This window comes from Streptomyces sp. NPDC048297 (assembly GCF_043201585.1).
GTDB lineage: Bacteria > Actinomycetota > Actinomycetes > Streptomycetales > Streptomycetaceae > Streptomyces.
On sequence record NZ_JBICZA010000019.1, the window covers coordinates 1 to 51,282 of the forward strand.

The following is a 51,282-nucleotide window of genomic DNA, read 5'->3' on the forward strand; positions in this document are numbered from 1 at the left end:
AACGTGAGCTTCACGCCGAGCTGCTTGCCCATGGCGGCGGCCAGCTCGGGGTCGATGCCGGTGGCGTTGCCGGAGGAGTCCTTGAACTCGACCGGGGCGTACGCGATGTCCGAGCCGACCTTGATCTCACCCTGGTCGCGGATCGACTGGGGCAGCTTGTCGGCCAGCGGGGCGGCGGCGGCGGAGGTACCGGACTCCTTGTTCGTGTCCTTGGTCTGGTCACCGCAGCCGGTGAGCAGCAGGGCGCCCGCGACCGCGATCGCACCGACCGCAGCTAGCCGGGAACGCGCGGCGACGGTCGTACGAGGGGTGGAGCTTGCGGTCATCGTGGGTTCCTCCGGCTGGTGGGAAGAGGTGCCGATGGGTCGACGAGAACACACACCTTCGGGTGTCGCGACCTCGTGGGTTTACGGCATCTTGCCATTCGGGCTGCGCCATTCAGGGGCGTCGCTATGTCAAAATCGGATAACGGGTGACCCCCGAACCGCCCCAGGTCGGTACTACCTCGGTTCATCGCCGCCGAACCATCTGCGGTATTCCGGCCCTCGGGCCGGAAAATCTTCGGCGCATCTCACGATGTGGACCGTCGGACGGGTGGCTTTCGCGCCGTTCGCTCCATGGGGTGCCCGCTCCGGCACAGGTTCCACGCACCTGTCGGTGGCACGTCATCTTTCCGTGGTTTTGAGGTCTCCAGATGTGACCTTGCACCTAATGGACTCGTCGTCGGCACCGTCCGTCCGGTAAGAAGGTTCTTTACACCCCTCATCCGGGGCTCAGGGTGCGTGTGCGGCGCGCCCGTCGCGTATGGCCACGTACGTATCAGCAATCGGGCCATGCGCGGTGCCCGCCCACCCCTCACCAGGAGTGGTCGACCCTCAAACCATGCATACCTAAGGGGTAAGACAAAGTGGCAGCGGAGATCGTCAATCCTCGCAGCGACAGTACGGATCAGGAGTCCGGGGCGGAGCCCCTCGATTCCTTCGACCCGGTGTTCGCGTTGCACCGCGGCGGCAAGATGGCTGTGCAGGCCACCGTGCCGGTCCGTGACAAGGACGACCTTTCCCTCGCGTACACGCCCGGCGTCGCGCGCGTGTGCACCGCGATCGCGGAACAGCCGGAGCTCGTCAACGACTACACATGGAAGTCCTCCGTGGTGGCCGTCGTGACCGACGGTACGGCGGTGCTCGGACTCGGGGACATCGGTCCCCAGGCCTCCCTCCCCGTGATGGAGGGCAAGGCGATCCTGTTCAAGCAGTTCGGCGGCGTCGACGCGGTTCCGATCGCGCTCGACTGCACGGGCGTGGACGAGATCGTGGAGACCGTCGTCCGCCTCGCTCCCTCGTTCGGCGGAGTGAACCTGGAGGACATCTCGGCACCCCGGTGCTTCGAGATCGAGAAGCGGCTCCAGGAGCGTCTGGACATTCCGGTCTTCCACGACGACCAGCACGGCACGGCCGTGGTGACGCTCGCGGCGCTGCGGAACGCGGCGCGGCTCAGCGGCCGTGAGATCGGTCAGCTGCGTGCCGTCATCTCGGGCGCCGGCGCGGCCGGTGTCGCCATCGCCAAGATGCTGATCGAAGCCGGCATCGGCGACGTGGCCGTCGCGGACCGCAAGGGCGTCGTCTCGGCGGACCGCGAGGACCTCACGCCGGTCAAGCGCGAGGTGGCCTCCTTCACGAACAAGGCCGGCATCACGGGCTCGCTGGAGAAGGCACTGGCCGGCGCGGACGTCTTCATCGGCGTCTCCGGCGGCACGGTTCCGGAGGAGGCCGTGGCCTCCATGGCGAAGGGCGCCTTCGTGTTCGCGATGGCCAACCCGACCCCGGAGGTGCACCCGGAGGTGGCGCACAAGTACGCGGCTGTCGTCGCGACCGGGCGCTCGGACTTCCCGAACCAGATCAACAACGTGCTGGCCTTCCCGGGCATCTTCGCGGGCGCGCTCCAGGTGCGGGCCACGCGGATCACCGAGGGCATGAAGATCGCCGCCGCCGAGGCCCTGGCCGCGGTGGTCGGGGACGATCTCGCCGCCGACTACGTGATCCCGTCGCCGTTCGACGAGCGGGTCGCCCCGGCCGTGACCGCGGCGGTGGCCGCCGCGGCCCGTGCCGAGGGTGTCGCGCGTCGCTGACGCCGCGGCGTCGTCCGACGTCGCTCCGAATGGCCCCGCCCGCCTGGGCGGGGCCATTCGTCTGTGCGAGAGGCCATGTGTGCAAGAGGGCATGTGTCACAGGCCTCCGTAGTTCCGTCGGCTGCATCGCGCACCTATCGTCGGGGCCATGTTCGCTGCCTACGCCGCCCGAATCGACCGCGACCAGCCGCTGTCCGGCCTTGAGCTGGGGGAGCGCCCGGCCCCGCAGGCCCGCCCCGGCTGGAGCAACGTCACGGTCCGTGCCGCCTCTTTGAACCACCACGACCTCTGGTCCCTGCGAGGCGTCGGCCTCCCCGAGGACCGGCTGCCGATGATCCTCGGCTGCGACGCCGCCGGGATCGACGAGGACGGCAACGAGGTCGTCCTGCACTCCGTCATCGGCCAGACCGGCCACGGCGTCGGCCCCAGGGAGCCCCGCTCGATCCTCACCGAGCGCTACCAGGGCACCTTCGCCGAGCAGGTCGCCGTCCCGACCTGGAACGTCCTGCCCAAGCCCAAGGAACTGTCCTTCGAGGAGGCCGCCTGTCTGCCGACGGCCTGGCTGACGGCGTACCGGATGCTGTTCACCAATGCCGGGGTGCGACCCGGTGACTCGGTCCTCGTGCAGGGCGCGGGCGGCGGCGTCGCCACGGCCGCGATCGTGCTGGGCAAGGCGGCCGGCCTGCGGGTCTTCGCCACCAGCCGGGACGAGGCGAAGCGGAAGCGGGCCATGGAGCTGGGCGCCGTCGAGGCGCTGGAGTCCGGCGCGCGGCTGCCGCAGCGGGTCGACGCCGTCATCGAGACCGTGGGCGCCGCCACCTGGTCCCACTCGGTGAAGTCCCTGCGGCCGGGCGGCACGCTCGTCATCTCCGGCGCCACGAGTGGTGATCGCCCCTCGCACGCGGAGCTGACGCGCATCTTCTTCCTGGAGCTGAAGGTCGTCGGCTCCACCATGGGCACCAAGGACGAGCTGGAGGACCTGCTGTCCTTCTGCGCCGCGACCGGTGTACGACCCGTCATCGACGAGGTGCTGCCCCTCGACCGGGCCCGCGAGGGCTTCGAGCGGATGGAGTCCGGCGAGCACTTCGGGAAGATCGTGCTCACCAACTCGTGAGGCCCGATTCGTGGGGCCCGATTCGTGAGGCCCGATTCGTGAGGCTCAGGGTCTGATGCCCAGGGCCTGACACGCGGGATTTTTTGCGCGCCGTTCGGCGTGATGGGGCGGGAGGCGGATCCGGGGTGCCGGGTCCGGCTCCCGCCGCTGCGGTTCAGACCCTGGGGCGGCGCAGTATCGCTCCGATGTGGGCCGCCGCCGTCGACAGATGGCGGCGCGTGTCGTGGAGCTGTTCGTCGGTCACGCCGTGGTCGCGGGCCGCGTCGCGGATGTCGTCGCGGAAGCGGTCCAGCAGGCGGTCCAGATCGCGGGCCGGGTCTCCGGTGGTGTCCTCGTGCGCCCAGGAGGGCTCGTACGCCGCCGGGAAGTCCTCCGGGGTGGTGGAGTAGTCCGGGGCCGCGGAGGTGCCCGGGGCGGGGGCAGGGGCGGGCGCGGCGGTGGGGGCGGACTTGTGGAGGTCCGGGCCCTTGGCGGTGGCTTCCGGGGCGGGGCCCTGGCCTCGCTCCTTGCCGAACTCGACGCCGTACTCCTTGCCCAGCTCGCCGAACTCCTTGGCGAGTTCGGTCAGGCCCTCGCGTACGCCGGTCGGCCAGTCGCCGCGCGTGAAGTGGTCCTGGACCCGGTCCTGGACGCGGCGGGCGATGCGCTGCACGTCCTCCTGCGCCTGGGCGCGCGCCCGCGTCTGGGCCTCCTGGGCCTGGTGGCGAGCCCGCTGGGCCTCCTCGCGGGCCCGGCGGCTCTCGTCCTTGGCCCGCCGGGCCTGCTCCTTCCACTCCTGCTTGACCCGGCGCATCTCCTCCTTGGCGGCCCGCCAGGCCTCGGCGTCGCCCAGATCGCCGAAGTCCCCGAAGGGTCCCGGCCGGGCGGCGCCTGTCCTGGCGCCCGTACGCGCCTCCGAGGCAGCCGCGCGCATCTCGCGCCGCAGATCGCCGGCCGCGCCGCGGACGTCGGCCTTGATCTCGGCGGCGAGTTCGGCGACCGACTCGCGGATCTCCAGCTCCAGGTCGGCCAGCTCGCCACTGCGGTCGGCCAGCTCGGCGCGGCCGGCGTCCGTGATCGCGTACACCTTGCGGCCACCCTCGGTGGTGTGGGTGACCAGGCCCTCGGCCTCCAGCTTGGCCAGACGGGGGTAGACCGTGCCCGCCGACGGTGCGTACAGCCCCTGGAAGCGTTCTTCGAGCAGTCTGATCACCTCGTAGCCGTGGCGCGGGGCCTCGTCCAGCAGCTTGAGCAGGTAGAGGCGGAGGCGGCCATGGGCGAAGACGGGAGGCATGTCAGAGCACCTTCTTGTCGGTCGTGCCGTCGGACGGAGCACTGGTGGCGTCGGTGCTCCGGCCGGAGACGGAATTGTCTCCCGGGGTGGACGGGCCGTCGGACATCGGGTCGGCCGCAGGCGCGGTCTCCCAGGGGGTGGCGTCCCCGTCCTCGTCCCTGTCCTCGCCCGCCGGGCGGCGCAGCAGGGCGATCGAACCGGAGACCGTGGTGGCGTGGAGCTTGCCGGTGCCCCGGCCGAGGCGGCCGGTGACCTTGTGGGCGCCCCACTGACCGTGCACCCGAAGGTCGTCGAAGGCGTTCGAGATCGTGCCGCTCGCCGTGTTCGCCTCGACCTCGGCGTCCGCGGGGTGCGGCAGGCGGATGGCGATCTCCCCGGAGACACTGGTCAGCCGGATGTCGGTGGGGCCGTCCGGATCCAGGTCGACGATCATGGAGCCGCTGACCGAGTCGGCGCGGACTATGGGGCCCGAGCCCTCCACGACCGTGAGGTCGCCCGAGACCGAGTGGAACCGCACCTCGCCGGTGACCGCCTGGGCCTCCAGGCTGCCGGACACCGTGTCCGCGCGGACCGGTCCGGACAGGCCCACGAGGGTCGTGTCTCCGGTGACTCCCTTGACCACCGATGGGCCGCGTATGCCGGAGACGACCGCGCTCGCGCCGACCACGCCCACCTCCACGCGGGTGTCGGCGGGCACCGTCAGGGAGACGACGGCGGAGCGCCGCCAGCCTCTGCGGTCGAGCCACTTCAGGAAGCCCTTCCAGGGCAGGTCCTCGTAGGCCACGGTGAGGGTGTCGCCCTCCTGCGTGACGATCAGGGGCGGGCCCTGGATCTCGGAGATCTCCAGGCGGGCGGCACCCTCGTCCGTGCCCACGACGTTCACCGTTCCGTTGACGATGCGGACGTGCAGGTCGCTCACGGGGGTGTCGAAGGTGAGCTTCTGGGGCTCGGCGACGGACCACTCGGACATGGGGAGCCTCCTCGGGGGCGGCGTGGTGCAGCCTGTTCGTGACGTGCGAGGTGCGAGGTGCGAGGTGCGACGTGCGTTGTGCGACATGCGTCGTGCGGCATGTGACCTGCGATCTGCGACACGCCATATCGCGTCTTCCGCTATTCACGATATATCGCGGTCACGGAAAGTCAAGGCACCCGTTCGGGGGAGTTACGCCGTGGAGTGAGCCGTCGCGTGTGATGCCGTCAGGTGTGATGTCGTCGGGTGTGTGGCGGGCCGCGGATGGCGGGCGGGCCGAGAAGGGGTCGGGGCAGCTGCGGGGTGGGGCCGGCGGGGTCGTCGAGGGCGCGGGTGGCGCGGTGTGGGCGCGATGGGGGTGTGGGGCGGTGTGGGCAGCGCGGGCGACAGGGCCGGGATCGATCCGGGGATCAGCCGGGGATCAACCAGGGATCAGCCGGGGGCCAGCCGGGGATCAGCCGTCGAAGAGGTCGCGAAGCGCCGCAGTGGATCCGCTGCGGGGTGGGGCGGCGCTGTCGCAAGCGCACAGGGGCCGCGCGCAGCGGCCCCTGGTGGCGGTACGGGTGATCGGTGGTTCGGGGAAGCGGTACGGGGAGGGAGCGACCCGGACTACTCGTCGTCGTCCTCGTCGTCCAGGCGGGCCAGCCAGGTGGCCAGGCGTTCCACCGGTACCTCGAAGTCGGGGTTCAGGTCGACGAACGTGCGCAGTTGCTCGGCGAGCCACTCGAAGGTGACCTCTTCCTCGCCGCGCCGCTTCTCCAGTTCTTCGATGCCTCGGTCGGTGAAGTACATGGATGCCGCTCCGTCGGTCAGTGCAGGGGTAGGGCCGCTCCCGGGCGGGAAGAACCCTCAACCTGTGAGAGGTGGAAGATGCCGCTTTTCCGCCTGAGGAGCAGGGCGAGAACAGGAAAATGATAGGCAGCCCGCGCGGCACGGTGGGCACGCGGTCCCATCGGAGCGGCAACGGGGCGACATCGGGACGACGGACGACCGGGCGACGACCCGGCAACGACGGCTCGGCGGCGGGGCGACAACGGGGCAAGGGGACGGGGGAACGTGATGAGCGAGGAGTCGACGCGGGTAGCGCGGATCCAGCTGCCGGACGGAACGCCGGTGTGGGCGCGGATATCGGGGGCCGAGGAGTTGTCCGCGCCGTCGGCGGGACTGTCGTACACGGACACGGGCTTCACCGAACGGGTGGAGGCGAGCGTCGAGAGCCTCCAGTCGCTGATCACCGGTGTCGCACGGTCGCTGTCCGGTCCGTTGCGGGCGGTGCGCCCGGACGAGGTCAGCGTCGAGTTCGGCATCGAGCTGACCGCGAAGGCCGGAAAGGTGGTGGGCCTGCTCGCCGACGGCGAGGCCAAGGCCGCCATCACGGTCACCCTGACCTGGAACGGCGGCGGCCCACCGGACACGGACGCGGGTGACGCGGGCGACGCAGCCCCCTCCTCCGCCTCGGCCGCCCCGCCTACCGGCGCGTCCGTCGGCGCGTCCACCGCCCCTCCCGCCGGCGCGCTCACCGGCGCGCCCATCGCCCCGTCCACCGGCGCGTCCACCGGCGTTCGGGGGCACGGAGGTGTCGGGAGCGGCGGCGTCGGGGGCGCGGTATGACCGAGCGGTACGACGGGGGCGCACCGGACGGGTTCGATGCTGCCCAGCTTGCTCTCCGTGAACTCGTTCTCGCGGCCACCGTGCGCATTCATCACGCGGGTGCCGGGTATGCCCACGACGAGCCCGGCAGCTTCCTCGGCAGCGGCTTCTTCGTCGCGCCGAACTGGGTTCTGACCTGCGCACACGTGATTCACGCCGAGGAGGGGGGCAAGGTCACCGTGGTGTACCGGACCAGCCCCTACGAGGACCCCCGCGCCGTGCCGGGCGCGGTGGCCGTCACGCTGCCCGAGCGCGTCGGCACGCTCGTCCAGGGCGGTTGGCCCGCCCCGGACCTCGCGCTGGTCCGGCTCAGCGAGCCCGTCGGGCACGCGTGCGTGTACGTCTCCGAGCGCCCCAACCCGCACTTCGGCGGGAACCGGGTGTACTACGCGGGCTGGACGGGAGCCCGGGGCCGGCTGGAGATCCTCGACGGATACCTCTCCGTGGAGGGGACGATCAGCGCGTGGTCGCCCGAGGAGCAGGTACGGCTCGGCCAGAACGAACTGCCGCCCGGCGTCTCGGGCGGCCCGGTGATCGACCCCGTGCGCGGTGAGGTCGTCGGCGTCCTGAAGTCACGCTCTGACCACGGGACGGGCGGCACGTCCATCGGGATCGAGCAGCTGCGCACCCTCCAGGCGCCGAGCGGAGCGCCCGGAGTGAACGCGGCTTCCGGAGTGAACGCAGCTCCCGGAGCGAACGGAGCGACCGCACCTCCCGGCACCGGTCAAGCCGCCGCCCACGCAGACCCCCGCCACCGGAGCGGCACCCCCCACCACCGGACCGGTACCCCTCACCACCGGAGCGGCAGCCCCCAGCACCCGAACGGCACCCCCCACCCCGACATCTACCAAGCCGTCGTCCACGCCCACGACCGCTACCACCGCGACCGCCAGCAGCCCTCCGACTCGCCGGACCCCACCTGGGCCGACATCCAGGGCGAACTCGGCGCGCGCCCCGGTCGTACGCTCAGTCCGCACGAGCGCGGAGAGCTGCTCGGCCGGCTCGCCGATCTGCCGCCTCCCGCCAGCACTCATGCGCTGCTCGGCATGCTCAGGGCCTTGCCGAACTTCCGGCTTCCGTCGCTGGTGCCCGCACCGCGCGGCTGGCGGGACGGTCTGGGCGTGCTCTACGAACACGCGCGGCAGGACGGGGCGCGCAGGCTCGTCATCGACTACGCGATGGGGATCCTGGCCGCCGAACGCGAGCGGCCACCCAGCGTGCGGGACGCCGAACGGGCCCTGTGGGACTGGGTGAGCCAGGCCTCGCGGGGCCTGGACAGCAGCTACCGCACGGAACTCGCCCTGCGGCGCGCCGAGTTGCTCGGCCGCCCGCATCCCGGTCACGAACGGACCGGTACCGCCACCGGCTTCGCCCCCGCCCCCGCCTTCGCCCCCGGTTCCGCCCCCGCCCCAGCCCCCGTTCACGGCTCCGCCCCCGGCCAGGACCCGCCGGAGCACCCCGCCCAGCCCTCCACCCAGCCCTCCACCCAGCCCTCCGCCCATCCCTCCGCCCAACTCCCGTCCCTCGCGCCGCTCCTCGCACCCCCCGGACCCTCCGTCCTGCTCGTGGTGCTGTGCCGGGGCTGGGAGCCCGACCACTGTGACTGGTCGATCTCCGTTGCCGACAAGGACGGCGCGACGACGCTGCTGCACGAGACCCAGCGCACCCCGCTGGCCGGCCTCGACTCCCACGTGGCCGCCCCGCTCACCGAGGCCTTCCGGCAGTGCGACGAGCCGGGAGCGCCGGCCGCCCTGTACGTGGCCCTGCCCCATCAGCACCTGGACACGGCCGTGGACGGCTGGCGGCTGCGGTCCGACGGCGTCCCGCTGGGCGTCGAGCGGCCCGTGCTCGTGCGCTGCTCGGACCGCGACCAGCTGCCCGACGAGGGTGCGCAGGGCCCCGGCGCCTGGCCGGCGGCGGTCTGGGAGCCGTACGACGCCGAGGATGGCGAGGGCGACGAGGACGGAGAGCGCCGGGACCGCTGGCGCCGGCTGCACGTCCGGCAGGCCCAGGCCGAGGTGCTGGACTGCGACGACGGCGTGCGCAGACCCGTACCGGACACGGCGACGTTGCGCGGCCTCGCGCCGCACACCGTCCCCGTGCTGTGCCGCCTCGGCGACCTGCGCTACGCCAGCGACCCCGGCTCGCTCGGCAGGATCCTGCGGGCAGGTGTCGGGGTGGCGATGTGGCGGCACTGGCGGCGGCAACCCGAGTCCGTGTGCGGGGAGTTCCACCGAGGCGTCAAGGCGGTCGTGGACGACGGCGCCGGAGTCGCCCTCCTGCCCGAGGCGGTGCACGGGCTGCGCGAGCAGATGCACGCGGGGCTCACCGAGGCGTTCTGGGCTCATGGAGTGGCGCTGCTGTACGACGATCCGCACAGGCCGCTGCCCGGAACCGGAGATCTGCTGGAGGCGCCGTGAGGCGGCGCGCGAACTCCGCGCCGGAGGCGCCATGACGGGGCGCGCACTCTCCGTCCGGATCCCCTTACCAGGCGTCCTGAGGGTCGATACCGTGATGCACGTTCGACGGCTGCCGTGGCGGACGAGGAGCGACGAGGACCGGACATGACCGAATCCAGTGAGTGGCTCATCTACCGAGGCGCCGGGGAACCCCACGACGGAATGAGCAGGTTGCCTCCGCCGCCGCCCTGGCGTGACTTCTCCGGCCGGGACGCGGAGCGCGACGTTGACGGCGACGGCACCCGGGACCGCAGGCTCGGCGCGCACCGGCATCTGGCCGAACTGCACCGGCCCGGCGCCGAGGAGCTGGAGATGATCAACGCGGCGCTCTATCTGCGCCGCCCCCTGCTCGTCACCGGCAGCCCCGGCGCGGGCAAGAGCACACTGGCCCACTCGGTGGCGTACGAACTGGGGCTCGGCGAGGTGCTGCGCTGGTCCATCGTCAGCCGGACCGCGCTCCAGGACGGGCTCTACCACTACGACGCCATCGCCCGGCTGCAGGACGTCCAGATCGCGGCACAGGGCGGGTACGGCGCGGCGGCCGGCAGCCCCGGTGCCGTCGAGGCCATCGGCAGTTACATCCGGCTCGGGCCGCTCGGCACCGCCCTGCTGCCCTCGGACACCCCGCGCGTGCTGCTCATCGACGAACTCGACAAGAGCGACATCGACCTGCCCAACGACCTCCTGAACGTGCTGGAGGAGGGCGAGTTCGAGATACCCGAGCTGCAGCGCATCGCCGACCGGCTGCCCGACGGCGAGGCCGAGGTGCTCACCGCCGACGGCGCCAAGGTCCGCGTCCGCGACGGCCGCGTGCGCTGCCGTGCCTTCCCGTTCGTGGTCCTCACCAGCAACGGGGAGCGGGACTTCCCGGCCCCGCTGATGCGCCGCTGCATCCACCTGGAGCTGGGCCGGCCGGACCACAACCGGCTCGCCACCTTCGTCCGCGCCCACCTCGGCGACGAGGCAGCGCGCGCCGGTGACGACCTGATCGCCCGCTTCCTGGAGCGCTCCCGCAGTGAACTCCTCGCGGCCGACCAGCTGTTGAACGCGATCCATCTCACCGCCGCAGCCGCCCCGCCCAGCCGTGAGCGACTCGCCGACCTGCTCATCCAGCGGCTCGACCGTTCGAGGTGACGCGCTGATGCCCGACCCGGCGGCCCGACACGGCCCGGTCCCCCCGGACCCCTCCAACTCCTCCCAACCTTCCAACTCGTCCCACCCCTCCAACCCGTCCGATCTCTCCAACCCCTCCGACACCGCCGGCCCGCCCGGTTCCCGCTACGCCGAGGGTGCCGTGGCCGGTGGCGACCCGTTGGCCGAACTCGTGCGCCGGCTACGGGAGATCGGGATGGATCCCGATGCGGAGGGGCTGAGCGACGCGTTGTGGCTGGCGCGGTGGTCCGGGACGGGGGACGAAGGGGAGGGGGAGGGGGCGGACGGTGCCGCCGAGAACCCCGTTCCGCCGGGAGCGGGCGCGGGAGCAGGAGAGGGCGAGGGCTCGTCCGGACAGGGCGGAGACCGGCCCGAGCCGGCAGCGGCCGGGCAGTCCGGCCCATGGACGGAACCGCAACCGGTCACCGCCGCCGATCCCGACCGGCACGTGACGTTGTATCCGTTACCCCGCGACGGCGCCCAGAGCACTCGGAGCACCTCCGGCGCCCCGAGTACGCGGAGCGCCCGGACCTCCTCCGCGAACGGCCGGCTCGGTGCGCTGCCGGTCGGCGTGCCCGCCGCCCCCGCGCTGCCCGCCCCCCTCGAACTCCAGCGCGCGCTGCGGCCGTTGCAGGCCTACCGGAGTGCCGCACCACCGCTGCGCACGGAGCTGGACGAGACGGCCACGGCCGAGCGGAGCGCTCGCGCGGGCGGCCTGATCCTGCCCGTCCACCGGGCCGTGACCCGAGGGGACGCCCGGCTCCAACTCGTGCTGGACGCCGCGCCCTCCATGCGGGTGTGGGACCGGATGTTCGGTGAACTCCAACAGGTTTTCGGGCAGTTGGGAGCCTTCGGGGACATCCAGGTCAGTCATCTGCACGCCGGCCCGGACGGTGAGCCCGCGGTCAGCCGCAGCCCGGACGCCCAGGCGGCCCCGCTGCACACCGCCGACCGGCTGAGCGACCCCACCGGGCGCCGGATCACCCTGCTGGTCAGCGACTGCGCCGGCCCGCTGTGGCGCAGCGGCCACGCGCACCGGCTGCTGCACCACCTGGCCCGCATCGCCCCCGTCGCCGTGCTCCAGCCGCTCCCGCAACGCCTGTGGAACCGCACCCGGCTGCCCGTGACGTACGGCAGGCTGACCCGGGGCGACAGCCTGGGCGGCACCGCGCTGCGGGTACGCACCCCCGACGGCGCCCCGGTGTCACCACCGCCCGGCGTGCTGCCCGTACCGGTGCTGCCGCCCGAGCCGGTGGCCCTCGGCGCCTGGGCGCGGCTGCTGTCCGGGGCCGGCGCGGGACCGGTGCCCGGGGCGGTGGGCTGGGTGCGCGCGGATCAGCCTGCCGCGCCGGAACCGCGCGGCACGCGCACGCCGACACCGGTGGAGCGGGTCAGCAGGTTCCGTTCCGCGGCCTCTCCGACCGCCGGCCGCCTCGCCGTCTATCTGGCGGCTGCCCCGCTGAGCCTGCCGGTGATGCAGCTGGTGCAGCGCACCATGCTCCCCGGCTCCGGGCCCTCCGAACTCGCCGAGGTGCTGCTCAGCGGCCTGGTCCAGCGCGCCGACGAGGACTTCGGGCAGGCCGCCGCCCAGTGGTACGAGATGGACCCGGACGTACGCGAGGCGCTGCTGTCGACGCTCGGCCGGGACGAGGCCGTCCTGGTCCTCAAGCACTGCTCCGAGTACATCGAGCAGCGCTTCGGCAAGGGCGGCGCCAACTTCCCGGCGCTCGCCCTCGCCCAACTCGGCGGCGGGGCCGACCCCTTGTCCGACGGCGGCCGGGAGCCGTCAGCGGCACCGGCACGCGCGTACGCGACCGGATACCCGGGGGAGAGCGGTGACAACGGCGACGCGACCCTCGTCCCGCAGCCCTTCGCCGAGGTCGCGGCCCGGGTGCTGGAACGCTTCATGCCGCTGCCGGAGGAGTTCCTCCTCTACGGCACCCCGCCCGGGGACCGGCCGAGCCACCAGGCGGTGGTCCGGGCCCGTGACCTGCTCGCCCGGTTCGACGCCGAGGGCATGGTGCAGGACGTGATCGACGCCGTACAACTGCTGCGCGGCGCCACCGGGCACGAGCGTCCGTCCGGCGCCGACCTGGAGCTGTGGGCGGAGTACGCGTACGCCACGCTGCGGCTGTGGGAGGTGCAGGGCGGGGCCGAGCTGCTGCGGGAGGCGGAGACGGCCGCCGAGCGTGCCGTCGCACACCCCCTCGCGCGCCGTGAACGCGCCGCACTGGCCCGGGTGTTGCGCGCGGCAGCCACCGACCGCAGGCGCCGTGGCGACCACCACGGCGCCCTGGACCTGCTGCGCCGCGCCGACCGGGAGTACGCGGTCGCCTGTGCCGCACCCGGGCTCGACCCGAAGGAGGCGCTGCGGCTGACCCTGGAGCGGGTCGGCGCGCTGGAGACGCAGTGGCGGCTGGGCGGTGACAGCGCGCTGCTGCAGGGCGCGGTCGGCATGCTGGAGGCGTTCGCCGACATCTGGCCGGACCGCCGGCACCGCCCGCCCGAACTCCCGCTCGCCCACGGCAGGCTCCTGCTGCGCCTCGCGGACGCCACGACCGACCCGGACCTGGCCCGCGGCTACGCCGAGCAGGCCGCCCGTTCCCTGCGCGACGCGCTGGCGGCCGGGGCGCCGGGGAACACGCCGGGCGGCGCCGACCGGGACCGGGAGCGGATCCGGGTCCATCTCGACCTGGTCGACGCCCTCCTGGCGTCCGGTGGTGACCTGGCCGAGGCCGAGGACCACATCGACGAGGCGCTGGCGAGCACCACGAGGCGCAGCCTGCGCTCCCTGCTCCACGTGCGCGCCGGACGCGTGCGGGAAGCCCGGTACAGGGAGTCGGGCGATCTGCGCGAACTGCGGGACGCCGCAGCCTCGTTCGCGCTGGCCGCCGCGGACATGCCGAGGGACGCGGCGGGTTACTCCGACGTCCTCGCCGAGTGGGGCGAGGCCCTGCTGCGCCGCGCGGGCGCGGAGAACACGGCCCGCGCCTGGGAGCCGCTGTCCCGGGCGATCCGCGTGCTGCGCGACTGCCGTACCGAGACGCCGGCGGGCAGCCGGCACATGGCATACCGGCTGCTGATGCTGGGCCGGGCGCTGATCCTGCGCTACCGGCTGCGCGGCGACCGGGTCGACCTGCGCGAGGCGGAGCACCTCTTCGGGCTCGCGGCCGTCGAAGCGGACGATCCGCTGCTCGCCGCCCGCTGCTGGCTGGAGCTCGGGCAGACCCAGTACGAGGCCTACCGGAGCCTCGGCCGGCCCACCCGCCTCAATGACGCGGTGAAGGCCTTCCGGTCGGCGGCCGAGTCGGCGCGGGAGGCCGAGGAGGAGGCCGAAACCGAGCGCAGGCGCCAGGACGCACTGGAGCTGGGCGCGCAAGCACACCACTGGCGGGGTATGTCCTACGAGGCTGCCGCCAGCCCGCGCGCGGCCCGCGACGCCTACCGGGCCGCCCGCGCCGAATGGTCACGACTGCCCGACGGCAGCCTCGGCACGGGCGCCCCGACAGCCGCGGACACGGCCGCGCGGCTGGTCGAACCGGAGTGAGCCGGGGAAACAGAGAGCGGAGAAGGGGAACGGGGATGAACGCACGCGACGAGTCACCCGCACCGGAGAGCGCCGTTCCGGAAAGCGCCGTTTCGGAAAACGCCCTACTGGAAAACGCCCTACTGGAAAACGCCCTACTGGAAAACGCCGTTCCGGAGAACGCCCTACCGGAAAACGCCGTTCCGGAGAACGCCGTACCGCCGCCGGACGTACTCGCACTCGACCTGGAAGAGCTGCGCACCGTCGAGCACCCCGTCCTCAAGGAGGTGCTGGCCGGGCTGAGGGAGCGTGCGGAGCGGCCGAGCGAGATGCTGTGGGGGTTCAACAGCTCCCTCTGAGGCCCTGGCGACCACCAAGACAATCGGTCAACCAGGGGCAGAAACAGACAACTTCCATCGTATGGGGTTTGCGCCCGGCCACTGGCCGGGAAAGCGCGTCCATACGGGCGTTCATACGGCGGAAAGCCGTCGCGCGCCCGTGAGCAGCCGGCGCGGCTTACGGCATGGGGGTGCTGAGTGTCCGGAAACACCGCCGCCCGCCCGCCGTCCGAAATGCCCCGTCCCTTCCGGCAGTTCATCGTGAAGATGCACGGCCGCTGCAACCTCGCGTGCACCTACTGCTACCTCTACGAAGGCCCCGACCACACCTGGCGCACCCGCCCGGCCACCGCCTCCGCCCGGGTCCTGGAGCGCACCGCCGACCGCATCGCCCGGCACGCCCGCGCCCACGCCCTCACCACCGTCTCCCTCGTCCTGCACGGCGGCGAACCCCTGCTGGCCGGGGCGGACACGCTCGCCCGGTTCACCGACGACGTCCGCGCCCGGGTCCCGGCCGGCTGCGCCGTCCAGGCCACCGTCCAGACGAACGCCACGGTGCTGACCCGCGAGCGCGCGGCCGTCCTCGCCCGGCACGACATCCGCGTCGGCATCAGCCTCGACGGCGGCACCGCCGCGCACAACGCCCGCCGCGTCGACCACGCCGGCCGGCCCTCCTGGCCCGCCGCGGCACGCGGTGCCCGCATGGTCGCCGAGTACTTCCCGCAGTCGTACGCAGGAGTCCTCACCGTCGTCGACCCCACGACCGATCCGGTCGGGACGTACGAGTCGCTGCTCGCGCTCCGCCCGCCCGCGCTGGACCTGCTGCTGCCGCACGGGAACTGGTCCGCGCCGCCGCCGCACTGTGGCGGTGCCCGCCACGGCGCCTGGCTGTGCCGGGTCTTCGACCGCTGGTGGTCGGCCGGCCGGCGCGAGACGCGGGTACGGCTCTTCGAGGAGTGCCTCGCGCTGCTGCTCGGACTTCCCGCCGCCACCGAGTCCCTCGGGCTCCAGCCCTTCGACGCCCTGGTGATCGAGACGGACGGCTCCATCGAGCAGACCGACTCCCTGAAGTCCGCCTACGAGGGCGCCGCCGAGACCGGACTCGACGTCTTCCGGCACGACTTCGACCAGGCTCTGCGCCACCCCGGCGTGGCCGCGCGGCAGGCGGGCCTCGCGGCCCTGGCCGGCCGGTGCCGGGCCTGCCCGCTGGTCACCGTGTGCGGGGGCGGCCACTACGCCCACCGGTACCGGGCGGGCAAGGGCTTCGAGAACCCCTCCGTGTACTGCGCGGACCTCCAGCTCTTCATCCAGCACGTGGCCGGGCGGCTCGCCGCGGACGCCCGGGGCGAGTGCCCCGCGGCCCCGGCCTCTCTCGAAAGGGGCACCCCGTGATACTTCCGGCGGTCCCGGACCGGGCGCTCGCCGAACTCGGCCGCACCGAGGGCGGCCCCGAGACGCTGGCACTCCTCGTCCGCGACCAGGACACCCGGCGCCTGCTCATGATGCGGGCCGTGCTCGACGCCGCCGAAGCCGCCGGCCCCGCCGTCTGCCCCGGCCCGGCCAAGCACCGGCTCCGGGAGGACTGGGCGCTGCTCACGGCCGCGGACCGGGCCGCCGGCGGCGGGGCGGGCTCCCCGGCCCGCACCCGGCTCGGCCATCCCCTGATGGGCCCCTGGGCGCGTCGCTGCCTCACCGGGCTGACCCCCCGAGGTCGGCCCACGGCCCGTGGCCGACGCGAACTCGCCCTGGACCTGGCCCACTTCAGCGCGGTCGCCGCCGTCGCCGCGGCCCGCGCCGGCCTGGCCTTCACCGCCTCCCTCACCGCGTGCGACGGTGTGCTGACCCTTCCCTCCCTCGGCGCCCTGCGCACCGGCGGACGACACGACGTACCGGTCGGCGTCCGGCACGCGCACGGCCGGCTGACGCTGCGCGTGCCCGGCGCGCCCGACGTCACCGCATACCTGGAGCACGGCACCGGCGCCTGGTCCGACACGCCCGCCTGGACATCGGCGTACGCCCTGCCCGGCCTGGTCCCCGGCGCCGCCCCCATGCCCCTGGACGACCTCGACCCCTACCGCATCCCGCCCCGCGAACCGGGCCAGTACGCGCTCAGCGGGCCCGCGGCCCCCGACGACGCCGAACGCAAGCGATGGCTGGGGACCTGGTCCGGGGCCGCCGCGGTGCTGCGGACCGGCGGCGCACACCGGCTCACCGAGGCGCTCACCCTGCTGCGCTGCCTGGTCCCGCTGGAACTGCCGCCCGGCGACGACGGCCGCGGCAGCTTCAGCGCCACCCGCCGAGAGGCGTTCGGCGCGTTCCTCTCCAGCGGTCCCGCGACCCCGGTGGCCTTCGCCGCGACCCTCGTGCACGAGCTGCAGCACACCAAACTGGCCGCGCTCGGCGAGATGGCCGAACTGCACCGAGCGGGCCCCGACGCCCGCTACTTCGCCCCCTGGCGCCCCGATCCGAGGCCCTACGACGGCCTCCTCCAGGGCACCTACTCCCACCTCGCGCTGGCGGACTTCTTCCAGCGCCGGGCGCTCGCGGACCCGGCCCGCGCCGAGCCCGCCTGGGCGGACCACGCCCGCTACCACGCCCAGGTCGGCGCGGCCCTGCCCGCGCTCGTCGGCTCGCCCGACCTCACCCCCGTCGGCAGGCGCTTCGTGGACACCATGGCCGCCGTCCACGAACGGCTCGCCGCATGCCCGGCGCCGCGGGGGTACACGGCGCGCGCGCAGGCGTACATCAGATCCGTGCGCACGCTGTGGACACAGCGTCAGCCCCCGGCACCCCCGTTGCGCTGAAATCCCCACTTCCCGTCCTCGGCTGCGGGAAGATCGTCGCGCCGAGACGTCCGGATCCGCAGTCGCCGGACTCCTCAGCGACGGGCCCGAGTTCTACGATTTATTGACGACGCGCTGGAGGCCGCTGCATGTCTGAAGCTCGTACGCCGGTCCGGTCCACCGGGAAGGGGGCCGCGCGGCAGACCGTCACGATCAGCTTCGCCGGGTTCAACCGGCCCTGGGCGGCGTGGATCGGGGACAGGCTGGAGCGGCGCGGGCTGCGGGTGGTGTACCTGCGCTGGGACGCACCGCCGGACCAGTCCCTGGTCGGCCTGCTGCGCGACCTCACCCTGGCCGAGGGCCGCACCCTGATCCTGGTCAGCGAGTGGTACTTCCAGCTCGGCCCGCGCACCCACGACGAGTGGAACGCGGCCCTGCGCGAGGTCGTCGCCCCCGACCCGTCCCGGTTCGCCGCGGTGTCCGTCACCAACACCACCGTGCCCTCCGCCACCGCCGTCCTCGCCCCGGTCGACCTGACCAACATGGGCGCGGAAGAGGCCGAACGGCGCCTGCTGGACCGGCTGGACGTGCCCCTCGACACCCCCGTCGTCGACGGCACCCGCCAGGCCCCCCGCTTCCCCGCCTCGCTGCCCGACGTCTGGGGCGGCGTACCCCGCCGCAACACCCGCTTCACGGGCCGCGAACCGCTCCTGAACGACGCCTACCACCTCCTGCAGAGCAGCGAGTCCGGCGCCGGCGTCGTCACCCTGCACGGGATGTCCGGAGTGGGCAAGACCCAGCTGGCAGCCGAGTACGCGTACCGGTTCGGCTCCGAGTACGACGTGGTGTGGTGGGTCGGCTCCGAGAAACGCGTCACCTACCGCCGCGTGCTCGCCGAACTGGCCCCCAGACTAGGCCTGTCCACCGGCCCCGAGTACGGCGAACGCCTGCGCGCCGTGCGCGACTCCCTGCGCCGGGGCGACCCCTTCTCCCGCTGGCTGCTCATCCTCGACGGCGCCGACGAACCGGAACAGATCTGGGACCTGGTCCCGAGCGGCCCCGGCCATGTGCTCATCACCTCCCGCAACCCCGAGTGGGGCGAGCACAACAGCAGGCTCCTCGAAGTCCCCGTCTACGACCGTGTCGAGTCCGTGGCCTTCATCCGGCGCCGCGCACCCCGGCTGACCGAGCCGGAAGCCGACCAGCTCGCCGAGGCCCTGGAGGACCTGCCGCTCCTGCTGGACCAGACCGCGGGCTGGCTCAACGACTCCGACCTGTCCGTGGACGAGTACATCGCCCTCCTCGAAGGAGGCATCGACCAGGACGTCGTGAAGGTCTCGGCGGACTTCCCGCTCGCCTTCCAGACCGCCTGGTCGATACTGTTGAACAAGCTCCGCGAGACCGTCCCCGAGTCGGTCGACCTGCTGCGCCTGTGCACCTTCTTCGCGCCCGGGTTCATCCCCGTACGGCTGCTGAAGGAGATGTCCCACGACGACCTGCCCGAACAGCTCGCCCGGCTGCTCGACGACCCGCTGCTGTGGAACAAGGCGATCAACCAGCTCCGCCAGTACTCCGTCGTCCGCCTGGAGTCCCACGAGACCGCCATGGACGAGGCCGCCTCCTCGGGCGAGTCCGTGTATCTGCACCGCATGGTCCACCAGATCGTCCACAAGGACATGCCCGAGGGGGACCGGCGCGAGTTCATCGAGGTGGTGCGCCGCGCCCTCGCCGAGGCCGACCCCGGCCGCCCCACGGACACCCGCAACTGGGACGCGTACGCGGAGATCGTGCCGCACCTGAAGTACGCGGACGTGCTGGAGAGCACGGACCGCGGGGTGCAGATGCTGGTGCTGAACTGCCTGCGGTACATGTGGTTCGCGGGCGAGTACTCCGCCGGGGTGAAACTCGGCGCCCGCGCCCTCGACGCCTGGCGGCAGACGCTGGGCGAGTCGCACCCCAGGGTGTGGGAGGTGACGTACCACTACGCCAACCTGCTGCGGTCCGCCGGCCGTTTCCTGGAGACGGAGGCCATCGACCGGGCGGCGGCGGAGCGGCTGCGCGTGGACCGGGGCGAACGCGACCTGGACTATCTGCGCATGGCCAGCGGACTCGCGGCCGACCTGTGCAACCTCGCCCGCTACGACGAGGGGCTCCAGCTGTGCGAGTGGCTCTACCCGACCTATCGCGACCTCTTCAGCGAACAGGACTCCCGCACCCTCAACGCCCTGAACAACCTCGGATTCACCGTGCGCCTGCTGGGCCGCTACGAAGAGGCCAGGGCCATCGACCTGAGGACACTGGAAGCGCGCCGCCTCCTCCTCAAGAACCGCCACCCCTGGACCCTGTTCTCCGAGGTGTCGTACGCCATCGACCTGCGCCTGCTCGGCCGGTACGCCGAGGCCGAGTCCGCGCAGGCGAAGAACGTGCGCGAATACCAGAAGCTCATGGGCCGCGACCACCAGGACACCCTGCGCGCCGAACACAACCTGGCCATGTGCCAACTGCGCAGCGGCGATCGCGTGTCCGCCGGTGAACTCCTCACCAGCGTCCTGGAAGGCTACGAGCGCAAACTCGGCGACACCCACGTGCACACCCTGGCCGCGGCCGTCAGCCAGAGCTGCTTCGCCCGCGAGCACGGCGACATCGACCAGGCACGCGAGGCCAGCGAGTCCATCATCGCCCGCTACGAGGTGCTGCTCCCCGAAGGCCACCCCTTCATCATCGGCGCCCGCGCCAACCACGCCCTCATCCTACGCAGCGTCGGCGAGCGGGAGCACGCGCACGCCGTCATCGAGGAGGCGCTCGCCGGCATGGCCGAGGCCCTCGGGGAGAGCCACCCGCACACCCTCGGCTGCGCCATCAACGCCTCCGCCCTGCGCAACCTCGTCGGCGACACGGAGTCCGCCGCCGACCTCAGCAGGGTGACCATCACGAGGGCCACCGAGTCCCTGGGCCGCACCCACCCGCTGACCCTGTCCGCCCGTGTCGCCCACGCGGCCGACCTGCGCGCCCTGAGGGACCGTCAGCAGGCCGAGAAGGTCGAGCAGGAGGCCCTGTCCGACCTCGCCGCCACGCTGGGCGACCAGCACGTCCACACCATCTCGGCCCGCTCCCGCAACCGGCCCTACTGGGACTTCGAACCCCAGGCGAGCTGAACGCGCCCCCGGCCGAAGGGCCCAGAGGGCCCAGTGCCGAAGGGGCCAGAAGGGCCCAACGCCGAAGGGCCCGGCGCCGAGTGGAGAACTCGGCACCGGGCCCCGGGTGTCGGCGAAGCCGCCGGAGGCCTACGCCTCGAACACCTCACGCACCAGCTGCTCCTGCTCGGCCTGGTGGCGCTTGGCGGAGCCCACGGCCGGGGACGAGGAGTGCGGGCGCGAGATGCGCCGCAGCCGCTCGCTGGCCGGGAGGTCCGCGCCGACCGCCAGGTCGAGGTGGTCGATCAGGTTGAGCGCGATGAACGGCCAGGCACCCTGGTTCGCCGGCTCCTCCTGGACCCACAGGTACTTCGCGGCGTTCGGGTACTTGTTGACCTCCGCCTGGATCTCCGCACCCGGCAGCGGGTACAGGCGCTCGATGCGGATGATCGCCGTCTCCTCGGCAGCCACAGCGTCGGTGGCGCCGCGCTTGGTCCGCTCGGCCTCCAGGTCGTAGTAGACCTTGCCGGCGCAGAAGACGACCTTCTTCACGGCCGCCGGGTCGGTGATCGACGCGTCGCCGATGACCGGGCGGAACTCGCCGCTCGTGAACTCCTCCGCCTTCGACGCCGCCGCCTTCAGACGCAGCATCGACTTCGGGGTGAAGACGATCAGCGGCTTGTGGTGCGGGTTGTGCACCTGCCAGCGCAGGAGGTGGAAGTAGTTCGACGGGAGCGTCGGCATCGCGACCGTCATGTTGTTCTGGGCGCAGAGCTGCAGGAAGCGCTCGACACGGGCCGAGGAATGGTCCGGGCCCTGGCCCTCGTAGCCGTGCGGGAGCAGGAGCGTGACGCCGCTGGTCTGGCCCCACTTCTGCTCGGCCGCCGAGATGTACTCGTCGACCACCGTCTGCGCGCCGTTGACGAAGTCGCCGAACTGCGCCTCCCACATCACGAGCGCGTCGGGGCGGGCCAGCGAGTAGCCGTACTCGAAGCCCATGACCGCGTACTCGGACAGCAGGGAGTTGTAGACGTTGTAGCGCGCCTGGTCCTCGGAGAGGTACTGCAGCGGGGTGCGCTCCTCGCCCGTCTCCCGGTCGATCAGGACCGCGTGGCGCTGGCCGAAGGTGCCGCGCTGGGAGTCCTGGCCGGACAGGCGGACCGGGGTGCCCTCCAGCAGGAGGGAGCCGACCGCGAGGGTCTCGCCCATGCCCCAGTCGATCGTGCCGTCCTCGACCATCGCCGCACGGCGCTGCAGCTGCGGCAGCAGACGCGGGTGCACGTGGAAGGAGTCGGGGATGTTGACCTGGGACTCGGCGATCCGCTTGACGACCTCCGTGGAGATCGCGGTCGGCACCGCGACCGGGAAGCCGTCCTGCGGCGCCTGGACGTCCACGGCGGCCGGCTGCGAGGTGGCCTCGCGGACCTCCGTGAATACCTTCTCCAGCTGGCCCTGGTAGTCCTGAAGGGCCTGCTCGGCCTCTTCCAGGGTGATGTCGCCACGACCGATGAGGGACTCGGTGTAGAGCTTGCGCACCGAGCGCTTCTTGTCGATCAGGTCGTACATCAGCGGCTGGGTGAAGGCCGGGTTGTCCGACTCGTTGTGACCGCGGCGGCGGTAGCAGATGAGGTCGATCACCACGTCCTTGTTGAACGCCTGGCGGAACTCGAAGGCCAGTCGCGCGACCCGGACGACGGCCTCGGGGTCGTCGCCGTTCACGTGGAAGATCGGGGCCTCGATCATGCGGGCCACGTCCGTCGCGTACATGGAGGAACGCGAGGACTCGGGGGCCGCGGTGAAGCCGACCTGGTTGTTGATGACGATGTGGACCGTGCCGCCGGTGCGGTAGCCGCGCAGCTGCGACATGTTCAGGGTCTCGGCCACCACGCCCTGGCCCGCGAAGGCCGCGTCGCCGTGGATCGCCACCGGCAGGACCGTGAAGTCCGTGCCGCCCTTGTTGATGATGTCCTGCCTGGCGCGGACGATGCCCTCGATGACCGGGTCGACCGTCTCCAGGTGGGAGGGGTTCGCGGCCAGCGAGACCGTGATCTGCTCGCCGTCCAGGCCGGTGAAGGTGCCCTGGGCGCCCAGGTGGTACTTCACGTCACCGGAGCCGTGCATCGACTTCGGGTCGAGGTTGCCCTCGAACTCGCGGAAGATCTGCGCGTACGACTTGCCGACGATGTTCGCGAGGACGTTCAGACGGCCGCGGTGGGCCATGCCGATGACGACCTCGTCCAGGCGGGACTCGGCGGCGGAGTCGATGACCGCGTCCAGCAGCGGGATGACCGACTCGCCGCCCTCCAGCGAGAAGCGCTTCTGGCCGACGTACTTCGTCTGCAGGAAGGTCTCGAAGGCCTCCGCCGCGTTCAGGCGGCGCAGGATGCGCAGCTGCTCCTCGCGCTCCGGCTTGGAGTGCGCGCGCTCGACGCGGTCCTGGATCCACTTGCGCTGCTTGGGGTCCTGGATGTGCATGAACTCGATGCCGATGGTGCGGCAGTACGAGTCGCGCAGCACGCCGAGGATGTCGCGCAGCTTCATCAGGGACTTGCCGGCGAAGCCGCCGACCGCGAACTCGCGCTCCAGGTCCCACAGGGTGAGGCCGTGCTCGGTGATGTCCAGGTCGGGGTGCTTGCGCTGGCGGTACTCCAGCGGGTCGGTGTCGGCCATGACATGGCCGCGGACCCGGTAGGAGTGGATCAGCTCGAAGACACGGGCGGCCTTGGTGACGTCGTCGTCGTGGCTGGCGTCGATGTCCTTGAGCCAGCGGACCGGCTCGTAGGGGATGCGCAGCGCCTTGAAGACGTCGTCGTAGAAGCCGTTCTCGCCGAGCAGCAGGTTCGCGACCTGGCGCAGGAACTCGCCGGAGGCGGCGCCCTGGATCACCCGGTGGTCGTAGGTCGACGTGAGCGTCATGACCTTCGAGATGCCGAGCTTGTTCAGGGTGTCCTGGCTGGTGCCCTGGAACTCCGCCGGGTAGTCCATGGCGCCGACGCCCATGATCACGGACTGGCCGGGCATCAGACGCGGCACGGAGTGGACGGTGCCGAGGCCCCCGGGGTTGGTCAGGGAGACCGTGACACCGGTGAAGTCGTCCATCGTCAGCTTGTTGTCGCGGGCGCGACGGACGATGTCCTCGTAGGCCTGCCAGAACTCGAAGAAGTTCAGGGTCTCGGCCTTCTTGATGGCGGCCACGACGAGTTGGCGGTCGCCGTTGGGCTTCACCAGGTCGATGGCCAGGCCGAGGTTGACGTGGGCCGGCTTGACGAGGGTCGGCTTGCCGTCCTTCTCGCCGAACGACCAGTTCATCGACGGCATGGCCTTGATGGCCTGCACCATCGCGTACCCGATGAGGTGCGTGAAGGAGATCTTCCCGCCGCGGGCGCGCTTGAGGTGGTTGTTGATGACGATGCGGTTGTCGAACAGCAGCTTCACCGGGACCGCGCGGACCGAGGTGGCCGTCGGCAGCTCCAGCGAGGCGTTCATGTTCTTGGCGACCGCGGCGGCCGGACCGCGCAGCGTGACCAGCTCGGGACCCTCCGGAGCCGCGGGGGCCTTGGCGGCGGCGGGAGCGGGCGCGGCGGGGGCGGCGGCCTTCGCCTTCGGCTGAGCGGGCGCCTGTGCGGGCTGCGCCGGCGCGGCCGGGACGGGGGCGGCCGGGGCCGCGGCGGGAGCGGCCTGTGCCGGGGGAGCCGGTGTGGTGGTCCCTGCGGCCCCCGCGGCCGCAGTACCCGCCGCAGCCGGGGCGGCGGGCGCTCCCGGCTTGTAGTCGGCGAAGAAGTCCCACCAGGCACGGTCTACCGAATTCGGGTCCTGGAGGTACTGCTGATAGATCTCGTCGACGAGCCACTCGTTGGGACCGAACGCAGCGGCCGGGTTCTTCCCGGCTTGGTCTTCGGTCGAGATGCTCGAGTTACTGGGGGACTGTGGCGACACGGCGGCAACCGCCCTCTTCCGCTTCACAAGGTGATGGACAGCGGAAATAAAGGCTACGCCTCCGAGACCGGGAAGGTCAGGTCAGGCCCGTTCATCGTCGTGTAAGTCACATCGGAAATCTTGTTTCAGGGCTTGATATGGCGGGAAACAAGCGTGGTTCCGCATGTGGGGCGGGGCGCGCGGGATCGCCGAACAGGACCCGGGACGACGGCGTCCTGGGCCCGTCCCTGATCACACGTGTCCGGCTGCGCGAACACAGATGGATCTTGGGCCTCCGGTTCGAACCCTACGTCAACTCGGGACGGAGGAGAGTCCCGGAAGAGTGACGATGATCCGGCATCCCCGCTCGGATTCGGCCACTCCGATCCGGCCGCCGTGCAGATCCACCGCCCAGCGGGCGATCGCCAGCCCGAGCCCGGTGCCGCCGTCGCTGCCCGGACCGTGAGGCCGGGTCACCACACCGCGGTTGAACCGCTCGAACACCCGGTGCCACTCCGACCTGGCAATTCCGGGACCCTCGTCCAGGACCTCCAGCTCCAGCGACTCCGGCTGGGCCCCGCGCCGCGCCCGCACCGTGACCCGGCCGTGCGGCGGGCTGTGCTTGACCGCGTTGTCGATCAGGTTGGCGACGACCTGGTGGATGCGCTCGGGATCCGCGTGGGCCGTCAGCTCCGGCGGGGAGACGTCCAGGTGCAGATGGACGTCCGTGCGCGTGTGACTGCCCGAGCCCGAGGCGATGCCCGCGCGCGCGGAGGCGACCATGTTGGCCTCCTTCAGCACGCCGGACAGGTACGGCCACACCTCGAAGCGGCGCAATTTGAGCGGTACGACGCCGTTGTCCAGCCGGGAGAGGTCCAGCAGGGTCTCCACCAGCCGGCCGAGGCGCTCGGTCTGCTTCAGAGCCGTCCGCATGGTCTCCTGGTCGGGATCGGTGACGCCGTCGACGATGTTCTCCAGCACCGCGCGCAGACCCGCGATCGGCGTGCGCAGCTCGTGCGAGACGTTCGCCACCAGCTCCTTGCGCTGCTGGTCCTGCGCCTCCAGCTCGTCCGCCATGACGTTGATCGTCTGGGCCAGATCGCCCAGCTCGTCCCGGCGGTTCTCGCGCACCCGGCGCGTGTAGTCGCCCTGCGAGATGGAACGGGCGACCGCGTTCATCTCGTCCAGCGGAGCCGTGAGCGACTGCGCCACGAACTGTGTGATCAGCAGCGTGGCGATCATCGAGAACACCATGATGAAGCGCAGCTCCGTCTTGGTGTGCACCGCGACGATCGACAGACCGGTGGTGATCAGCACCGCGATGACGACGAGAGCGCCCAGCTTGGTCTTGATCGAGAACGGGCGAACACCGCCCCAGGGATCCTCGCCGAGGGGTCCGGGGTTCCTTCGTGCGGTATCCCGCCCGTCGCTCATGGCGTCGGCGTCTCCAGCGCGTATCCGACGCCGTGCACCGTGCGGATCCGCTCGGCGCCGATCTTCCGGCGCAGCGCCTTGATGTGGCTGTCGACGGTCCGGGTGCCGGAGGCGTCCGCCCAGTCCCACACCTCGGCCAGCAGCTGCTCCCGGGAGAGCACCGCGCGCGGGGTGTTCGCCAGGCACACCAGCAGGTCGAACTCGGTGGGCGTCAGGTGGACGTCCTCGGACTTCACCCGCACCCGGCGCTGCGCGTGGTCGATCTCCAGCTCGCCGAGGCGCAGGATGCCCGAGCGCGGCGTGGCGGCGGCGAGCGCGGCCCGCTCCACCCGGCGCAGCAGGACGTGCACCCGCGCGGCCAGTTCCCGCATGGAGAACGGCTTGGTCATGTAGTCGTCCGCGCCGACCCCGAGGCCGACCAGCATGTCGGTCTCGTCGTCCCGCGCGGTCAGCATCAGCACCGGCACCGGCCGCTGCGCCTGGACCCGCCGGCAGACCTCGAGCCCGTCGAAGCCCGGCAGCATGATGTCGAGGATCAGCAGGTCGGGCTGCCAGGCCTCGGCCGTGTCGACCGCGGCCGGACCGTCGGACGCGGTTTGCACGAGGAATCCCTCGGCGCGGAGCCGGGCCGCGATGGCGTCGACGATCGTGGGATCGTCCTCGACGACCAGCACTCGGCGCTGCGCTCCCGGAGTGGTGGTCGCCGCGCCGTTCTGGGAGGTGTGTGTCTGCTCCATCGCCCGCCCCTGTTGCCTATGTTGCTTTCCGGAATCCGTGGGGTGATCCCATGACTGCATCGACGCTTGAATGATCCGCGTCAGGGATGCACCCTACGGGGACCGGGCGTTCCGTCGCTATCCAGGGCGGACGGCGAGGTGCACCGCGTCGGGAACGCCCCGGGCAACGGGCACTTCTTCGGTACGCACCTGTTGGAACCCGGCATTCCGCATGGTTCCTTCAAATTCCGGAGAGGGTTCGGCAGACCATACAGCCAGTACCCCGCCGGGGCTCAACACCCTTGCGCACGAGGCGAGTCCGGCCGGTCCGTACAGGCTGTCGTTGTCCTCGGTGACGGTCCAGGAGGGGCCGTTGTCGATGTCGAGACACAGGGCGTCGAACGTGTCCGAAGTCTCATTGACGTAGGCGATCAGGTCCGCTTCGACGATCTCGGTGCGCGGGTCGGCGAGCGCCTCGCGGGACACCTCGGACAGGGGACCCGTGCGATGCCAGTCGATGACGGCGGGTTCCCGTTCCACCACGGTGATTTGTCCCCAGCGCGGGTCGGCCGCCGCGTGTGCGAGCGAGAATCCCACTCCCAGCCCTCCGATCAGCACGTTCGGCGCCGGGCGGGAGTCCAGCGCGTCCCGCGCGGCGTCGATCAGCAGCCGCTCCGAGCGCCCGTCGGACGTGTCCATCAGAAAGCAGCCGTTGGCGATGATCTGGAGCAAATCCCCGTGTCTGCGCAGCACCACCTCCCCGTAGGGGCCCTCGCGCCGGTCCAGGACAACAGGGGTGTCGTACACGCCAGTCATACGGCCATCCTGCTCGAACCGGACCTGACGTTCACGGGAATTACGGATGACCGGCGGCCGATGCGACCGCGCCGACCCTTGCGAGGCCGCCGCGAATCCCCTCAACCCTTCGACCGGGGGCGACCGAGTCCCCCTAAGGGGCGCGAGGAACCGCGCGACCAGCCACCCCCGACCCGCACCCGCGTACAGCCATCACCCCCCACCCCCTTAGGCGTCATCCCGCCCCCACCCCCCTCACCAGCCAAGACCCCACCGTGACCCACTGATCGCTCACAGCGAACACCAACTCGGGAACATCGGCGGAGCCCCACGCATTGAGTCCACATAGCTCAAGTTGACTGCCAAAGGGGAGATCATGGCTGATGAGTCCATGGCGTTCACGCTCGTCCTGCCTGTGCTGCCGCTCGACGACGAGGTCGTGCTGCCCGGCATGGTGGTCCCGCTGGACCTGAGCGACGCCGAGGTACGTGCCGCGGTGGAGGCCGCCCAGGCCGCCGTGCGGTCCACTCCGGGCAAGCCCAAGGTGCTCCTGGTTCCGCGTATCGACGGCACGTACGCCAAGACCGGTGTGCTCGGCACGGTGGAGCAGGTCGGCCGGCTGGCCGACGGCGACCCGGGCGCGCTGGTCCGCGGACGCTCACGCGTGCGCATCGGTGCCGGGACCACGGGTCCGGGTGCCGCACTGTGGGTCGAGGGCGCCGGTGTCGAGGAGAACGTGCCCGAGCCGGTACCCGGCCAGGTCACCGAACTCGTCAAGGAATACAAGGCACTTGCCACCGCCTGGCTGAAGAAGCGCGGCGCCTGGCAGGTCGTGGACCGTGTCCAGGCCATCGAGGACGTCTCCGCGCTCGCCGACAACTCCGGTTACTCGCCCTTCCTGACCACCGAGCAGAAGGTCGAACTGCTGGAGACCGCCGACCCGGTGGCCCGCCTCAAGCTCGCCACGCAAGCGCTCCGCGACCACCTCGCCGAGCAGGACGTGGCCGAGACCATCGCCAAGGATGTCCAGGAGGGCGTCGACAAGCAGCAGCGCGAGTTCCTGCTGCGGCGCCAGCTGGAAGCGGTCCGCAAGGAACTGCGCGAGCTGAACGGCGACAGTTCCAAGGACTCCGCCGAGGAGTCCGACGACTACCGCGCCCGCGTGGAGGCCGCCGACCTGCCCGAGAAGGTCCGCGAGGCCGCCCTCAAGGAGGTCGACAAGCTGGAGCGGTCCAGCGACCAGTCCCCCGAGGGCTCCTGGATCCGCACGTGGGTGGACACCGTCCTGGAACTGCCGTGGAACGAGAGGACCGAGGACGCCTACGACATCCAGGGCGCCAAGGCGATCCTGGACGCCGAGCACGCGGGTCTGGAGGACGTGAAGGCGCGCATCACCGAGTACCTGGCCGTGCGCAAGCGCCGCGGTGAGCGCGGCCTCGGCGTGATCGGCGGGCGCCGCGGCGGTGCCGTGCTCGCGCTCGTCGGCCCGCCCGGTGTCGGCAAGACCAGCCTCGGTGAGTCCGTCGCGCACGCGATGGGCCGCAAGTTCGTCCGCGTCGCCCTCGGCGGCGTCCGCGACGAGGCGGAGATCCGCGGTCACCGTCGTACGTACGTCGGCGCGCTGCCCGGCCGGATCGTGCGTGCCGTCAAGGAGGCCGGGTCCATGAACCCGGTGGTCCTGCTGGACGAGATCGACAAGGTGGGATCCGACTACCGGGGCGACCCGTCGGCGGCCCTGCTGGAGGTCCTCGACCCGGCGCAGAACCACACCTTCCGGGACCACTACCTGGAGGTCGAACTCGACCTGTCGGACGTGGTCTTCCTGGCCACCGCCAACGTCCTGGAGGCGATCCCGGAGGCGCTCGCCGACCGTATGGAGATCGTCCGCCTGGACGGCTACACCGAGGACGAGAAGGTCGTCATCGCCCGTGACCACCTGCTCCCGCGCCAGCTGGAGCGGGCCGGCCTGAACACGGACGAGGTCACGCTCGACGAGAGCGCGCTGCGCAAGCTCGCGGGCGAGTACACCCGCGAGGCGGGCGTGCGCACCCTGGAGCGGTCCATCGCGCGGCTGCTGCGCAAGGTCGCGGCCCAGCACGAACTCGGCGAGCGGGAACTGCCGTTCACCGTACGTGACGAGGATCTGCGCGCTCTGATCGGGCGCCCGCACCACGTGCCCGAGTCCGCCCAGGACCCGGCCGAGCGGCGTACGGCGGTCCCGGGTGTGGCGACCGGCCTCGCGGTCACCGGCGCGGGCGGCGACGTCCTCTACGTGGAGGCGTCCCTCGCCGACCCGGAGACGGGCGCGGCGGGCCTGACCCTGACCGGCCAGCTCGGCGACGTGATGAAGGAGTCCGCGCAGATCGCGCTGAGCTTCCTGCGCAGTCACGGTGCCGAACTGGAGCTTCCGGTGGCCGACCTGAAGGACCGGGGTGTGCACATCCACTTCCCGGCGGGCGCGGTCCCGAAGGACGGTCCGAGCGCGGGCGTCACCATGACGACGGCGCTGGCGTCGCTGCTCAGCGGGCGGCTGGTCCGCACCGACGTGGCGATGACCGGTGAGGTCTCGCTGACCGGGCGGGTGCTGCCCATCGGTGGCGTCAAGCAGAAGCTGCTCGCCGCGCACCGGGCCGGGATCACCACGGTGATCATCCCGAAGCGCAACGAGGCCGACCTGGACGACGTCCCGGCCGAGGTGCTGGACAAGCTCGACGTCCACGCCGTGACCGACGTCCGCCAGGTCCTGGAACTGGCGCTCGCGCCCGCCACGAACGGGGCGGAGCCCCAGGTGCCGGTCGCCGCGTGACACCACAGGTGAACACCGCCCGCCGCCACAGGTGACCGAGGCACGACAGGTGACCGATGCACGACCCCGCTGCCCCGCCGCGTCCGCGCGGCGGGGCAGCGGTCATTCCACGCCCACCCGCTGCTCCGCCCGCCCTCCGCTCAGCCCACCCGCTGCTCCGCCCACACCGTCTTGCCGATCCGGTCGTGCCGGGTGCCCCAGCGGGCGGTGAGCTGGGCGACGAGGAGCAGGCCCCGGCCGCCCTCGTCGAACATCCGGGCGCGCCGCATGTGCGGGGTCGAGCCGCTGGAGTCGTAGACCTCGCAGATCAGGGTGGAGTCCTGGTGGATGAGCCGCAGCCGGATGGGCGGCCGGCCGTAGCGGATGGCGTTGGTGACCAGCTCGCTGACGATCAGCTCGGTGCTGAAGGCGGCCTCGTCCAGCCCCCAGGCGGAGAGCTGCTCGTCGGCGTGCTGGCGGGCGCGGCCGACGACGCTGGGGGCGCTGTCCAGCTCCCAGGTGGCGACCCGGCCGGGGTGCAGCGCCCGGGTGCGGGCGACCAGCAGGGCGATGTCGTCCTCGGGACGGTGGTCGAGCAGGTCGTCGAGGACCTGGTCGCAGACGGCGTCCAAGGTCGGCGCGGGGCGCGCGAGCGCGGCGAACAGCTTGTCCAGCTCCTCGTCGATGTCGTGGTCGCGGGCCTCCAGCAGCCCGTCCGTGTAGAGGGCGAGCAGGCTCCCCTCGGGCAGCTCGGTCTCCAGGGCCTCGAAGGGCAGCCCGCCGAGCCCCAGCGGCGGACCCGCGGGCACGTCGAGAAACCGGGCCGCGCCGTCCGGGGTGACCACGGCGGGCGGCGGCGCACCGGCACGGGCCGCGGTGCACCGGCGCGTGACGGGGTCGTAGACCGCGTACAGACAGGTGGTGCCGATGCCGCCGGCGGACTCGCCGGCCGGGTCCGCGACGCCCTCGTCCGCGGCCAGGCGCAGCACGAGGTCGTCGAGGTGGGTGAGCAGCTCGTCGGCGGGCAGGTCGACGTCGGCCAGGGTGCGGACGGCGGTGCGCAGCCGGCCCATGGTGGCGGAGGCGTGGATGCCGTGCCCGACGACGTCGCCGACCACCAGGGCGACCCGCGCTCCGGACAGCGGGATCACGTCGAACCAGTCGCCGCCCACCCCGGCCCGGGTGGCGGCGGGCAGATAGCGGGCGGCGAGCTCCAGCGCGTCCTGGTCGGGCAGCGGGTGCGGGAGCAGGCTGCGCCGGAGGGACAGGTTCGTGCCGCGGGTGCGTGAGTAGCGGCGGGTGCGGTGCGGTTCGGCGGAGGCGGGCGGTTCCGCGGAGAGGTGTGGTTCGGCGGCGAGGTGCGGTTCGGGTCGCTGTACGGGGGCGGGGCCCTGGGCGGCGTGCTGGTGGGTGGCCAGGCAGACGGCGCGCACGTGGCCGTCGGCGTCCTTCAGCGGGGTGAGGACGGTGGGCCCGCCGGTGTCCGCGTCCGCGTCCGCGCCGAGCAGGGCCGGCACCTCCTGCGGCCGGCCGGTCTCCAGCACCCGGCGCATCGCCCGGTCTGCCTCCTCACCGGCGGCGCCGGGCACGATGTGGGTCAGCCGCAGTCCCCGGATCGCCGCCTCGGGCAGGGACAGCGCCCGCTCCAGACGGCGGTTGGCGCGCATCAGACGCAGGTCGGTGTCGAAGATGCCGAGCGGGAAAGGGGACTGCAGGAAGGCCCACTCCTCCAGCGGCACCCCCTCGGGCGGGCGCGGGCGGGCGGGTACGGCGGTGACCACCAGCCAGTCGCTGGGCCCCGTGCCCGACGTACGGCGATGCGCGAGCAGGCCGAGATCCAGGCGCCGGCCGTCCCGGTGCCGCAGCGGCACGGTGCCGTTCCAGCGCTGCTGCCCGGCCAGCTCCCTCCAGGCGGCCTCACTCTCCGCGGCGAGCAGTCCCGTGGCCGGCCGTCCGACCACCGCCGAGGGCTCGTAGCCGAGCAGCCGCTGGGCGCCCTCGCTCCAGCCGGTCAGGATCCCCTGCTCATCGATGGTGGCCGTGGCCGTGTACGTCGACTGTCGCTCCATCGCCGCTCATCTCGCCTAGCTCGGCAGGCAGGCCTCTCCTGACCAGCATGATCCCGCCCGGCGCGGAGCACCAACGCAGCACGAACCCCACCGACCGCCGACCGGGACCACCCCGCCGACGACCGAGTACGCCCGCCCGTGGGCGGGAACAGCGCACGGGAACGGCGGCCGTCCCGGGGGCGGCCGCCGCTTCCGCGTGCTGTTGGGTTCAGCCGTTGGCCAGGGCCTGGACCCGGTCCAGGGCGCCGTTGAACTTGTCGTGGTCCCCGACCGTCGGGCCGGTCGAGGTGTACTGCCACATCGTGTAGTACGACCAGCCCGCCGGGAGCGTGCCCGGGTCCGAGGCGTAGCGGGCGATCCACAGGGGGTTGTTCACGGCGAAGCCGCCGTAGTCGCCGGTGCACTGGGTCCACCAGCTGGTGGCCGTGTAGATCACGGCGTCCCGGCCGGTGCGCGCCTTGTAGGTGGTGAGGAAGTCGCGGATCCAGGTGACCATCGCGCTCTGCGTCTTGCCGTAGCAGGCGGCGCCGTACGGGTTCCACTCGATGTCGAGCGCGCCGGGCAGCGTCTTGCCGTCGCGGGACCAGCCGCCGCCGTGGTCCACGAAGTAGTTCGCCTGGGTGGCACCGCTCGTGGTGTCCGGGGTCGCGAAGTGGTACGCGCCGCGGATCATGCCGACGTCGTACGAGCCGTTGTACTGCTGCGCGAAGTACGCGTTCGTGTAGTACGTGCCCTCCGTGGCCTTGGTGTAGGCCCAGCGGACCCCGCTGTTCCACAGCGTGCTCCAGGCGACGTTGCCCTGGTAGCTGGAGACGTCGACACCCTCGGTCTGGGTGGCGTCACCGGAGACGGGGGAGCCGTCCTGGCCGTCGTGGGCCAGGACGCCCATGCCCATGTGGGCGGAGCCGCGGGCGGGGACGGTCGCGGCCTGGGCGGTGGTGAGCGGGAGCGTGAGCGACAGCGCCGCGAGCAGGGCCGTGACGAGGACGGCGAGCGGACGCGGGCGGATGGAGCCGGGTCTGTGCACGGGCATGACGTTCCTCCGAGAAGAGGTGGGGGGACCGTGTGGTGACCGCCGGCCCACTGGCGTGGGCATGCCATTTGGTGCTTCGTGAAAAAGCTACGCACGTAGATAGTGGAAGGGAAGGGGGTCCGGTGGCTGCCGTTGGTCTACGCCTGCGAAATACTGACGGAGCTGCGGCAACGACGGCGTTCGACGGAAACTTTCAGGATCGCGAAACCAAGCAGGGGTGCTGACGTGCACGAGCACGCAAACGGCGACGTACAGGGCGTCGCCGCCGAGGTGACGCCCGGCGTCGCGGACCAGGAATTCCTGTCGCTGGAGCGGGAGTTGACCGTACTGTTCCGGCGCGCCCGCGCGAACCAGGGCGAGATGGCCCGCGAGGTCCATCCCGACCTCGAGTCCTCCGCGTACGGCCTGCTCATCCGGCTCGACGAACTCGGCGGCCAGCGTGCCACCGACCTCGCCGGCTACATCGGCGTCGGCAAGGCCACCATGTCCCGTCAGCTGCGCGCCCTGGAGGAGTTGGGCCTGGTCGCCCGCGAGCCCGACCCGGCCGACGGCCGCGCCTCGCTGGTCACCCTCACCGACGAGGGCCGCGGTCGCGTCGGCCGGGTCCGCGAGGCCCGCCGCGCCCGCTACGTCAGCCAGCTCGCCCACTGGGACCGCCACGAGGTGTCGGAACTGGCCCGGCTGCTCAACCAGTTGAACGGGGTCATGGAGAAGTAGCGGCGCCGCAGAGGCCGGTCCCGGCGTCATGGAGTAGTAGCGGTGCCGCAGCGGCCGGTCCCGGCGCCCGGGAACGCCGGCCGGGCTCCGGCGCCCCGGGACGCCGGCCACGCGCTCACAGCTCCACGTACACCACCGACGCGTCGTCGTGCGTCTTGGCGCGCCTCAGGGACGCCCGCTCCTCGCGGTCCGCCTCCTCCAGCTCCCGCACCCGCTCGACCAGGGCGCGCGCGCCGTCCTTCACCAGGAGATCGAAGAGGGCCGTCCAGTCGCCCTCGCGGAACGTGTCCGTCCAGCGGGTGGCGCCGTCCGTCAGGGCGGCCAGGGCCCGGACCCCGGAGCGGGGCACGGTGCCGGCGACCGCGCGGGCGGCGGCCGAGGGGTCGGCGGCGGCCGTGAAGAAGCCGCCCTCCTTGTTGCGCAGCGTGGCGTCGACCAGCGTGTCCGTGGCGAGGGCGGAGCGGGGCAGGCGGGCGAGACGGTCGTCCAGGACCGGGGTGACCGTGCCGTCCGGCGCGCGCAGCAGCAGGGTGGAGTCGGACAGGACCAGGTACTCCACGGTCTCGGCTGACCAGCGGGTCAGGACGACGGTCGCCTGAGGCGTACGCGGGTGAGAAAGGTCACAGGTGTGAGCGTGGGCCTGCGCGGTAGACGTGATGGCGCGCGCGAGGATCTCCGGGAGCGTCAGATCTCGGTCGGAAACGGTCAGTTCGGTCAGGGCGCCGCCGAGGTGTGCGGTGAACCAGGGGACGGAATGCAGACACCCCGCGCCGTCACGCGGTGGCGTCACCCCGTCCAGCAAGATCACACAACCACCCTGACCGGAGGCGGGTAGCCCGACACCGGCGAAGTCCTCGTTGGGGCGGTAGGCGTCGCCGGGTTCCGAAACGAGATCGGTTCGCATTCAGCCAGTCTGCACGAGCCCTTCACAGGCTCCCCAAAAGACCGTCAACCCCAGCCGAATTGGCACGACCGCGCAGGTCACGCGCCTGAATTAGGGTCAATTGACATGCTCTGGAAACGCGTGGCGGCGAATACTGCCAAAGCCAGTCCCGCGCGTCCAACCGGCCCGCCGCGCGGGACCGGAGCAGGCGCCCGAGGAACTTGCCCGCCAACTCCCCTCCGATGTTCACTCCTTCGGGTGGCGGGTCAGGTGATGCGCGACCATCGCCCACCGGCGCTGGGAGGGTCGGAAACCGTACGAACCGGGTGTACGCACCACTTGGCACCGAGACCACGGGGCGCCATCCGGGCCCCTGGGTAGACGAGTTCAGGAATGCGAGCACCGGTGCAGATGAAGCGGCCTCGGCGCACAGGCAGGCAGTCGGCCCCCGAGGGGGCCGCCGAGCGGACCCCCGTGGGCACCGGCCGCCCCACACACGTGCGCAACCGGCTGATCGTGGCCGTGGCCGTGGTGGCCGCGGCCATCGCCGCAGCAGGCGCCCCCGCGCTGCTCACGGCCTCCGCGGACGTCAGCGACTCCCAGGAACTGGTCACACTGGCCGGCCGTACCCAGGACGCGCTCACGCTCGCCCACTCCCTCGCCGACGAACGCGACGAGGTCACCTCCTACGTCGCGGCCGGGCGCCCCAAGTCCCAGGCCCCGTCCGAGCAGCGCAGCGCCCGGGTCGACCGCCAGGTCGAGGACCTGCGCGCCGACACCGACATCCCGGCCGCGCTGCGCACGGGCCTCGACGGCATCGCGGCCGTCCGGCACGCCGCGCTCACCGGCAGGACGAGCGCCCTCAAGACCCACCAGGCGTACTCGGACACCATCACCGCACTGCACCGGCTCGCCGAGCAACTGGCCGAGAAGATGCCCCCGCGGGCCGGCTCCGGCGCGTACGCGCTCGCCGAACTGGACTCCGCCGTCCAGCAGTCCGCCGCCTCCCGCGGCCTGCTGCTGGCCGCGCTCAGCGTGCCGGCCACCCAGCAGACCGTGATCGACCCGATCACCGGCCTGCCCGTCACGACCAGCACCCCCACCGACGCCGACCGCAAGCAGCGCGACGCGCTCACCGCCGCTGCCCAGCTGGCCCGGCTGCGCGCCGACGCGGACCTCGCGGGCTTCCGCGCCGGCGCCCCGCAGTCGGCCGTCGACTCCTACGACTCCACGGTCACCGGCCCCGAGGTCAACTCCGCCGACACGTACCTCGCCGCCCTCACCGACGAGCCCACGCTCAGCGACAGCGACCTGGCGACCAGCGGCAAGAAGCTGGACGCGGCCCTGTCCGCGCGCATCGACCTGATGCGCGGCACGGAGGCGGCCCTCTACGACCACCGCACCAAGGACCTGGCCCAGCTCCGGGACGACGACGTCACCGCCCTGGAGATCCGGATCGCCGTCCTCGGCGCCCTGATGCTGGTCGCCGTCGGCATCGCCACCGCCATGGCCCGCACCCTGACCCGCCCCCTGTCGGTCCTGCGCCGCGGCTCCGCCCGCCTGGCCGGGGCCGAGGACCCCGCGGCCCAGGACCCGATCGCCTTCACCGGCCGCAACGACGAGTTCGCCCAGGTCGTCCGCTCGGTCAACGCCCTGCACGCGCACGCCGTCACCCTGCACGAGCGGATCGGCACGCTGGAGACCGACCGCAAGCACCTGGTCGGGCAGCGGCAGAAGATGGCCGACGCCCGCGAGGAGCTGCGCACCGAACTCGCCCAGTCCGCAGCCCAGTTGGAGCGGCTGCGCACCGGCATCGGCGGCACGTTCGTCAACCTCGCGCTGCGCACGCTCGGCCTGGTCGAGCGTCAACTGGCGGTCATCGAGGGCCTGGAGGAGCGCGAGCAGGACCCCGAGCGGCTCGCCACGCTCTTCAAGCTGGACCACTTCGCCACGGTCATGCGCCGGCACAGCGAGAACCTCCTGGTCCTCTCCGGCACCGAGCACGTCCAGCAGCACCACGGCCCGGTCCCGCTGGTCGACGTGCTCCGCGCGGCGGTCAGCGAGATCGAGCGCTACGAACGCGTCCGCATCGCCGCCCTGCCCCCGCACGCCCACATCGCGGGCTTCGCGGCCGACGACCTCTCCCACCTGCTGGCCGAACTCATGGAGAACGCCACCTCGTTCTCCCCGCCGGACCTGCCCGTCGAGGTCTCCGGCTGGCTGCTGGAGAGCGGCGAGGTGATGGTCTCCGTCCAGGACGAGGGCATCGGCATGACGTCCGACCGCCTCGACCGCCTCAACTCCCGCCTCGCCGACTTCGATCCGGAGTCGCCGTACGACCAGGAGGGCCAGGACGGCCTGGGCCTCGGCCTCTACGTCGTCGCCCGCCTCGCGCACCGCCACGGCGTCCGCGTCCAGTTGCGCGAGCAGAAGCAGGGCGGGGTGGCCGCGGTCGTCGTGCTGTCCCGGGTCCTGCTCGCCGAGGCCCCGGCCGTCACGGTCCCGTCCCCGGCCACCCTCTCCGACACCACCCAGACCTTCTCCCTGCCCGGCGCCGACGCCGAGGCCAACTCCAACGTCCTGCCCGCCCGCGCCAAGGACAAGGACCCTCTGGTGGCGCTGGCGGAACGGGCGGTACGCGACGCGGAACAGTCCGGCGCGGAGCCCGAGCCCACGGAGACCCACACTCGCGCGGACACGGAGTCCCCGACCCGCCCGAAGGAACCGGCGGAAACCTTCCCGGAGTCCCTCTCCGAGTCCTTCCCCGAGTCCCTCCCCGAGACGACGATGGAGCTCCTGCTCCCGGACCTCACGACGGACCCGACACCCCCCGAGCCGGCGGCGGCCCCGAACGCGCTCGGCGTCCGCGCGCCGTCACCCGCCGACGGCGCACCCGCCCACGGCGTACGCGTACCGGCAGCCGCCGACGGCGAGGTACCCCCACAGGGGCCACCCGCACTGGACGACGAAACCGTCACGGGCGGTGCGGGTGGGAAATCCGACGCCGAAGGCGAAGCCGAGGCGCAAACGGCCAACGCGCCGCAGGTAACCAGCAAGGGCCTCCCCAAGCGCACCCCCAGGATCACCACACCCGCCGCCCCGCCCCGCCAGCGCAGCGCCTCCGTGGACGCCGACGCCCTGCGCCGCAGACTCGGCGGCTTCCGCCAGGGCGCGCAGGCCGGTTACCGCGAGGTGGAGGCAGAGATCGCGTCGCACACCGAACCAAGCACGGGGGGCCCAGCCGAGGAGGCAAGCAGTTGACCACGCCCAGTACCTACGGACTGAGCAAGGAAGCACGCAACCTGCACTGGCTGCTGACCAACCTGATCGAGGAAGTACCCGGCATCCAGTCCGTCGCGGTCGTCTCCTCCGACGGACTGCTCCTGCTGTCCTCGGACCCCGCCCACTTGGAGGAGTCCCGCAACAGCCGTCCGGTGAAGGGCCCCCGCGGCTCCTCCGCCGACCTCGCCACCGTCGTCTCCGGGATCGGCAGCCTCACGCTCGGCGCCGCCAAGCTGATGGAGTACGGCGCGACCAAGCACACCATGGTCGCCATGGACGAGGGCAGCCTCTTCGTGATGGCGATCAGCGACGGCTCGCTGCTCGGGGTGCACGGTTCGGCCGAGTGCGACATGAGCGTGGTGGCGTACCACATGGCCCTCTTCGTCGGCCGTGCCGGACACGTCCTGACCCCCGAACTCCGCAGCGAGCTACGTAAATCCATGGAAGCCGAGTCGACGGGAAGTCTCCGATGAGCGGCACAGCCAAGACGAACCAGCTCCCGGTGCGCGGCGGCGACCGCAAGGCCGCCCGCGTCCGGCCCTACTCGCTCACCGGCGGTCGTACCCGCTTCGGTCACGTCCTCCTCGTGGAGACGTTCGTGGCCAGCACGGCGGCGATCGAAGCCCCCGAGGAGCGCAAGGAACTGACGAATGGTTCCCTCAGCACCCGGGTCATGCCGGAGATGCGGGCCATCGTCGAACTCTGCCGCCGTATGCGTACGGTGGCCGAGATCGCCGCGCTGCTGAAGATGCCGCTCGGCGTGGTCCGGGTCCTGCTCAGTGACCTCGCGGACCAGGGAAAGATCCGTGTGTACGGCACCGGAACCGGTCACGGCACCGGCCGCCCGGACCGCGCTCTGCTGGAAAGGGTGCTGAGTGGACTCCGCCGTCTCTGACGCCACCGCCTCCCTCGGAGGCGCCCCCCTCGTCGACCGGTTCGCCGATCCCGACGAGAACCTGAAGTCCTGGCAGACGGACCGCAGCAGGGCTCCCGTCGCCACCAAGATCGTGGTGGCGGGCGGCTTCGGCGTCGGCAAGACCACGCTGGTCACCGCCGTCTCGGAGATCACGCCGCTGCAGACCGAGGCGCTGATGACCCAGGCCAGCGAGGGCACCGACGACCTGTCGGACACGCCCGAGAAGCTGACCACCACGGTCGCCATGGACTTCGGCCGTCTCACGCTCGACGAGGACCTCGTCCTCTACCTGTTCGGCACCCCGGGCCAGCAGCGGTTCTGGTTCATGTGGGACGACCTGGTGCGCGGCGCGATCGGCGCCGTCGTCCTGGCCGACACCCGCCGCCTGAAGGACTGCTTCCCGGCGCTGGACTACTTCGAGAGCTGCGGACTGCCGTACGTCGTCGCGGTCAACCACTTCGACAACAGCGAGCGGTTCGACCCGGAGGACGTCCGGGATGCGCTGACGATACCCGCGCACATCCCTGTCATGATCATGGATGCGCGGCGCCGGATCTCGGCGATCGAGACCCTCCTGGCCCTGGTGGGCCACGCGCTCGACGAAATCCCCGAGTAGTCCCGAACTAGGAGCCACCACCCGCATGCGGAAGATACTCGTCGTCGGAGCCGGCCAGTCCGGTCTCCAGCTCGCCCTCGGCCTGCAGTCGCACGGCTACGAGGTCACCCTGATGTCGAACCGGACCGCGGACGAGATCCGCTCCGGCCGGGTCATGTCGACGCAGTGCATGTTCCACACCGCACTGCAGCACGAGCGCGATCTCCAGCTGAACTTCTGGGAGTCCCAGGCCCCGAAGATCGAAGGACTCGGCGTCTCGGTCGCGGCCCCCGGCTCGCACGACCCCGGTCCGACCCAGCGGGCCATCGACTGGGTGGGCAAGCTGGACGGGTACGCGCAGTCCATCGACCAGCGGGTCAAGATGGCCGGCTGGATGGAGACCTTCGCCCAGCGCGGCGGCCAGCTGGTCATCCACGGCGCGGCCGTCGGCGACCTCGACTACTTCTCCCGCGCCTACGACCTCGTCCTCGTCGCGGCCGGCAAGGGCGAACTGGTGTCCATGTTCGCCCGCGACCCCGAGCGCTCCCCGTACACCGAGCCGCAGCGCGCCCTCGCGGTGGCGTACGTGCACGGCATGGGCCCGCGTCCGGAGCACCCGGAGTTCGAAGCGGTCCGCTGCAACCTGGTCCCCGGTGTCGGCGAGCTGTTCGTCATGCCGACCCTGACCACCTCGGGCCGCGCCGACATCCTGTTCTGGGAGGGCATACCCGGCGGTCCGGTCGACGTCTTCAACGGCGTCAAGGACCCGGCGGAACACCTCTCCCTGACCCTGGAACTCATGGAGAAGTTCCTTCCGTGGGAGTACGCGCGGGCCACCAAGGTCGAGCTGACGGACGCCGGCGGCACGCTGGCCGGCCGGTACGCGCCGACCGTCCGCAACCCCATCGGCCGGCTGCCCTCGGGCGGCCTGGTCCTCGGCGTGGCCGACGTGGTCGTCGCCAACGACCCGATCACCGGCCAGGGCTCCAACTCCGCGTCCAAGTGCGCGGCCGCGTACCTCGCCTCGATTCTCGAGCGGGAGGACAAGCCGTTCGACGAGGAGTGGATGCGGGCGACGTTCGACCGGTACTGGGACACGGCGCGGCACGTCACCAAGTGGACGAACGCGATGCTGGCTCCGCCGCCGGAGCATGTTCTCAACCTGATCGGTGCGGCGGGGCAGTTGCAGCCGGCGGCGGACCGGTTCGCCAATGGGTTCAACGATCCGGCGGACTTCGAGAACTTCTTCTATGAGCCGGAGAAGACGAACGCGTACTTGGCTTCGCTGACGGGGGCGTAGGCGCCGTTGGGGTGCGGGGGTGGTGGCGGCTGCGGGTTCGTCGTGGTTGGTCGCGCAGTTCCCCGCGCCCCTGGGTTTGTCGGGCCTGGGGTGGGTGGATTGGTTGAGGTTGGGGTGGGGCTGCCTAGGCGCCGTTGGGGTGTGGGGGCACTGGCGGGCGCGGGTTCGTCGTGGTTGGTCGCGCAGTTCCTCGCGCCCCTAGGGGGTTGGTCCGGACGTTTGCGTCTGGGCGGACTGCGCCCAGGATGGGGTTGGAGGCGAGGGGGGAGATTTTGATTGGTTCGCCGGGGCGGGGGGCCTGGACGATTTTGCTGTTGCCGACGTACATCGCGACGTGGGTGGCGTCGGGGAAGTAGAGGACGAGGTCGCCGGGGCGCAGCTCGTTCAGGGGGATTCTCGGCAGCCGGGACCACTGTTCCTGGCTGGTGCGGGGGATCGGGGTGCCCGCGTGGTCCCAGGCCCGGGAGGTCAGGCCGGAGCAGTCGTAGGAGGCGGGGCCGACGGCGCCCCACTGGTACGGCTTGCCGAGCTGGGCCATGGCGTAGCGGACCGCGAGGTCGCCCTCGGCGGAGGCGGGGCGGTCGGGGCCGAGGGCGCCCGAGGTGGTGAGAGCGCGCTGGGCGGTGGCGACACCCGTCTGTTCCAGCCGGGCCACCGCGCTCAGCTGTTCGGGGGTGAGGGAGGCGAGGAGGCGTTCGACGTCGGCCAGCCTGCCCTTCACGTCGTCCCGCGCCGTGCGCTGCTTGTCGGCCAGCGCCAGCTCGGTGTCCAGCGCCTTGCGGGCCGTCCTGGCGAGCGCGTCCTTGCGCTGTTCCGTGCCGGCGAGCCGGTCCACCGTCCTGACGCGCTCACGGGAGAGCCGGCCGATGACGTGGCCCTCGTCCAGCGCCTGCTGCGGATCCCGGGCCAGGAGCAGCCGCAGGTAGGGGGAGAACGCGGAGCTGGACTGGTACTGCTGCCGGGCCAGCCGTCCGGCGTCGCCCTGGCTGTCCTGCAACGCCAGCCGGGCGCGGGCCAGTTCGCCGTCCAGCCGCCTGACCTCGGACCGCTGCCGCGTGAGCCTCTCCGCGGTGGCGTTGTAGGTCTCCGTGGCCTGCTCGGTCTGCCGGTACAGGCTCCGCAGGTCCGTCAGCAGCTCGGATACCGGCCGCTGCGGTTCGGGCGCGGCGACCGCGGGTGCGGGCGCCACGAGGACCGCCTGAGCCGCGACGGCGGCCGCACTCGCCAGGCGCAGAAGCACTCCTGACACGTCTGACACGTCATCACCTCCGATGCGGGGCGAACGGACCCTCCGCCCGCTTCCGCACGGTGATAATCAGACGTTGTGCCGTGAAATATGACCTCTGTGTACGCGGTTCGGCCCAGCGAAGTCACCCGGTCGCGTCGTCCGGGTTGCCGGACGGCGTGTCGTCCGGACCGCTTTCCGGCCGGGCGGCCGGCCTCGACCATGGCCAGCGGATCCGGTCGCCGTGGCGCTCGCCCCCGGGGTCGTACGCGTACTTCCACCCCAGCACCAGCCCCAGCCTCTTGCTGTGCCCGCGCGGGACACGGCGGTAGACGAGCACGGTGGGCGGGCCGCCGGCGTTGTCCGGGACGGGGATGCGGTACGTCTTCGGGGGGTGACCCGTCGGGCCGACCAGTACCGGCAGCACCCGTCCGTCCATGGGGCCGCCCTCGAAGGGGGTGTCCTGGCTCTTCACGCGATCAGCCCCGGCCGGAATCGGAGAGCACGGCGCCGAGGGCGGCCGTCTGCGGGTCCCGGGCGGCGGTCACCAGGAGGACCGCCACGAACTGCTCGACCAGCCAGTCCCGCAACTCCTCCACCGGCGGCTGCTTGCCCTCGTCGAGCCAGATCAGGGACGACGCCTCCACCGCGGTGATCCACATCCGGACGGTCATGCGCAGCCGCGGGCCCGGCTCGGCGACGCCGAGGTGACGGTAGATGTGCTCGGCCGCCGCCCGGCGCACCCCGTCGACGATGGCCGTGGTCCGCGAGGTCTCCACCACGCTGCCGCCCTGCAGCAGCGCGCTGAACCCGGCGTCGTGCTCGTCCACGAACGCCAGATACCGGTCGAGCGCCCGGGACAGCCGGGGCAGCAGCGGGCCCTCGCGGGGCTCGTCGAAGCACTCCCGCAGCTCCTCGGCGGCCGACCCGAGCGAGGCCTCGTACAGCTGCTGCTTGCCGCCGGGGAAGTACCGGTACACCAGCGGCCGTGACACCCCGGCCGCCTCCGCGACGTCGTCCAGCGACACGTCCTCCGGGGCGCGGTGCGCGAAGAGCGAGAGCGCCGTGTCGAGCAGCTGGCGCCGCCGCTCCTCGACACTGAGGCGACGGTAGGCGGGGGTGGCGGCCTGCGGGGTCATGTCCCGCAGCGTAACCGGGGCGGCGCTACGGTGGCGGCTGGAGGTGGGGGATGGCGGCCGGAGGTGGGGGATGAGCGACAACTGGCTGATCGTGATCCCGGAGGATCCGTACTGGCGGCCGGAGCGCGCGGCGGCGGACCGGGCCGCCGCGGCACTCGCCGGAATGCTCTGCGAGCAGGGGCGACGGGGCCTTGAGGCGCGCTGGCACGACACCGTGGAAGTGGTGCACTGCTTCGCGAACCTGGAGCGGGTCGCCTGCCCCCGCTGCGGCGCGGACCTGTGCGGCGAAAGCCGGCTGGGCGAGGCCATCACGGAGCGTTCCGAGGAAGGCTTCGCCACGCTCGACGTCACCGTCCCCTGCTGCGCCGCGGACATCTCGCTGAACGACCTGGTCTACGACTGGCCGATGGGGTTCGCGCGATTCCGGATCGAGGTCCTCGACCCGGACCGGGCCTGGCTCACGGACGGCGAGCTGACCGGGATCGCCGAGGCCCTCGGCCACCCCGTACGCCAGATCCTCGCCCATCTGTGAGGCGTGCGCGAGGCGTCGTATCTGAGGCGTGTACGAGGCGTGCGCCCCGTTCCGGGCGTCAGGCCAGCAGCCCCGAGGACTTCCACAGGCGCCGGCCGACGCCCCGCAGTACGCCGATCTCGTCCAGGAAGTCCGTCAGCCGCTTGGCGCCGGTCTGCATGACCTCGCGCCGGTGCCCGCTGGCCTTCACCTGCGCCATGGCCTCCCGCTTGTCCAGGCCGACGTTGGTGTACACGTCCGGGTTGATGAAGGCGATGGAGAACATCCGCGCGAACTCCCCGGAGGTGACCCGGGTGAACTCCTGCGACCACTTGGGCGCTGTGACCATCTGGCGGCGCAGCTCCTCGCGGGCGTAGCGGACGTGCCGGGCCTCCTCGACCACGTGGATGCGCGTGACCCCGCGGATCAGCGGCTGGACGCGCTCGTCCGGGAAGGTCAGGCGCTGCATCCAGTCCAGCACCTCCTCGCCGAGCAGCGTGGCCGTGAAGGAACCGGGGGTGGTGGAGACGGTCTTGAAGAGCCGGCCGAGGTTCTGGTGGGCCCTGCCGACCGGGTACCAGGGGGTTCCGCCGCGGGAGATCACGCGGGCGAACATCTTGGAGTGCCGGCACTCGTCCTCGATCTCGGTGAGCGCGTACCGCACATGCGCGCTCGTCGCCGCCTTGTCGTAGATGTGCCGGACGAGCAGCTGCATCAGGATCAGCTCGAACCAGATGCCGAGCGAGGCGAGCGCGGCGGCCTCGTGCTGGGAGAGCTGGATCCGCTGCTCCTCGCTCATCCGCTGCCACATCGGGGTGCCGTACAGCGAGACGAGCTCCGGCGGCCAGAACCACTTGCCCTCCTCGAAGGGCGCGTCCCAGTCCAGCTCCTTGTCCGGGTCGAAGGAGTGCTTGGCGGAAGAGACGAGCAGTCGCTCGGCCACCTGCTCACGGTCCTTCAGCAGACCGAGCGCGTCGCGCAGCCCGTCGAGCGCTTCCGCTTCCGTCAGGGTCGTCATGACTCTCTCACCTCGTTACCCCGGAGTACGTCGTCCGCCTCTTATGAGACTGCCTGTCAGTAAGGTCGTCAATCCCTCGCGCACGACTTGTTGACTGCGCGTCTACGTGTGAGCCTGCGGGGTATGCCGACCAACGACCTGTACGCCAAGGACCCGGGAGACGCGCCGTGGGAGGTGCCGGCCAGTGGCTCGGCCCGGTTCACCTGGGAGTACGACGCCGGCCGCGACCGCCTGCTCGCCCTGTACCAGAAGGGCAAGGACAAGCAGTGGGACGGGCAGAAGCGCATCGACTGGGAGCTGGAGGTCGACCCGTACGACCCGCTCGGCACCCCCGACGAGGCCATGTCCCTGTACGGGACGCCGTACTGGGCGAAGATGACCGACCGTGACAAGGGCGAGCTGCGGCAGCACTTCGCGTCCTGGCAGTTCAGCCAGTTCCTGCACGGTGAGCAGGGGGCGATGATCTGCGCCGCCCGGATCGTGGAGTCCGCGCCCGACCTGGACGCGAAGTTCTACTCCGCCACCCAGACCATGGACGAGGCCCGGCACGCCGAGATCTACGCCCGCTTCCTGCACGAGAAGATCGGCCTCGTCTACCCGATCAACGACAACCTCCAGTCGCTGCTCGGCGACACCCTCCGCGACAGCCGCTGGGACATGCCGTACCTCGGCATGCAGGTCCTGATCGAGGGCCTCGCGCTGGCCGCCTTCGGCATGATCCGGGACACCACCGACAAGCCGCTGCCCCAGCAGATCCTGGCCTACGTCATGCAGGACGAGGCCCGGCACGTGGCCTTCGGGCGCATGGCGCTGCGCGACTGTTACCAGCAGCTCACCGAGGCCGAACTGCGCGAGCGCGAGGACTTCGTCATCGAGGGCTGCTACCTCATGCGCGACCGGCTGCGCGGGGTCGAGGTCCTGGAGAACTTCGGCGTGCCCAAGGCCGAGGCGGAACAGCTCAGCGAGCGCTCCGAGTTCCTCCAGCTCTTCCGCAAGCTGCTGTTCAGCCGCATCGTGCCCTGCGTCAAGGACATCGGCCTGTGGGGCAAGCGGCTGCAGCAGGCCTACGCCGACATGGGCGTCTTCGAGCTGGGCGACTCCAACCTGGACCTGCTGATGGCCCAGGACGAGGAGATCGCCGAGCGGCTCGACGCGGAACGCTTCGCCGCGGAGGAGCGGGAGCGGGTCGCGGAGGTGCGGGAGGCGATCGAGTCGGGGGCCGCCGAGGGCTGAGCGGCGGTGCCGGTCACGGGTGCAGTAGCGTGCTGGCGTGTCCATGCCTCCGCCGCCTCAGCAGCCGTACCCGCACGTCCCCCAGCAGCAGCCCTCCCCGTACGGCCAGCAGCCGCCCTCCCCGTACGGGCAGCGGCAGCCTGGCCCTTACGGCCAGCGGCAGCCTGGCCCCTACGGGCAGCAGGCTCCGGGGCCGTACGGCTCCCCGTACCCCCAGCAGCAGCCGCACCCGCAGCAGCCGCACCCGCAGCAGCCGTACCCCGCCTGGGGCATGCCGCCCATGGGGCCGCCGCCCAAGAAGCGGCGGCTCGGTCTGGTGCTGGGGATCGTCGGCGGTGTCGTCACGCTCGGTGTCGTCGCTCTGGTGCTGCTCGGCGCGCTCGTCGAGAGCGGCTTCCCGCCGGCGAAGAACCGGCTGACCCTGCCCCACAAGCTGCTGAACGGCACGTACGTCCTCGCCGAGGACCTCTCCGGCAGTGAGGGGCAGAAGGTCGAGGACGAGGCCGACGGCGCCTGGGACGCCAAGGACATCCACGCCGTGGTCGGCCGCTACAGCCCCGGCGGCGACGACAGCACGGGCATGCTGCTGGTGTCCGGCATGTACGGCAGGTTCATGAACAAGGACGACGTCCGCGCCGGCATGCTCAAGGGCGCCACGGAGGCCGACGGCGTGACGGTGACCCGGCCCGCGAAGGACGTCACCCCGCCCGGCGCGGACACCGCCATCAGCTGCGAAGTGCTCACCCAGAAGCGGGGCCTCACGACCCTCACCTACCCGGTCTGCTCCTGGGCGGACGGCAACACCGCGGCCGTGGTCGGCGAACTCACCCTGAAACAGGGCGACTCCGCCACCGTGGACCTCGACACCGCCGCCCGCCACACCCTGGAGATCCGCTCCGAGATGCTCGAACCGGTCAGCTGACCGGCACGCGTCCACGAAGTCCCTCAACTCGGGCGAGTCCACGAGGGACTTGAGGCGGGCCCGCTTCTCACAACCCGAGAACGGTCCGCATCACGTCGCGCGCGATCGGTGCCGCGTCGCCGCCGCCGCTGATCTCGCCCCGGTTTGCGTCCGCGTCCTCCACCACCACCGCGACGGCCACCTTCGGCTCCAGATCGCCGTCGGCCTGGCCCCAGGAGATGAACCAGGCGTACGGCACACCGGAGTTGCCAAGACCGTGCTGGGCAGTGCCCGTCTTGCCGCCGACCGTGGCGCCGCGGATGGCCGCGTTGGTGCCGGTGCCGTTCCTGACCACGTCCGTCATCAGCCCCTTCAACTGGAAGGCCGTCGACGGCCGCATCACTTGTACGACGGGACGCGGAGCACTGCCACTGAGCGTCTCACCGCCCCGGCGCGTGGTCCGCTCCACCAGGTACGGCGTCCGCAGCCGCCCGTCGTCGGCGACGGCCGCCGCGACCATCGCCATCTGCAGCGGAGTCGCCCGCGTGTTGTACTGCCCGATCGAGGACAGGGCCAGCTGCGCCTTGTCCACCGTCGTGTCGAACGTGCTCGGGGAGACCGCGAAGGGGACCCGCACCGTGGTGTCGTTGAACCCGAACGCCTGTGCCGTCTCCGTCATGCCCTGCGCCCCGACGTCCACGCCCAGCTTCGCGAACACCGTGTTGCAGGACCACGCGAAGGCCTCCCGCAGCGACGCGTCGCGGCAGCCGTCCCCCTCGTTCGTCAGCCGGGTCGTCGTGCCGGGCAGCCGGTACGGGTCGGGGGAGTCCGTGGACGCGTCCAGGTTCGTGACCACCCCCGCGTCCAGCGCCGCCGCGGCGGTGACCACCTTGAACGTCGACCCCGGCGGATACGTCTGCCGCACCGCCCGGTTGAGCATCGGCTTCTCCGGGTCCTGGTTGAGCCGGGCCCAGGCCGCCGCCGTCGCCGCGCTGTTCCCCGACAGCTCCGCGGGGTCGTACGACGGCGTCGACACCAGGGCGAGGATCCGCCCGGTGGCCGGTTCGATCGCCGCCACCGCCCCCTTGCGCCGGGCCAGCCCCCGGTACGCCGCCTCCTGCGCGCGCCGGTCCAGCGTCGTGACGACGTTCCCGCCGGAACTCGGCTCGCGCGTCACGCCGTTCCACAGCGGGAACGGCGTCAGCAGCGGGTCGGTGCCCGAGAGCACCCCGTCCTCCGTGTTCTCCAGCAGCGTGGAGCCGTAGCGCTGCGAGGCGAAGCCGGTCACCGGCGCGTACAACGGGCCGTCGCGGTAGGTGCGTTCGTAGCGCAACTGCTCGCGGGTGTCCCTGGACCCGGTCACCGGACTGTCGCCGACCAGGATGTCGCCGCGCGGCTGCTGGTAACGGGCGATCGTGGCACGGCGGTTGGCCGGGTTGGCGTCGTAGGCGCCGGCCCGGACGACCTGCACCCGCATGGCGTTGACGAGCAGGGCCACCAGCAGCAGGGCGCAGAACGCCCACGCCTGCCGGATGTACTTCGCCATGGGCCGGCCGTTCCCGTACTCGCTCATGTCGCCTCGCTCACGTCGCCTCGCTCACGTCGCCTCGGCCTCCTGCCGTACATGGCGTTTTCATACGGCCTCCTGGCCGTCGTACTGGCTGCGCGCCGAGTCGCTCACCCGGATCAGCAGGGCCACGATCGCCCAATTGGTGACGACCGAGGAGCCGCCCTGCGCGAGGAACGGCATCGCCATGCCGGTCAGCGGGATCAGCCCGGTCACCCCGCCCGCGATGACGAACACCTGGAGCGCGAGGATCGAGGCCAGACCGACCGCGAGCAGCCGCCCGAACGGCTCGCGCAGGGCGAGGCCCGCCCGGTAGCCGCGCTCCACGAGCAGCGCGTAGAGCAGGAAGATCGCCGCGAGACCGCCGAGCCCCAACTCCTCCCCGGCGGTGGCCAGGATGAAGTCCGACTTGACGGCGAAGCCGATGAGGGTGGAGTGCCCGAGCCCGAGCCCGGTACCGAGGACACCGCCCGCGGCGAAGGCGAACAGGGACTGCGAGAGCTGGTTGGGGCCCTGCCCGGCGTCGATCGTGGCGAAGGGGTCCAGCCAGTCCTGGATCCGGCCGTGCACATGCGGTTCGAGGTGGCCCACGGCGAACGCGCCGAGCACCGCGAGCACCAGCCCCATCGCGATCCAGCCGGTGCGGCCCGTGGCGACGTACAACAGCACCACGAACAGCCCGAAGAAGAGCAGCGAGGTGCCGAGATCGCGCTCCAGCACCAGCACGCCGACGCTCAGCAGCCAGATCGTGACGATCGGCCCGAGCACCCGCCCGGTCGGGAACTGCATCCCCCACAGCCGCCGCCCCGCGTACGCGAGCGCGTTGCGGTTGTCGGCCAGGTACGCGGCGAAGAACACCGCGAGCAGCACTTTCGCGAACTCGCCCGGCTGGATGGAGAATCCGGCGATCCGGATCCAGATCCGGGCGCCGTTGACCGCGGGGAAGAGGATCGGCAGCAGCAGGAGGACGAGAGCGGCGACCACGCACACGTAGGAGTACCGCTGGAGCACCCGGTGGTCGCGCAGCAGCAGGACGACGACGATGAACAGCCCAACTCCCAGTGTGGACCACACGAGTTGGGCCGGAGCCGCCTGGTCGCCCGGTGTCTCCAGGTCCAGCCGGTAGATCAGCACCAGGCCGAGGCCGTTGAGCAGCACCCCGATGGGCAGCGGGAGCGGGTCGGCGTACGGCGCCCGCAGCCGGACCGCGACATGGGCGACCAGGGCGAGCACCCCGAGCCCCGCGCCGTAACCGACCGCGCCGGGCGGCACGGTGCCGGTCCGGGCGAGGCCCACCGCGCAGTAGCCGTACACGGACAGCAGGACGGCCAGCACGATCAGGGCGAGTTCGACGCCACGACGCCGGGGGAGGCGCACGGCGCGAGCGGGTGCCCGCGTCGCCGCCACGGCGATTCCGGCCTTGGTCATGTCCGGAACCTACCTAAAGGGGGCGTGTTGTGTGCTGTCTGCCCGAATGTCAGCACCAGCGTGGCGCGGGCCCGACGTTCTGGATGTACCGCGCCGACCCCCACGCCCAGGTGCCGTCCGTGAGCAGGTACCAGAGCGGATTGCCGGCCACGGTGGCGCTGCCCGCCTTGCAGTAGATGGTGACCGTCTCGCCCTCCGCCGCGAAGCGGACCCGCAGGCTGCCCCGGTCCGGCCGGTCGTGCAGCCAGATGCCGCCGTGCGCCGTGACGACCCCGCGATAGCGCCGCGGATCCCGGTCGCCCCGGCCGCCGTGCACCTCGTTCTGGCCGCCGGTGGCCTGCTGGCCGATGTCCGGGGTGTCGTCGCCCCCGCCGTCGGCGGCCGTCGCCGGCACGACCACCATGCTCGACAGCAGGGCGCCCGTCACGGCGGCCAGGGCGAGGCCGCGGGGGAGGGCGGGGCGCAGGGACATGGAGTACCTCCGGAAAGCGGCGAAGCTGACTCATCGCCACATTAGGCGCGCCACGCCACGAGGGCCCACCGCAGTGGGCCAAAGGGGCGCGGGTGGTGTGGTGGGGGGGTATTGCGGGGCGGTGCCGCGGGGGCGTAGCGCGGGGATGTGCGGCGGGGTCGTATCGCGGGGCTGTGTCGCGGGGCCGCATCGCGAGGCTGTGTAGCGGGGGCCGTGCCGCGAGGTCGTAGCGCGTGGCCGTATCGCGTGGCCGTATCGCGTGGCTGTGTCGCGTGGCTGTGTCGATGTGCGGCTTCGCCGCGTGGGCGCGACCGGCCACGAGCGGCCTGCACCCGGCAAACCGGGCCCTGGACCCGAGCCCCGAGCCCTGAATCCCGAACGCCGGGCCATGAACGCCGGACCCCGAGGCCGAATCCCAAGCCCCGAGCCCGAACGCCGGACCCCCAGCCCGAACACCGGGCCCCCAGCCCGAACACCGGGCCCCCAGCCCGAACACCGGGCCCCCAGCCCGAACACCGGGCCCCCAGCCCGAACATCGGGCCCCGAACCCGAACACCGGACCCCGAAGCCGAATCCCGGGCCCCGAGCCCGAACTCCGGGCCCCGAGCCCGAACATCGGACACCGGACCCCGAGCCCTGAACCCCGAACGCCGGGCCCTGAACCCTGAACCCTGAACCCGAATCCCGGACCCGAACACCGGGCCCCCGGACCCGAACACCGGGCACCCGGACCCGAACACCGGGCACCCGGACCCGAACACCGGGCACCCGGACCCGAACACCGGGCACCCGGACCCGAACACCGGGCACCCGGACCCGAC

Annotated in this window: 38 protein-coding genes; 20 read left to right on the top strand and 18 right to left on the bottom strand. The window is 72.0% G+C overall.

The window, feature by feature from the left end:
- Nucleotides 1-326, bottom strand: a 326-nt coding sequence (locus ACGFYV_RS21490; protein WP_393880009.1) for a transporter substrate-binding domain-containing protein, incomplete at its 3' end; no start/stop codon positions are given.
- Nucleotides 327-907: 581 nt separating this feature from the next.
- On the opposite strand from ACGFYV_RS21490, the gene ACGFYV_RS21495 reads away from it, so the two are divergent.
- Entirely contained in the window at nt 908-2,128 is a 1,221-nt protein-coding gene (locus ACGFYV_RS21495; protein WP_393880010.1) for an NADP-dependent malic enzyme, read from the top strand.
- A 148-nt stretch (nt 2,129-2,276) separates the two neighbouring features.
- Entirely contained in the window at nt 2,277-3,242 is a 966-nt protein-coding gene (locus tag ACGFYV_RS21500; protein WP_393880011.1) for a zinc-binding dehydrogenase, read from the top strand.
- Nucleotides 3,243-3,396: 154 nt separating this feature from the next.
- On the opposite strand, the gene ACGFYV_RS21505 is transcribed toward ACGFYV_RS21500, so the two are convergent.
- The 3 genes from ACGFYV_RS21505 to ACGFYV_RS21515 form a co-directional block, all read right to left on the bottom strand.
- Nucleotides 3,397-4,515, bottom strand: coding sequence for a helix-turn-helix transcriptional regulator (locus ACGFYV_RS21505; RefSeq protein WP_393880012.1), 1,119 nt, complete (start codon nt 4,513-4,515; stop codon nt 3,397-3,399).
- A 1-nt stretch (nt 4,516) separates the two neighbouring features.
- Nucleotides 4,517-5,485 (bottom strand): DUF4097 domain-containing protein, encoded by a 969-nt coding sequence (locus tag ACGFYV_RS21510; RefSeq protein ID WP_393880013.1) that lies wholly within the window; start codon nt 5,483-5,485, stop codon nt 4,517-4,519.
- Between the two features lie 609 nt (nt 5,486-6,094).
- Nucleotides 6,095-6,277, bottom strand: a complete 183-nt coding sequence (locus tag ACGFYV_RS21515; protein WP_019075209.1) for a DUF6104 family protein — start codon at nt 6,275-6,277, stop codon at nt 6,095-6,097.
- Nucleotides 6,278-6,544: 267 nt separating this feature from the next.
- Between ACGFYV_RS21515 and ACGFYV_RS21520 the strand changes: the two genes are divergently transcribed.
- The 8 genes from ACGFYV_RS21520 to fxsT all read left to right on the top strand — a co-directional run bounded on the left by ACGFYV_RS21520 (nt 6,545) and on the right by fxsT (nt 20,548).
- Entirely contained in the window at nt 6,545-7,096 is a 552-nt protein-coding gene (locus tag ACGFYV_RS21520; RefSeq protein WP_393880014.1) for a CU044_2847 family protein, read from the top strand.
- Nucleotides 7,093-9,555 (top strand): trypsin-like peptidase domain-containing protein, encoded by a 2,463-nt coding sequence (locus ACGFYV_RS21525; protein ID WP_393880015.1) that lies wholly within the window; start codon nt 7,093-7,095, stop codon nt 9,553-9,555. Before ACGFYV_RS21520 ends, ACGFYV_RS21525 begins: the two co-directional genes overlap by 4 nt.
- 144 nt (nt 9,556-9,699) lie before the next feature.
- On the top strand, nt 9,700-10,728 hold the full coding sequence (locus ACGFYV_RS21530) for an AAA family ATPase (protein ID WP_393880016.1): 1,029 nt from the start codon (nt 9,700-9,702) through the stop codon (nt 10,726-10,728).
- Nucleotides 10,729-10,735: 7 nt separating this feature from the next.
- Nucleotides 10,736-14,293 (top strand): SAV_2336 N-terminal domain-related protein, encoded by a 3,558-nt coding sequence (locus ACGFYV_RS21535; RefSeq protein ID WP_393880017.1) that lies wholly within the window; start codon nt 10,736-10,738, stop codon nt 14,291-14,293.
- 35 nt (nt 14,294-14,328) lie between these two features.
- A complete protein-coding gene (gene fxsA, locus ACGFYV_RS21540; RefSeq protein WP_393880018.1) occupies nt 14,329-14,631 on the top strand; it encodes an FxSxx-COOH cyclophane-containing RiPP peptide in 303 nt (100 codons plus the stop codon).
- 213 nt (nt 14,632-14,844) lie between these two features.
- Entirely contained in the window at nt 14,845-16,002 is a 1,158-nt protein-coding gene (locus ACGFYV_RS21545; protein WP_393880139.1) for an FxsB family cyclophane-forming radical SAM/SPASM peptide maturase, read from the top strand.
- The gene (locus tag ACGFYV_RS21550; RefSeq protein ID WP_393880140.1) at nt 16,002-17,414 is read left to right on the top strand and encodes an aKG-HExxH-type peptide beta-hydroxylase; all 1,413 of its coding nucleotides are present in this window, start codon (nt 16,002-16,004) and stop codon (nt 17,412-17,414) included. Before ACGFYV_RS21545 ends, ACGFYV_RS21550 begins: the two co-directional genes overlap by 1 nt.
- A gap of 128 nt (nt 17,415-17,542) precedes the next feature.
- On the top strand, nt 17,543-20,548 hold the full coding sequence (fxsT, locus tag ACGFYV_RS21555; protein WP_393880019.1) for an FxSxx-COOH system tetratricopeptide repeat protein: 3,006 nt from the start codon (nt 17,543-17,545) through the stop codon (nt 20,546-20,548).
- A gap of 129 nt (nt 20,549-20,677) precedes the next feature.
- On the opposite strand, the gene ACGFYV_RS21560 is transcribed toward fxsT, so the two are convergent.
- The 4 genes from ACGFYV_RS21560 to ACGFYV_RS21575 form a co-directional block, all read right to left on the bottom strand.
- Nucleotides 20,678-24,463 carry a multifunctional oxoglutarate decarboxylase/oxoglutarate dehydrogenase thiamine pyrophosphate-binding subunit/dihydrolipoyllysine-residue succinyltransferase subunit gene (locus ACGFYV_RS21560; RefSeq protein WP_393880020.1) on the bottom strand — a complete coding sequence of 1,262 codons (3,786 nt, stop codon included), beginning with the start codon at nt 24,461-24,463 and terminating at the stop codon, nt 20,678-20,680.
- Nucleotides 24,464-24,754: 291 nt separating this feature from the next.
- Nucleotides 24,755-25,876, bottom strand: coding sequence for an ATP-binding protein (locus tag ACGFYV_RS21565; RefSeq protein WP_393880021.1), 1,122 nt, complete (start codon nt 25,874-25,876; stop codon nt 24,755-24,757).
- Complete coding sequence (locus ACGFYV_RS21570; RefSeq protein WP_393880022.1) at nt 25,873-26,613, bottom strand: response regulator transcription factor; 741 nt, start codon at nt 26,611-26,613, stop codon at nt 25,873-25,875. The genes ACGFYV_RS21565 and ACGFYV_RS21570 overlap by 4 nt, the downstream gene beginning before the upstream one ends.
- Before the next feature lie 117 nt (nt 26,614-26,730).
- The gene (locus ACGFYV_RS21575; RefSeq protein ID WP_393880023.1) at nt 26,731-27,408 is read right to left on the bottom strand and encodes a spermidine synthase; all 678 of its coding nucleotides are present in this window, start codon (nt 27,406-27,408) and stop codon (nt 26,731-26,733) included.
- A gap of 355 nt (nt 27,409-27,763) precedes the next feature.
- Between ACGFYV_RS21575 and lon the strand changes: the two genes are divergently transcribed.
- Nucleotides 27,764-30,193 carry an endopeptidase La gene (gene lon, locus ACGFYV_RS21580; RefSeq protein WP_393880024.1) on the top strand — a complete coding sequence of 810 codons (2,430 nt, stop codon included), beginning with the start codon at nt 27,764-27,766 and terminating at the stop codon, nt 30,191-30,193.
- 140 nt (nt 30,194-30,333) lie between these two features.
- Here lon and ACGFYV_RS21585 read toward each other — a convergent pair whose 3' ends face one another.
- A complete protein-coding gene (locus ACGFYV_RS21585; protein ID WP_393880025.1) occupies nt 30,334-32,241 on the bottom strand; it encodes a SpoIIE family protein phosphatase in 1,908 nt (635 codons plus the stop codon).
- Nucleotides 32,242-32,449: 208 nt separating this feature from the next.
- A complete protein-coding gene (locus ACGFYV_RS21590; RefSeq protein ID WP_393880026.1) occupies nt 32,450-33,274 on the bottom strand; it encodes a lysozyme in 825 nt (274 codons plus the stop codon).
- Between the two features lie 225 nt (nt 33,275-33,499).
- On the opposite strand from ACGFYV_RS21590, the gene ACGFYV_RS21595 reads away from it, so the two are divergent.
- Nucleotides 33,500-33,991 carry a MarR family winged helix-turn-helix transcriptional regulator gene (locus ACGFYV_RS21595; RefSeq protein WP_393880027.1) on the top strand — a complete coding sequence of 164 codons (492 nt, stop codon included), beginning with the start codon at nt 33,500-33,502 and terminating at the stop codon, nt 33,989-33,991.
- 115 nt (nt 33,992-34,106) lie between these two features.
- Here the strand turns inward: ACGFYV_RS21595 and ACGFYV_RS21600 are convergent, their stop codons facing one another.
- Nucleotides 34,107-34,895, bottom strand: a complete 789-nt coding sequence (locus ACGFYV_RS21600) for a hypothetical protein (RefSeq protein ID WP_393880028.1) — start codon at nt 34,893-34,895, stop codon at nt 34,107-34,109.
- A gap of 384 nt (nt 34,896-35,279) precedes the next feature.
- On the opposite strand from ACGFYV_RS21600, the gene ACGFYV_RS21605 reads away from it, so the two are divergent.
- Genes ACGFYV_RS21605 through ACGFYV_RS21625 form a run of 5 tightly spaced genes read left to right on the top strand, consistent with a single transcriptional unit; the run spans nt 35,280 to nt 40,967 of the window.
- Entirely contained in the window at nt 35,280-38,135 is a 2,856-nt protein-coding gene (locus ACGFYV_RS21605) for a nitrate- and nitrite sensing domain-containing protein (RefSeq protein WP_393880029.1), read from the top strand.
- Nucleotides 38,132-38,629, top strand: a complete 498-nt coding sequence (locus ACGFYV_RS21610; protein ID WP_393880030.1) for a roadblock/LC7 domain-containing protein — start codon at nt 38,132-38,134, stop codon at nt 38,627-38,629. The genes ACGFYV_RS21605 and ACGFYV_RS21610 overlap by 4 nt, the downstream gene beginning before the upstream one ends.
- On the top strand, nt 38,626-39,051 hold the full coding sequence (locus ACGFYV_RS21615) for a DUF742 domain-containing protein (RefSeq protein ID WP_393880031.1): 426 nt from the start codon (nt 38,626-38,628) through the stop codon (nt 39,049-39,051). The genes ACGFYV_RS21610 and ACGFYV_RS21615 overlap by 4 nt, the downstream gene beginning before the upstream one ends.
- The gene (locus ACGFYV_RS21620; RefSeq protein ID WP_393880032.1) at nt 39,032-39,688 is read left to right on the top strand and encodes an ATP/GTP-binding protein; all 657 of its coding nucleotides are present in this window, start codon (nt 39,032-39,034) and stop codon (nt 39,686-39,688) included. The genes ACGFYV_RS21615 and ACGFYV_RS21620 overlap by 20 nt, the downstream gene beginning before the upstream one ends.
- A gap of 25 nt (nt 39,689-39,713) precedes the next feature.
- Nucleotides 39,714-40,967, top strand: coding sequence for a styrene monooxygenase/indole monooxygenase family protein (locus tag ACGFYV_RS21625; protein ID WP_393880033.1), 1,254 nt, complete (start codon nt 39,714-39,716; stop codon nt 40,965-40,967).
- A gap of 124 nt (nt 40,968-41,091) precedes the next feature.
- Here the strand turns inward: ACGFYV_RS21625 and ACGFYV_RS21630 are convergent, their stop codons facing one another.
- From ACGFYV_RS21630 to ACGFYV_RS21640, 3 genes are all read right to left on the bottom strand, one after another.
- The gene (locus tag ACGFYV_RS21630; RefSeq protein ID WP_393880141.1) at nt 41,092-42,216 is read right to left on the bottom strand and encodes an NlpC/P60 family protein; all 1,125 of its coding nucleotides are present in this window, start codon (nt 42,214-42,216) and stop codon (nt 41,092-41,094) included.
- 121 nt (nt 42,217-42,337) lie between these two features.
- Nucleotides 42,338-42,667 carry a hypothetical protein gene (locus tag ACGFYV_RS21635; RefSeq protein WP_393880034.1) on the bottom strand — a complete coding sequence of 110 codons (330 nt, stop codon included), beginning with the start codon at nt 42,665-42,667 and terminating at the stop codon, nt 42,338-42,340.
- Between the two features lie 4 nt (nt 42,668-42,671).
- Nucleotides 42,672-43,331 carry a TetR/AcrR family transcriptional regulator gene (locus ACGFYV_RS21640; RefSeq protein WP_393880035.1) on the bottom strand — a complete coding sequence of 220 codons (660 nt, stop codon included), beginning with the start codon at nt 43,329-43,331 and terminating at the stop codon, nt 42,672-42,674.
- Between the two features lie 70 nt (nt 43,332-43,401).
- On the opposite strand from ACGFYV_RS21640, the gene ACGFYV_RS21645 reads away from it, so the two are divergent.
- Nucleotides 43,402-43,863, top strand: a complete 462-nt coding sequence (locus ACGFYV_RS21645) for a hypothetical protein (RefSeq protein ID WP_393880036.1) — start codon at nt 43,402-43,404, stop codon at nt 43,861-43,863.
- A gap of 58 nt (nt 43,864-43,921) precedes the next feature.
- Here ACGFYV_RS21645 and ACGFYV_RS21650 read toward each other — a convergent pair whose 3' ends face one another.
- On the bottom strand, nt 43,922-44,860 hold the full coding sequence (locus tag ACGFYV_RS21650) for a diiron oxygenase (protein WP_393880037.1): 939 nt from the start codon (nt 44,858-44,860) through the stop codon (nt 43,922-43,924).
- A 123-nt stretch (nt 44,861-44,983) separates the two neighbouring features.
- On the opposite strand from ACGFYV_RS21650, the gene ACGFYV_RS21655 reads away from it, so the two are divergent.
- Both ACGFYV_RS21655 and ACGFYV_RS21660 read left to right on the top strand, forming a co-directional pair.
- Nucleotides 44,984-46,093 (top strand): ferritin-like domain-containing protein, encoded by a 1,110-nt coding sequence (locus ACGFYV_RS21655; protein ID WP_393880038.1) that lies wholly within the window; start codon nt 44,984-44,986, stop codon nt 46,091-46,093.
- Between the two features lie 43 nt (nt 46,094-46,136).
- A complete protein-coding gene (locus ACGFYV_RS21660) occupies nt 46,137-47,015 on the top strand; it encodes a hypothetical protein (protein WP_393880142.1) in 879 nt (292 codons plus the stop codon).
- 67 nt (nt 47,016-47,082) lie between these two features.
- Here ACGFYV_RS21660 and ACGFYV_RS21665 read toward each other — a convergent pair whose 3' ends face one another.
- The 3 genes from ACGFYV_RS21665 to ACGFYV_RS21675 all read right to left on the bottom strand — a co-directional run bounded on the left by ACGFYV_RS21665 (nt 47,083) and on the right by ACGFYV_RS21675 (nt 50,461).
- Complete coding sequence (locus tag ACGFYV_RS21665; RefSeq protein ID WP_393880143.1) at nt 47,083-48,540, bottom strand: penicillin-binding transpeptidase domain-containing protein; 1,458 nt, start codon at nt 48,538-48,540, stop codon at nt 47,083-47,085.
- An 87-nt stretch (nt 48,541-48,627) separates the two neighbouring features.
- Nucleotides 48,628-49,989, bottom strand: a complete 1,362-nt coding sequence (locus ACGFYV_RS21670) for an FtsW/RodA/SpoVE family cell cycle protein (RefSeq protein WP_393880039.1) — start codon at nt 49,987-49,989, stop codon at nt 48,628-48,630.
- Between the two features lie 49 nt (nt 49,990-50,038).
- The gene (locus tag ACGFYV_RS21675) at nt 50,039-50,461 is read right to left on the bottom strand and encodes an SH3 domain-containing protein (RefSeq protein WP_393880040.1); all 423 of its coding nucleotides are present in this window, start codon (nt 50,459-50,461) and stop codon (nt 50,039-50,041) included.
- Nucleotides 50,462-51,282 lie beyond the last annotated feature (821 nt).

Coding starts and splice junctions, on each gene's coding strand:
- ACGFYV_RS21500 (WP_393880011.1), top strand. CDS start 2,277: ATGTTCGCTGCCTACGCCGCCCGAATCGACCGCGACCAGCCGCTGTCC.
- ACGFYV_RS21505 (WP_393880012.1), bottom strand. CDS start 4,515: ATGCCTCCCGTCTTCGCCCATGGCCGCCTCCGCCTCTACCTGCTCAAG.
- ACGFYV_RS21510 (WP_393880013.1), bottom strand. CDS start 5,485: ATGTCCGAGTGGTCCGTCGCCGAGCCCCAGAAGCTCACCTTCGACACC.
- ACGFYV_RS21515 (WP_019075209.1), bottom strand. CDS start 6,277: ATGTACTTCACCGACCGAGGCATCGAAGAACTGGAGAAGCGGCGCGGC.
- ACGFYV_RS21520 (WP_393880014.1), top strand. CDS start 6,545: ATGAGCGAGGAGTCGACGCGGGTAGCGCGGATCCAGCTGCCGGACGGA.
- ACGFYV_RS21525 (WP_393880015.1), top strand. CDS start 7,093: ATGACCGAGCGGTACGACGGGGGCGCACCGGACGGGTTCGATGCTGCC.
- ACGFYV_RS21530 (WP_393880016.1), top strand. CDS start 9,700: ATGACCGAATCCAGTGAGTGGCTCATCTACCGAGGCGCCGGGGAACCC.
- ACGFYV_RS21535 (WP_393880017.1), top strand. CDS start 10,736: ATGCCCGACCCGGCGGCCCGACACGGCCCGGTCCCCCCGGACCCCTCC.
- fxsA (WP_393880018.1), top strand. CDS start 14,329: ATGAACGCACGCGACGAGTCACCCGCACCGGAGAGCGCCGTTCCGGAA.
- ACGFYV_RS21545 (WP_393880139.1), top strand. CDS start 14,845: ATGCCCCGTCCCTTCCGGCAGTTCATCGTGAAGATGCACGGCCGCTGC.
- fxsT (WP_393880019.1), top strand. CDS start 17,543: ATGTCTGAAGCTCGTACGCCGGTCCGGTCCACCGGGAAGGGGGCCGCG.
- ACGFYV_RS21565 (WP_393880021.1), bottom strand. CDS start 25,876: ATGAGCGACGGGCGGGATACCGCACGAAGGAACCCCGGACCCCTCGGC.
- ACGFYV_RS21570 (WP_393880022.1), bottom strand. CDS start 26,613: ATGGAGCAGACACACACCTCCCAGAACGGCGCGGCGACCACCACTCCG.
- ACGFYV_RS21575 (WP_393880023.1), bottom strand. CDS start 27,408: ATGACTGGCGTGTACGACACCCCTGTTGTCCTGGACCGGCGCGAGGGC.
- lon (WP_393880024.1), top strand. CDS start 27,764: ATGGCTGATGAGTCCATGGCGTTCACGCTCGTCCTGCCTGTGCTGCCG.
- ACGFYV_RS21585 (WP_393880025.1), bottom strand. CDS start 32,241: ATGGAGCGACAGTCGACGTACACGGCCACGGCCACCATCGATGAGCAG.
- ACGFYV_RS21590 (WP_393880026.1), bottom strand. CDS start 33,274: ATGCCCGTGCACAGACCCGGCTCCATCCGCCCGCGTCCGCTCGCCGTC.
- ACGFYV_RS21600 (WP_393880028.1), bottom strand. CDS start 34,895: ATGCGAACCGATCTCGTTTCGGAACCCGGCGACGCCTACCGCCCCAAC.
- ACGFYV_RS21615 (WP_393880031.1), top strand. CDS start 38,626: ATGAGCGGCACAGCCAAGACGAACCAGCTCCCGGTGCGCGGCGGCGAC.
- ACGFYV_RS21625 (WP_393880033.1), top strand. CDS start 39,714: ATGCGGAAGATACTCGTCGTCGGAGCCGGCCAGTCCGGTCTCCAGCTC.
- ACGFYV_RS21640 (WP_393880035.1), bottom strand. CDS start 43,331: ATGACCCCGCAGGCCGCCACCCCCGCCTACCGTCGCCTCAGTGTCGAG.
- ACGFYV_RS21645 (WP_393880036.1), top strand. CDS start 43,402: ATGAGCGACAACTGGCTGATCGTGATCCCGGAGGATCCGTACTGGCGG.
- ACGFYV_RS21650 (WP_393880037.1), bottom strand. CDS start 44,860: ATGACGACCCTGACGGAAGCGGAAGCGCTCGACGGGCTGCGCGACGCG.
- ACGFYV_RS21655 (WP_393880038.1), top strand. CDS start 44,984: ATGCCGACCAACGACCTGTACGCCAAGGACCCGGGAGACGCGCCGTGG.
- ACGFYV_RS21660 (WP_393880142.1), top strand. CDS start 46,137: ATGCCTCCGCCGCCTCAGCAGCCGTACCCGCACGTCCCCCAGCAGCAG.
- ACGFYV_RS21665 (WP_393880143.1), bottom strand. CDS start 48,540: ATGGCGAAGTACATCCGGCAGGCGTGGGCGTTCTGCGCCCTGCTGCTG.
- ACGFYV_RS21670 (WP_393880039.1), bottom strand. CDS start 49,989: ATGACCAAGGCCGGAATCGCCGTGGCGGCGACGCGGGCACCCGCTCGC.
- ACGFYV_RS21675 (WP_393880040.1), bottom strand. CDS start 50,461: ATGTCCCTGCGCCCCGCCCTCCCCCGCGGCCTCGCCCTGGCCGCCGTG.